Origin of the sequence: Pedobacter sp. Bi27 (genome assembly GCF_918698255.1) — a bacterium.
Classification (GTDB): domain Bacteria; phylum Bacteroidota; class Bacteroidia; order Sphingobacteriales; family Sphingobacteriaceae; genus Pedobacter.
In genome coordinates this window covers 288358-346028 of record NZ_CAKKMW010000001.1, presented here as the reverse complement: position 1 = coordinate 346028, position 57671 = coordinate 288358, and the positions used below count along the sequence as shown (strand labels likewise).

General features: G+C 39.3%; 44 protein-coding genes and 4 tRNA genes (1 of these 48 running past the window's edge). 30 read left to right on the top strand and 18 right to left on the bottom strand.

Features of this window, described 5'->3' with window-relative positions:
• Positions 1-85: 85 nt before the first annotated feature.
• Positions 86-1180 carry an AI-2E family transporter gene (locus tag LQ227_RS01190; RefSeq protein ID WP_230144068.1) on the bottom strand — a complete coding sequence of 365 codons (1095 nt, stop codon included), beginning with the start codon at positions 1178-1180 and terminating at the stop codon, positions 86-88.
• A gap of 184 nt (positions 1181-1364) precedes the next feature.
• On the opposite strand from LQ227_RS01190, the gene LQ227_RS01185 reads away from it, so the two are divergent.
• The 5 genes from LQ227_RS01185 to LQ227_RS01165 all read left to right on the top strand — a co-directional run bounded on the left by LQ227_RS01185 (position 1365) and on the right by LQ227_RS01165 (position 4896).
• Positions 1365-2183 carry an alpha/beta hydrolase family protein gene (locus LQ227_RS01185; protein ID WP_230144069.1) on the top strand — a complete coding sequence of 273 codons (819 nt, stop codon included), beginning with the start codon at positions 1365-1367 and terminating at the stop codon, positions 2181-2183.
• A gap of 267 nt (positions 2184-2450) precedes the next feature.
• On the top strand, positions 2451-2705 hold the full coding sequence (locus LQ227_RS01180) for a hypothetical protein (RefSeq protein ID WP_230144070.1): 255 nt from the start codon (positions 2451-2453) through the stop codon (positions 2703-2705).
• A 169-nt stretch (positions 2706-2874) separates the two neighbouring features.
• Positions 2875-3762: an alpha/beta fold hydrolase gene (locus LQ227_RS01175; protein WP_230146585.1), complete on the top strand. Its 888-nt coding sequence runs from the start codon at positions 2875-2877 to the stop codon at positions 3760-3762.
• A 558-nt stretch (positions 3763-4320) separates the two neighbouring features.
• Positions 4321-4569 (top strand): hypothetical protein, encoded by a 249-nt coding sequence (locus LQ227_RS01170; RefSeq protein WP_230144073.1) that lies wholly within the window; start codon positions 4321-4323, stop codon positions 4567-4569.
• Between the two features lie 69 nt (positions 4570-4638).
• Positions 4639-4896 (top strand): SemiSWEET family sugar transporter, encoded by a 258-nt coding sequence (locus LQ227_RS01165; protein WP_230144074.1) that lies wholly within the window; start codon positions 4639-4641, stop codon positions 4894-4896.
• 59 nt (positions 4897-4955) lie between these two features.
• On the opposite strand, the gene LQ227_RS01160 is transcribed toward LQ227_RS01165, so the two are convergent.
• From LQ227_RS01160 to LQ227_RS01140, 5 genes are all read right to left on the bottom strand, one after another.
• Complete coding sequence (locus LQ227_RS01160; RefSeq protein WP_230144075.1) at positions 4956-5432, bottom strand: DUF1569 domain-containing protein; 477 nt, start codon at positions 5430-5432, stop codon at positions 4956-4958.
• 352 nt (positions 5433-5784) lie between these two features.
• Positions 5785-6201: a hypothetical protein gene (locus LQ227_RS01155; RefSeq protein WP_230144076.1), complete on the bottom strand. Its 417-nt coding sequence runs from the start codon at positions 6199-6201 to the stop codon at positions 5785-5787.
• Between the two features lie 10 nt (positions 6202-6211).
• A complete protein-coding gene (locus LQ227_RS01150; protein WP_230144077.1) occupies positions 6212-6928 on the bottom strand; it encodes a TNT domain-containing protein in 717 nt (238 codons plus the stop codon).
• A gap of 565 nt (positions 6929-7493) precedes the next feature.
• Positions 7494-7577, bottom strand: a tRNA-Leu gene (locus tag LQ227_RS01145).
• Positions 7578-7647: 70 nt separating this feature from the next.
• A tRNA-Gly gene (locus LQ227_RS01140) sits at positions 7648-7720 on the bottom strand.
• A 291-nt stretch (positions 7721-8011) separates the two neighbouring features.
• On the opposite strand from LQ227_RS01140, the gene LQ227_RS01135 reads away from it, so the two are divergent.
• Positions 8012-8731 (top strand): M15 family metallopeptidase, encoded by a 720-nt coding sequence (locus LQ227_RS01135; protein ID WP_230147879.1) that lies wholly within the window; start codon positions 8012-8014, stop codon positions 8729-8731.
• A gap of 286 nt (positions 8732-9017) precedes the next feature.
• On the opposite strand, the gene LQ227_RS01130 is transcribed toward LQ227_RS01135, so the two are convergent.
• Positions 9018-10142 (bottom strand): polysaccharide lyase family 1 protein, encoded by a 1125-nt coding sequence (locus LQ227_RS01130; RefSeq protein WP_230144079.1) that lies wholly within the window; start codon positions 10140-10142, stop codon positions 9018-9020.
• A gap of 539 nt (positions 10143-10681) precedes the next feature.
• On the opposite strand from LQ227_RS01130, the gene LQ227_RS01125 reads away from it, so the two are divergent.
• The 4 genes from LQ227_RS01125 to LQ227_RS01110 all read left to right on the top strand — a co-directional run bounded on the left by LQ227_RS01125 (position 10682) and on the right by LQ227_RS01110 (position 18941).
• A complete protein-coding gene (locus LQ227_RS01125; RefSeq protein WP_230147877.1) occupies positions 10682-13645 on the top strand; it encodes a TonB-dependent receptor in 2964 nt (987 codons plus the stop codon).
• Positions 13646-13664: 19 nt separating this feature from the next.
• Positions 13665-15302 carry a RagB/SusD family nutrient uptake outer membrane protein gene (locus tag LQ227_RS01120; protein WP_230147875.1) on the top strand — a complete coding sequence of 546 codons (1638 nt, stop codon included), beginning with the start codon at positions 13665-13667 and terminating at the stop codon, positions 15300-15302.
• A gap of 376 nt (positions 15303-15678) precedes the next feature.
• Positions 15679-18117, top strand: coding sequence for a sugar-binding domain-containing protein (locus LQ227_RS01115; RefSeq protein ID WP_230147873.1), 2439 nt, complete (start codon positions 15679-15681; stop codon positions 18115-18117).
• Positions 18118-18758: 641 nt separating this feature from the next.
• On the top strand, positions 18759-18941 hold the full coding sequence (locus tag LQ227_RS01110; protein WP_230148560.1) for a histone H1: 183 nt from the start codon (positions 18759-18761) through the stop codon (positions 18939-18941).
• Positions 18942-19019: 78 nt separating this feature from the next.
• Here LQ227_RS01110 and LQ227_RS01105 read toward each other — a convergent pair whose 3' ends face one another.
• Entirely contained in the window at positions 19020-21608 is a 2589-nt protein-coding gene (locus tag LQ227_RS01105; RefSeq protein WP_230147871.1) for an AAA family ATPase, read from the bottom strand.
• A gap of 324 nt (positions 21609-21932) precedes the next feature.
• On the opposite strand from LQ227_RS01105, the gene LQ227_RS01100 reads away from it, so the two are divergent.
• Positions 21933-22550: a hypothetical protein gene (locus tag LQ227_RS01100; RefSeq protein ID WP_230147869.1), complete on the top strand. Its 618-nt coding sequence runs from the start codon at positions 21933-21935 to the stop codon at positions 22548-22550.
• Between the two features lie 663 nt (positions 22551-23213).
• Here LQ227_RS01100 and LQ227_RS01095 read toward each other — a convergent pair.
• The 3 genes from LQ227_RS01095 to LQ227_RS01085 form a co-directional block, all read right to left on the bottom strand.
• Positions 23214-23297 (bottom strand) — tRNA-Leu (locus LQ227_RS01095).
• Between the two features lie 69 nt (positions 23298-23366).
• Positions 23367-23442 (bottom strand) — tRNA-Gly (locus tag LQ227_RS01090).
• A gap of 94 nt (positions 23443-23536) precedes the next feature.
• Positions 23537-24025, bottom strand: a complete 489-nt coding sequence (locus tag LQ227_RS01085; protein WP_230144084.1) for a regulatory protein RecX — start codon at positions 24023-24025, stop codon at positions 23537-23539.
• Between the two features lie 61 nt (positions 24026-24086).
• On the opposite strand from LQ227_RS01085, the gene LQ227_RS01080 reads away from it, so the two are divergent.
• From LQ227_RS01080 to arsC, 3 genes are all read left to right on the top strand, one after another.
• A complete protein-coding gene (locus tag LQ227_RS01080; protein WP_230144085.1) occupies positions 24087-26546 on the top strand; it encodes a bifunctional UDP-N-acetylmuramoyl-tripeptide:D-alanyl-D-alanine ligase/alanine racemase in 2460 nt (819 codons plus the stop codon).
• 202 nt (positions 26547-26748) lie between these two features.
• Positions 26749-27339 carry a DUF502 domain-containing protein gene (locus LQ227_RS01075; RefSeq protein WP_057935154.1) on the top strand — a complete coding sequence of 197 codons (591 nt, stop codon included), beginning with the start codon at positions 26749-26751 and terminating at the stop codon, positions 27337-27339.
• 10 nt (positions 27340-27349) lie between these two features.
• Complete coding sequence (gene arsC, locus LQ227_RS01070; protein WP_230144086.1) at positions 27350-27694, top strand: arsenate reductase (glutaredoxin); 345 nt, start codon at positions 27350-27352, stop codon at positions 27692-27694.
• 504 nt (positions 27695-28198) lie between these two features.
• Here arsC and LQ227_RS01065 read toward each other — a convergent pair.
• The 4 genes from LQ227_RS01065 to LQ227_RS01050 all read right to left on the bottom strand — a co-directional run bounded on the left by LQ227_RS01065 (position 28199) and on the right by LQ227_RS01050 (position 31655).
• Entirely contained in the window at positions 28199-28693 is a 495-nt protein-coding gene (locus LQ227_RS01065; protein ID WP_230144087.1) for a hypothetical protein, read from the bottom strand.
• Positions 28694-28716: 23 nt separating this feature from the next.
• On the bottom strand, positions 28717-29217 hold the full coding sequence (locus LQ227_RS01060) for a hypothetical protein (RefSeq protein WP_230144088.1): 501 nt from the start codon (positions 29215-29217) through the stop codon (positions 28717-28719).
• 204 nt (positions 29218-29421) lie between these two features.
• Positions 29422-30129 (bottom strand): TIGR00730 family Rossman fold protein, encoded by a 708-nt coding sequence (locus tag LQ227_RS01055; RefSeq protein WP_029278019.1) that lies wholly within the window; start codon positions 30127-30129, stop codon positions 29422-29424.
• Positions 30130-30146: 17 nt separating this feature from the next.
• Positions 30147-31655, bottom strand: coding sequence for a sodium:solute symporter (locus LQ227_RS01050; RefSeq protein WP_230144089.1), 1509 nt, complete (start codon positions 31653-31655; stop codon positions 30147-30149).
• Between the two features lie 343 nt (positions 31656-31998).
• On the opposite strand from LQ227_RS01050, the gene recR reads away from it, so the two are divergent.
• From recR to LQ227_RS01035, 3 genes are read left to right on the top strand one after another with little or no spacing between them, the layout of a single operon-like run.
• Entirely contained in the window at positions 31999-32616 is a 618-nt protein-coding gene (gene recR, locus LQ227_RS01045) for a recombination mediator RecR (protein ID WP_230144090.1), read from the top strand.
• Positions 32616-33353, top strand: coding sequence for a hypothetical protein (locus LQ227_RS01040; protein ID WP_230147867.1), 738 nt, complete (start codon positions 32616-32618; stop codon positions 33351-33353). The genes recR and LQ227_RS01040 overlap by 1 nt, the downstream gene beginning before the upstream one ends.
• Before the next feature lie 51 nt (positions 33354-33404).
• A complete protein-coding gene (locus LQ227_RS01035) occupies positions 33405-34223 on the top strand; it encodes an SDR family oxidoreductase (RefSeq protein WP_230147865.1) in 819 nt (272 codons plus the stop codon).
• Between the two features lie 586 nt (positions 34224-34809).
• Here the strand turns inward: LQ227_RS01035 and LQ227_RS01030 are convergent.
• Positions 34810-35751: an ion channel gene (locus tag LQ227_RS01030; protein ID WP_230147863.1), complete on the bottom strand. Its 942-nt coding sequence runs from the start codon at positions 35749-35751 to the stop codon at positions 34810-34812.
• Positions 35752-36338: 587 nt separating this feature from the next.
• Between LQ227_RS01030 and trpD the strand changes: the two genes are divergently transcribed.
• The 5 genes from trpD to LQ227_RS01005 all read left to right on the top strand — a co-directional run bounded on the left by trpD (position 36339) and on the right by LQ227_RS01005 (position 41030).
• Positions 36339-37328 carry an anthranilate phosphoribosyltransferase gene (gene trpD / locus LQ227_RS01025; protein WP_230144094.1) on the top strand — a complete coding sequence of 330 codons (990 nt, stop codon included), beginning with the start codon at positions 36339-36341 and terminating at the stop codon, positions 37326-37328.
• A complete protein-coding gene (locus LQ227_RS01020; protein WP_230144095.1) occupies positions 37322-37951 on the top strand; it encodes a phosphoribosylanthranilate isomerase in 630 nt (209 codons plus the stop codon). Before trpD ends, LQ227_RS01020 begins: the two co-directional genes overlap by 7 nt.
• A gap of 48 nt (positions 37952-37999) precedes the next feature.
• The gene (gene trpB, locus LQ227_RS01015; protein WP_230147862.1) at positions 38000-39181 is read left to right on the top strand and encodes a tryptophan synthase subunit beta; all 1182 of its coding nucleotides are present in this window, start codon (positions 38000-38002) and stop codon (positions 39179-39181) included.
• A gap of 92 nt (positions 39182-39273) precedes the next feature.
• Positions 39274-40041, top strand: a complete 768-nt coding sequence (gene trpA, locus LQ227_RS01010) for a tryptophan synthase subunit alpha (RefSeq protein WP_230147861.1) — start codon at positions 39274-39276, stop codon at positions 40039-40041.
• Between the two features lie 347 nt (positions 40042-40388).
• The gene (locus LQ227_RS01005) at positions 40389-41030 is read left to right on the top strand and encodes an NAD(P)-dependent oxidoreductase (protein WP_230147860.1); all 642 of its coding nucleotides are present in this window, start codon (positions 40389-40391) and stop codon (positions 41028-41030) included.
• 599 nt (positions 41031-41629) lie between these two features.
• Here the strand turns inward: LQ227_RS01005 and LQ227_RS01000 are convergent.
• A complete protein-coding gene (locus tag LQ227_RS01000; RefSeq protein WP_230147859.1) occupies positions 41630-42067 on the bottom strand; it encodes a GNAT family N-acetyltransferase in 438 nt (145 codons plus the stop codon).
• Positions 42068-42248: 181 nt separating this feature from the next.
• On the opposite strand from LQ227_RS01000, the gene LQ227_RS00995 reads away from it, so the two are divergent.
• From LQ227_RS00995 to LQ227_RS00975, 5 genes are all read left to right on the top strand, one after another.
• Entirely contained in the window at positions 42249-42854 is a 606-nt protein-coding gene (locus tag LQ227_RS00995; RefSeq protein WP_230147858.1) for a TetR/AcrR family transcriptional regulator, read from the top strand.
• 69 nt (positions 42855-42923) lie between these two features.
• Positions 42924-44126 carry an efflux RND transporter periplasmic adaptor subunit gene (locus tag LQ227_RS00990; protein WP_230144100.1) on the top strand — a complete coding sequence of 401 codons (1203 nt, stop codon included), beginning with the start codon at positions 42924-42926 and terminating at the stop codon, positions 44124-44126.
• A 23-nt stretch (positions 44127-44149) separates the two neighbouring features.
• Positions 44150-47350, top strand: a complete 3201-nt coding sequence (locus LQ227_RS00985) for an efflux RND transporter permease subunit (protein ID WP_230147857.1) — start codon at positions 44150-44152, stop codon at positions 47348-47350.
• Entirely contained in the window at positions 47337-48743 is a 1407-nt protein-coding gene (locus LQ227_RS00980; RefSeq protein ID WP_230147856.1) for a TolC family protein, read from the top strand. Before LQ227_RS00985 ends, LQ227_RS00980 begins: the two co-directional genes overlap by 14 nt.
• Positions 48744-50082: 1339 nt before the next feature.
• Positions 50083-50490, top strand: coding sequence for a hypothetical protein (locus LQ227_RS00975; protein ID WP_230147854.1), 408 nt, complete (start codon positions 50083-50085; stop codon positions 50488-50490).
• Here the strand turns inward: LQ227_RS00975 and LQ227_RS00970 are convergent.
• Positions 50487-51230 carry a hypothetical protein gene (locus tag LQ227_RS00970; RefSeq protein WP_230147852.1) on the bottom strand — a complete coding sequence of 248 codons (744 nt, stop codon included), beginning with the start codon at positions 51228-51230 and terminating at the stop codon, positions 50487-50489. The genes LQ227_RS00975 and LQ227_RS00970 overlap by 4 nt on opposite strands.
• 486 nt (positions 51231-51716) lie before the next feature.
• On the opposite strand from LQ227_RS00970, the gene LQ227_RS00965 reads away from it, so the two are divergent.
• The 3 genes in view from LQ227_RS00965 to LQ227_RS00955 are tightly spaced (at most 2 nt apart) and all read left to right on the top strand, a layout consistent with a single transcriptional unit that may run on beyond the window.
• The gene (locus LQ227_RS00965) at positions 51717-54788 is read left to right on the top strand and encodes a type I restriction endonuclease (RefSeq protein WP_230147848.1); all 3072 of its coding nucleotides are present in this window, start codon (positions 51717-51719) and stop codon (positions 54786-54788) included.
• A gap of 2 nt (positions 54789-54790) precedes the next feature.
• The gene (locus LQ227_RS00960) at positions 54791-56404 is read left to right on the top strand and encodes a class I SAM-dependent DNA methyltransferase (protein ID WP_230147846.1); all 1614 of its coding nucleotides are present in this window, start codon (positions 54791-54793) and stop codon (positions 56402-56404) included.
• A protein-coding gene (locus LQ227_RS00955; RefSeq protein ID WP_230147844.1) for a restriction endonuclease subunit S crosses the window boundary here: on the top strand, positions 56397-57671 show its 5' portion. The gene runs 117 nt beyond the window's last position; only the first 1275 of its 1392 coding nucleotides appear in the window; its start codon is at positions 56397-56399; its stop codon lies beyond the right edge, outside the window. The genes LQ227_RS00960 and LQ227_RS00955 overlap by 8 nt, the downstream gene beginning before the upstream one ends.

The window sequence follows — 57671 nt, the reverse complement described above, 5'->3', positions numbered from 1 at the left end:
ACTTTGCCTGCGGCTTCGTGTCCACTTCAATTGGGTCTAGGTGGCATGGCCTGTATTCAGATGATCGGCTGGGCGTTGAAAAAAGCTAATTGTCTGTAGCTAATTTTTTCTTTCTTCTAAACCTTTTCACCTGCCCCATGTGTTCAGTCGGGATATTATCGCCAAGCAATTTCCCCCAGGGTTTAAGTCCATCAATCCGATCAAAGATGATTTTCAGTACTGCAATAAATGGAATGGAAAGGAACATTCCGGGGATGCCCCAAAGTGCAGCACCCATTAATACAATTACGATAGAAATAAGTGCGTTGATCTGCACCTTGCTCGAAACGATGCGCGGTACAAGGATGTTGTTATCGATAAACTGAATGAGTGCATAGGCACCTATAATTAATAACTGAGTGGTAAAACCATCCATGGTTAAAGTTGCCATTAACACAGGTAAAGCTATCGCTATAATACCGCCAATGTAGGGTAGCAGATTCAGTATTGCCCCTATAACACCAATTAAAATGGCATTTTGTACACCGAGGATCAGCAGGGCAGCGGAGTTCATTACCGCAACAATTGAAGTTTCGATCAATAAACCGATAATATAACTTTGTATTGCTGCTTTCGTTTCGCCTAAAATCTCGGCAACTTTTTGTTTGTTCTCCTCCGAAAACACTTCATAAATAAAATTAAGGATCAATGTTTTGTACAGCAAGATCAGAAAAGTATAAACGGGGATCAAAAAAACAACACTGAGCACGCCCATTAAGCCACTTAAGGTTTGGCCAATTAAAGCTTTACTTCCGTTTGCAGCATCGTTAACCATTTGCATCTGTTTTTGCGAGGAAATACCAAAGGTAGTTTGTAACCAGGTTCTGATTTCTTCTAACAGTTGCGATAATTTGTGTTTAATGCTTTCCAGATCGTCGAAAAAGTGGGCAACCTGTGAGGATAGAAAATAGAGTATGGCAATTACGACAACAATCCCGATAATCATAGCGAGCATAATGCTTACTATTTTAGGCATTTTTCTTTCAAAACGATTGGTAAGCGGGTTGAGTAATATCGCAATCAGGGCTGCGAAAGCAAGTGGCACAAGAATATCTCTCAACACACTCATTATAAATACTGTAATTACTAATCCTAAAAGAATTACAGGAGCTTTGATGTAAAAAGGGTAGGTTTTAAGCATTTTTAGATGGGTTCACCGTTCAACAACCAAAAGGTATTAAAATTGTTTTAAAGTTTTTTAGCTGTTTAAGGAATGGATGAACAGGGCATGGTTATTTTTTTGTGTCAATTCACAGAAATAGCAAACAATATCCGGTTATTTTATAAATTTAGCATCATATTATAATAATAATTAAAAACTCCCCATGAAAAATAGCTTTTTAATCGCCATCTGTTTGTTTTTGTTTAGCCATGTTTTAAGTGCTGCGGAAGTAGATACTGCGTTAACCTTTAGCAAATCGATGAACAAAAATATTAAAGCAGTGGTAATTAAGCCTGATAGCTATAAAACTGGAAAAACTTTTCCGGTGGTTTACCTGCTCCATGGTGCTGGTGGTAACTATGCCGAATGGGCCAAAAAAGTGCCGGGAATTAAAAATCTGGCCGATCAGTACCAGTTTATTATTGTGTGCCCTGATGGTAATGTAACCAGTTGGTATTTCGATAGTCCGGTAGATCCTGCATGGAAATATGAAACCTACGTGGCTAAAGAGCTGGTAAGTTATATTGATGAACATTATAAAACCATAGCCGAAAAAAAGGGTAGGGCCATTACCGGTTTGAGCATGGGGGGCCATGGCGCACTATACCTGGCCATTAAACATCAGGATGTTTATGGTGCCGTGGGCAGTATGAGTGGGGGTGTAGATATTAAACCTTTTCCAAATGGGTGGAATATCTCGAAAAGATTGGGAACACAGGATGAATTTCCAGAACATTGGAAAGAGAACAGTGTGATTGATATGATTTATCGCATTAAGCCAGGATCACTTGCTATTGCCATTGAATGTGGTACTGAAGATTTTTTCTATAAAATGAATGTACGTTTGCATGATGAACTCCTGTATAACAATATTCCTCATGATTTTACCACCAGACCCGGTGTACACAACTGGGATTATTGGGCCAATGCGATTAAATTTCAAAGCGTTTTCTTAAGCAATTATTTTAACTTAAAACCTTAATATAGTTTAGGCAGCAAGCCGTGTACAACTTCAGTTTGAGTGTGCCTGTAATCCAACCGAGAAAAATAATAAGCAGACTAATAGTCATGCCAGTCCCAACGAAATTAAAATGATGTAGCGATAGTAATGTAGCCCGCATTAAAATTAATACATCATTTTAAGTAAAAAATTAACTTTTAGATTACATACAAACTAAAGACTTACCATATTTTTGACCGTTCTCGAAATCTTATTTATAAAACAGGAAACGAAGATTTAAAACCAAAAATGAAATACTTAGTCAAAGAAATCAGTGACGGAAACTGCGATATTACATTGTTGCCAGAAAACCTGAATGATAGAAATCTTTTAGTCGAAACAACGAAAAACCTTCAGCACGATTATCAAGAAGCTATCCAATCGCATTATGAACATGCATTGAAAAATGAAGTTCATGGCAATGCGGCATTTGTTTCCTTAAACAGCGAGGAAAGCAATTATCCGAAAAGAGTAAACGTAAATTACCAGATTATCTTAAGTTAAGCAGATATTCTTCTGGCAAAGGCTTTCTTTATGGCAAAGAAAGCCTTTTTTGTTTTGGGATTATTTTGCATAAAGCCCGTAAAAATAGCTCAGAACAATTGCCATATAAAAATTGTTTTTAAGCAATCAGCGGATTGAATCTGTAAGGTTTTATGCCAACTTAAAAACGATGTCGAGGCAAATTTACAATAGAACCATCAAAGTGGATGGAATTGATCTATTCTACCGCGAGGCAGGAGACAAGAAGAATCCATCTTTACTGCTTTTGCATGGATTCCCAACCTCATCAATAGCTTTCAAGAATCTGATGATTGCCATGTCTGATCGGTATCACCTTGTTGCACCAGATTATCCCGGTTTTGGTTTCAGTGAATTTCCTGTGCCGGATAATTTCGAATATACATTTGGCAACATATCAGCTTTGATAAACAAATTCACAATAGCCATAAATCTACATAAGTTCTTTATTTATCTCCATGATTATGGTGCACCAATCGGACTTCAACTATGTATAAACCATCCAGAAAAAATCTCTGGTATAATTGTTCAGAGCGGCAATGCATATCGTGAGGGTATGGGGCCTGAATGGGACGAGTATATCGACTATTGGTACAATCCAACACCTGTAAAAAAGAAAAAACTTATTAAATTCTTGAGTAAGGAAGGTATAATAAATCAATACTTCGGTGGGCTTCCAGAAGATGTATTATCTAAAGTCAGCCCGGAATTGTGGATGCTCGACTGGGCATTTCTGAAAAGGCCAGGGAACATCGAAAGGCAGTTTGAATTAAACTGTGATTTCAAAACCCACTTTGAAATGTTCCCTATTTACCAGGAGTATTTTCGCAATCACCAACCACCAGCGCTCGTTATATGGGGAAAGTATGAAATATTTTTTTCAGTAAAGGAAGTTTCATGTTACAAGCGAGACTTGCCGGATGCGCAAATCCATATTTTAGATGGCGGACACGATGTGCTTGATACTCATTTTGATGAGGTATTGATGTTAATAAGGAATTTTATTAATGATCTACTTAAGTCAAATACAATAAAATAAAAATGATGTTGATTCATTGTGCTTTCCTCAGCATGGGTTGTAAAATAGGTGAGCTATCGGATTGAATTTCGCCGATAATTACCTGTCGGCGGTGCAAAATACCTGTTTTGAAAAAATATTGAACTTTTAGGGATATCCGCTTGTCGTAATAATAGAAATCTATAAAAAAGGTATCTAAGTAGCATAACTCTAATCACTTTATTTATAATTATGGAATTGCAAAATGAATCACACAACGAGGGAAAAGTAGCCCGCATAATAGAGGAACAAACATCAAAACTACCATCCGATACCTTTTTATGGGCCTCACTTGCCTCCATGGGTATATCATTGACATTGAAATGTCTCGGACATCGTCACAATGCTTTATTTGTAGGGCAATGGGCTGCACCATTCCTGCTACTGGGTATTTACAATAAAATAGTAAAAACCCAGGGACATGATCAGCAGGACCCTCAGCCATAATACTTGAAAGTAAACGGCAGGCGATGCCTAAACGTCTCTTGCCGTTCGCGTGTTAGTAGTACGGTATGGAATTAGCATTCTTTCATTAAAACTATGAAATTAAAAGATCCGATACTGAATGTCCTCGGGAAGCAGTATGAGCCTTCTTCAATGATTGAGGTAAGATTTGGTCGATATGATCTGGCCTTTAGAACCGATGATGGAGGTAGGCCAATCCTGTTGTTTATTGGAAGGAAAACCGAAAATGGCAGAATTGCCGGAGAAAGATATGCCCGGCGCCTAAAAATTGAGGATGGTAAAAAGATTAAGGACCACTGGGAACATAAAGGAAAGGCTTCGTAATGGCAAATTATTGTTGATTTTTATATTAAGCGTATCGGCGCATTTTTGATTTTAAATTTAATATGATACATGGATCTAATTGATATCATTGGTATTGTAGCGGGTATTTTTACCTCATCTTCGATCGTTCCACAAATTATAAAAACACTTAAAAAGAAAAAGGCGGGGGAGGTATCGGTATTTATGTTTATTGTAATGATGACCGGTAATGCGCTTTGGGTGTACTATGGTTTCGACAAGTCAGACATTGCAATTATCTCAACGAACTTTTTGGCGCTTGGATTGAATATTACAATGGTGGTGCTCAAATACCGCTTCAGAAGCTAGTAATTGCTAATGGGAGGCAATTATGTAGCTTTGGGCATATACAAGAAGCTGGGTAAATCTTAAATGGCAGATGCTGTTATTAATCCGAATTGCTGCAAATGGTGATAAAAATGTTTGCTATGCCATATCAGCCATTCTTTATAGGTCATTGGTCCAAATGCGCCATGTATTTCGGTTTTCCCTGGTTCAGCGAAATACCGGTCAAAATCACGAAGTTCCGTCATTAATTGTTTAGTGGCACTAAGCAGATCTGGATACAGTAACTTTTGCTGAGGTGTTCCGAATACTACATTCCTTGGTATTTCTACAGCGGTGTAGATATTGATTTGCCGGGCATTATTTGCTTCTTCTTCTGAAACTTCACAGAAAGGTTTCTTTTTACCATTGGTATATTCAACCTGGCTTATCAAGTGTTCAACCATTTGCTGTGCGGTCATTTTTCCCCAAACCGCAGAAGTGTTTGCCTGAAGTTTTAGCAGCAGGCTTTCTAAATATTTACGGTTCTTTGGTGCTATGAGTTCGGTTAGCGGGTTCATTTTACATGGGGTGCAGGTTTTACAGGTAAGCTGCTGTGCAAATATATGCTATAACTTAGGCGCAGCGTGGGGCGAAACAAGACAATTATAAGGCGATATTTGCCAATTATACATTATCAATAATATATTGAAACAAATTTTTGATCTCCTTTTCCCGGATTCCTCATTTGAGCGATGAGGATAAATAAATTTAAACAAAAAACCTTTCATTTCTGAAAGGTTTTCTTCCGATTTTTTTGTGTACCCGCAAGTATAAGCTATATTTTTCAACAAATAGTTTTCCAAAATTTTTAAAATAAACCTGCTAATCACTTTGTCGGAAAACAAATCGCAATTTTTGGGATATCCAAGCTTAAATTTCGTTATATTCCCATACGCCGGAAATGGTAAGCAGAGTCAGTCCAGGTTGTTTTTCACCATAGCTGAAAACACAAATATATTTTGAATGACAAGAAGGACAATCTGTCCCAAAGTACAATGTTGGTAAATCATTTACGGTCAATTCTCCAAAGTGAAGTAAATTTATGGAGGTTTCGGAGACAATTTTATTTTTTAACAATTCATTTTTTGCTAAAACTTCTTCGTTATTGTACAATTGAAAAATCGGAAAGCCTGATTCATAAGGTGTTATTTTAACGGTATTTTCATGTCCACAGTTACAGCATTTGAATTTTACTTCTGCTGAGTTACCGATCTCTGCATTACTGAACGTGTTTTTGGCTACAGAAACCTGTTTTTCAATTAATATTTTTTTTGAAATGGAATACATCTAAATGATTTTATTGTGCAATAACTACGCCCACAGCTCCCGGGTATTTTCCACTCGGGTTTTTCTTGATTGTTACTCTAATATACCCTTCTTGGGCCAATTTATTCCAGGTTTTTTGGTAGCCAGTCGCTGGATCGATCGGGATTTTCCACATGGTCTGCTTACCATAGCCCATCTGATTAAACCAAGGAATAATATCTGCTGTTTGGCCTTTGAAATTTAACGAATTATTTAAAACTTCGATTTCATAATAAAAATCATAAGTATTTTCCGGTTGATTCAAGGCTCTTTGCCCGAAGGAATACACGGATCCATTGATGATTGGACTTGTAAAGCTTCCTCCCAAGGTCGGAGCCCCTGTTCCGCTGTAGGTTCCAATCGCACCACTGTATCTATCGTATTTTTGTCCCATCGTGATTGGCGTATCATCTACTGTATTGAAACCCCCGTTTGCAGGTGGCCATTTTCCGTTTAAATTGTTGTTTAAAAATAGTGTTTCCAGTTCGCCCCACTTTTGTTTCTTGTATAAATCGTAAACCTGATCCCTCAGCGTCTGGCTTACAGTGTTTGAAGGATCATAGGTCGCAGCCAGTTGGTTTGCGTTTTTGTAGAATTCAGTAGGTGCCGTAATTGGTGGTTCATCTAAAAGACCATCCTTATCTGAGCGACAAGCCACAGAGAATAATGCAATGTTTAAAAGTAGTAAGTACTTTAATAAATTTTTCATAGCTGTTAATTTAGTTTAGTAAAGTGATGATTTTAAAATAGGTCGATATATGACAGTGAAATTAGACATTAAACTGCATGGCTAATCTAATATTTTTTAATGATAAAAAATACAATTCTATAAAATATTAACTACAAATATAAAGGTAAGACCCATATTGAACGTAAAGAGATCAATGAGGAAATAGCCACCTAATAGAAAACTTGCAAAAGCACGAGACTTGCTTTTTGATGATAAATTGGAATCAGACGATTACAAGAAATCAAGAAAGAATGTGAAGGTAAGGTTAAGCGTCTCGAAATAAAGCTAACCGAGGCGAGGCTGCAAAACTCGAACCTTTCGAGCATAGATAAAATGCTCTCGCAGGCAATGGGGATGCTTTCACAACTTAGTTCATTTTACGAAGCTTTTGATGTATTGAAAAGAGAGTTATTTGGTTTGATATTTTCCGATTTTCTCAGAACGTAGAATATAAACTGTAAACAAAAGAATTCAACTTAAAAGAAAAATGACTAGAAACAAAAAAACCTTTCATTTCTGAAAGGTTTTCGTTCGATTTTTTGAGTACTCGGGGCGGGAATCGAACCCGCACGCCTTTGAAAGCACAGGATTTTAAGTCCTGCGTGTCTACCAGTTCCACCACCCGAGCATTAGCCTGTTCCGAAATCCTTCGGTAGGTTAACTTTAAAATAAATGCCTTCTGGTAGGAAGGCATTTAGAGCGAAAGACGAGATTCGAACTCGCGACCCCGACCTTGGCAAGGTCGTGCTCTACCAACTGAGCTACTTTCGCAAATTAATACATAGTGTTGTATTCCTTTGGGGTTGCAAATATAGGAATTAAAGTTTTTAAAGCAAAAAAATAAAATAAATTTTTCGGATGAAATTCTTAATGCTTAAAAATCAGCGGGATAAATTCTGAAATTAGGGTTTATAAGTTTTTTTTTAGAATTAATGTAGGCCTTAGGGATGTAGAACTTTTCAAGTTTATGTTTGTTACCTAATAGATTATCTATTCTGATAGCGTTTGTAATCGTTGCTTATGCCAAAATAAAAAGGTTTATAAACTTTAATTGATAACCATATGGATAAATTAAGCCAAACCAGGATTCAATTATTACACCCTGATTTAAGGGCTTTAGCAACAGAGACTTTTTCTAAAGCCGAATTAAAGTTAACGGGTAGGGCACAAGCCAGAATAACTGCTACTTTGCGCACGTTTGAGGAGCAGGATGCTTTATATAAATTGGGCCGGACGGTGGTGAACCCTGATGGCAAATCGAAAAGTAAGCCGATGGGAAATATTGTGACTAATGCGAAGGCAGGTCAATCGATACATAATTATGGTTTAGCGATGGATTTTGCCCTGATTATAGATGGCGAAGAAACTTCATGGAATACGGCTAAAGATTTCGACGAAGATGATATTGCCGATTGGACAGAAGTGGTTGCCGTTTTTAAGGCCAACGGTTGGGAGTGGGGAGGCGATTGGAAGAGTTTTAAAGATCCACCACATTTTCAATTCGATTTTGGTTATACCTGGCAACAATTGCAGGCCAAATGGAATATTGGCGATCAAAAAAATGGCTATGTCAATTTAAAAAGAGCTGCCCTAAACGTAGCCAACCTCTACAGGGCAAAGACAGCTTTAAACCTTAGAACAGGACCATCTATTACTTCGAGAAAGAAAAAAGTTATTTTAAAAGGCGATTATCTTAGCGAAATTTCGAGAGAAGGTGAATGGAGTAATGTGGTTTTTGAAGGCATTAAAGGATATGTTAATAATAAATATCTGGTTAAGTGATCAAACGCAGAACATTAAATAAATTAAACCGCTAATCTGTATGCTGGAAATTATTTCCAAATCAACTTTTACCATGCTTTTATTCTAAAATTCTTAATTAATGTAATAATCGTCAAATGGTCTTGCCAGTGATTCTGCCTTGGTTATCATTAGAGGAGATGAATAAAACCAAGGTTGGAAGCATGAAAGATCCAGCCTTGGTTTTGTTTTGGATATTAATCAACTTAAATTAACCGGTTGTATATGCTACTGTCAAGTCCCTGCTTTTACTTAAATGATGTCTGGACTATAGAGATGTACAGGTATTACCCGAAAGTGTAGCACCTGCCCCATTGGAAGCTGTAACATTTGCTTTTACTGTTGAAGCATTGAGCACAGTAAGGCTGTAAGGCGGTATGAAAGCCGTTACACCATTACCAACTTTATTTCCGGTAATAGAAGTGAAAATACTGTTTTTCTCCTGTACTGCCGTGGCGCTATTGTTCATCAGATCGATCGGGATCTTAACATTTTCAAATACATTTGACTCGATCAACAGATTTGATTCGAAACCGGCCTGAATGCAATTTTTACTTGCCGTGCTGTTAAAGTAGTTGTTCACCAGATGCACCTTGCCAAACCTTACCCTTGGCATTCTGGCAACACAGCCCTGGGCCCACCAGCAGCGTACAAAAGTAATCCGGAAGTGCCCCCTGTCCGAAGTAACATCATCCCCTGAGCCAATCAGGTTAGAAAAACGATGGTCGTCTGATCCTCCTGGGCCACCGGCTCTTGGTGCTTTCAGATAGGTGAATTTACAGTAGGAAACTGTAATGAAATCGGAAGCTGCCTTGATGTCAAAGTTTCCGTCAACGCCGTCCCTGAATTCACAGTGGTCTACCCAAACATTGGTGGAAGCATCTAAGGTAACATTATCCCATCCATCAACATCGTAAGCGCCAGGACCTTCAAAAATCAGGTTCCGGATAATGATGTTTTTGCATCTTTTTACATACATTATCCCTGAGCCGGCCTTGGTCTGATCAGCTGAAACGATCTTTGCACCAGTAGACCCAAAGAGCGTTTTTCCCGTCTGGTCCTGAAAGGAAATCCTTCCGCCAGAAGGTACTGTTATTGTGCCATTGACCTGGATTACCTTGATGGCTGTATTTTCTATTGCCGACTTTAACGAGGCATAATTTGTAACCACCGTGGCGCTGACTTCTCCACCGCCGTTAGTGCCGCCGTTTTGCGATGCCCAGGCCTTGGCATAACATATAGCTTCGGTTGTTGCAGGGTTCGGAATGGTTTGGTCGGTTGAGAGTGATGTGTTACTCGTTTCGTCACTCAGTTGAGCCGACTTTTCGCAGCTGAACATCAGCATAGGGATGCTAATAGCCATTAAATAATGGCATAGATTTTTGTTTCTCATTTTTGGTTTTTTTGGTTAGAATTTTTTACAACAGGACAGAAGTTTTTTAAGTACATATTGGTTAATATTCGGTTGTTGTATTAGTTAAGTTACATGATGTATCTGTTTAAGCAGTGTTTTTGTGTCTAAATATTTGTGCAATCGTTCCCGTTATCGATTGCGTAATGCCGTATCTATTGATTTTTAGCATTAATACATCAAAAAAAGATTGATTTCCATTGAACGGCAGCATAAAAAATTATACTCTCGGCCATTATTTATATAGCATATCTTGTATAATATTATTGCAGTTTTTTAAATTTCTCAGGTATCGTTTTTAGCCTAAATTCCTTTCTGATTTCTGCTTTATTAAGCTCCGCAAACGATTGCACAAATAAATAATCCAATTTACTACAAGCTCTGGTTAAAACTCCGTAAGATTGTTGGATGTGCTGTTCAGTGCTGGATTTCAGGTCTTTGTGCTGTTTGCATCTACTAATAATTAACATGTACATCGAATTTAGGATTTGATGTGCCTATTGAAAACCTAACCAAATATTATGATCAAATTGTATCTATCGTTGGCTATGTGCTGTCTGCTTTTTTTTACAGCTGCAGCGCAGAACCATACCGTTACCGGCCAGGTATCGGATGCCAAAACCGGTGAAACCCTTATTGGGGTGAGTATACTCCTTAAGGGCACTACCCAGGGCACAAGTTCAGACGGCAATGGGAAATTTAGCATAAGTGTACCAGACAATGCTGCTGTGCTCGTTTTTAATTATGTGGGTTATGCGAACCGCGAAGTAACTGTGGGCACACAGCGTCAAATTAGTATCAAGATGTCGGCAGACGAAACCAACCTGAACGATGTTGTTGTTATTGGATATGGAACGGTAAAAAAACGTGACCTAACAGGCTCAGTTGTATCTGTTAAGGGCGATGATATTGCTAAAGTGCCTTCGGCAAATCCCCTTGAGTCTATTCAGGGAAAAGTACCGGGTGTTGATATTACCAGAAGCAGTGGCTCAGCTTCATCTGGCGTTAATATTAATATCAGGGGTACCCGTTCCATTTCAGCAGGAAACGGTCCGCTTATTATTGTTGATGGTGTGCAGTACGGAAGTTTGCAGGATCTAAATGCGAACGATATTGCTTCGATGGAAATACTCAAGGATGCTTCCTCTACTGCAATATACGGATCGAGAGGCGCCAATGGTGTAATCCTGGTAACCACTAAAAAAGGAATTTCCGGACAGGCTGTTGTATCACTTAATTCCTATTACGGGATCTCGCAGGTTGCACGGTATCCGGGTGTAATGGATGGCCAGCAATTTGTTGAGCAGCGCCGCCAGGCCTATCGTACCACAGGAAACTGGGCCAGCCCTGCCGATGATATCAAGATCTTCAATTCGGCCGAGTATGCAGCCGTTCAGAATAACCAGTTTACCAATTATCAGGATCTGTTGCTCCACGATGGTAGCCAACAGGATTACCAGCTCGGTGTTAGGGCCGGAACCGAAAAAACCAAAGCCTACTTTTCGCTCGATTATTTAAATGAAAAAGGACTCCTTAAAAACGACAGATCGGCACGTTACTCGGCGCGGTTAAACCTCGATCAGAACATCGGAAAGTATTTCACAACGGGAATGCAGGCACAGTTTACCCATTACGAGATAGATAACCGAAGGGATCCCTTAAACCAGGCCAACAAAATATCGCCTTTGGGTGATGCTTTCGACGCGCAGGGCAATTTTATTGTCTATCCGCTTGCAGGAACTTCTGTGAATCCCCTTGCAGATGAGCAGCCGGATGTATATTCTGGAAAATCGATCATCAACCGTACACTCTTGTCTGCTTATATGGAGCTAAAACCAATAAAAGGGCTTGTCATCAGGTCGAATGTGGGTGCAAACCTGAATACCGACAGAACAGGTACGTTTGCCGACCGGTATTCGATTGACAGGAATGGTTCGGTACCAAAGGCCACATATTCGGCTTCGAACAGCCATTTAATCAATATTGAAAATTTTGTAACCTATAACAAAGAAATAAAAGACCACTCGTTTACCCTTACCGGGATTAATAGTATGCTTTTTAACCGGTCTGACAATATCGCTGCATCGGGAGAGAACCAATTGCTCAAATCGCAGCTTTTTTATGCCTTGGGCAATACCCAGAACCAGGCGGTTACTACCGCCTATAACATGAGCAACCTGATCTCTTATGCCGGCAGAATTAATTATGCCTATAAAGGGAAATATCTATTAACCGCCACCGGACGTACTGACGGCTCTTCTAAACTTGCAGAGGCCAATCAATGGGCATTCTTCCCTTCGGCTGCTGTTGCCTGGAGAATCAGTGATGAGCAGTTCCTGAAGGATAGTAAGGTAATCAGCGACCTGAAAGTAAAATACAGCTACGGTATTGCGGGAAGCGATAATATTGGCGCATATTCTACCCAGAGCAGCCTTTCAAGGATAGCTTTCGGCTACGATGAAACAGCTGTACCGGCCTATACCTATTCTCCAAGGATCGGAAATGTTGATCTCACCTGGGAAAAGACTAAAACAAGCGATTTCGGTCTGGAGATTGGATTGTTCAAAAACAGGATTACAGCAACTTTCGACTATTATGATTCTAAAACTTACGACCTACTTCTTAACAGAAGTTTGCCTCCAACGGATGGGGTGACTTCAGTAACCCAGAATATTGCCAAAACAAGGAACAAGGGAATTGAAATTTTTATTTCTTCGAAAAACATGGAGAGCAGGGATTTCAAATGGTCTACAAACCTCACCTTTAGCAGAAATGTTGAAAAGATAACGGAACTTGCCGGCGGCGCACAATCGGATGTGCTCAACTCCTGGTTTGTAGGCTCACCTGTACAGGCCTTTTACGATTATCAGAAAATCGGGATCTGGCAAACCGGAGAGGAAACAGAAGCTGCAAAATATGGACAGAAGCCGGGCGATATACATGTGGCCGATCTCAATAACGACGGAAAAATAGATGCAACCAATGATAGGAAGATTATTGGTACCAACAGGCCAAAATGGAGCGGAGGGCTTGAAAACACCCTTAGTTATAAATCATGGGACCTTAACGTTTATATTTTTGCCAGAATTGGACAGACCATTTATCCGGATTTTTTAAGAAGGTATGATCCGCAGGGCGTTGGCAATAGTACAACTGTTATCAACTACTGGACTCCAGAAAACCCGAGCAACGATTATCCACGTCCCAATAAAAATATTTCCCTGGCCTCAACGCTTTATTCCTCATCCCTAGGTTATGTAGATGGGTCTTATGTAAGGCTGCGTAACATCACCCTGGGTTATACCGTTCCAAAAGAAGTTATCCAGAAGAGTTTTGTTAAAAGCCTGCGTTTATATGCTACGGCAAGAAACCCATTCACCTACACCCGCTCAGCATTTTTAAAGGAGTATGACCCTGAAAGAGGGGGATCGGAAAATGCACCGATGACCAAACTATACACCTTCGGACTGAATGCAACTTTTTAGAAAATTAAAGGAAAACATAATGAAACAATATATATTTAAAGGACTGCTGTTGTTAAGTGTAATCACATTGACTGCATCCTGCCAGAAATCGTTAAAAGAATACAACCCGTCGGGAATGACTGCCGAAAGCGTTTTCACCACCCCTGAAGGATTTGAAACATTGGTAAACGCGGCCTATTCCTACCAACGCTGGTGGTATGGGAAAGAAGAAGGGTTTGGTCTTTCAGAAATGGGAACAGACATTTGGATGAGCGGTGCCGGAGATGTGGCAACTGACCTTACCCAGTACATTAACCTTCAGGGAACAAATGGCGCCATTACCACAGAATGGCAACAGCTTTATGCTGCTGTGAACCTTTGCAATACAGGGATCAACAGGATTTTCGGCGCTGGCCTGTCTGCTACGGCACGTCCAATAAGAGAGGCGGAACTCAGGTTTTTAAGGGCATTTTATTACTGGCATATTGTAGAGACCTGGGGCGGAGTACATTTTTCGCTTGCAGAAACCCAGGGCGTAATTACCACAGCAAATAAGACACCTGTTGAAACCTTTAACAAACAGATTATTGAAGACCTACTTTTTGCAGTCGAACGGCTTCCGGTTACAACCACCGATTATGGAAGGGTTACAAAACCTGCGGCCCAGGCATTTTTGGCAAGGATGTACCTCACCCAGAAAAAATACACTGAAGCAAAGGCCATGGCACTTGCTGTAATTAATGGTGGGTATGGTTTTACCTTGCTGCCTAATTATGCCGATCTGTGGAAAATGTCGAACCTTAAGAATAAAGAAGTGGTATATGCGGTAAACTATGCGGTAAATCTTTCCCTGAACGACCTTTCCGATCCGATATTAAACCCGCTTGGGCACAGTAGGGGGAGCAATAATGGTCATATGCTTTTCGCCATGAAATACGACGACCAACCAGGTATGTTCAGAGATATTGCCAACGGGCGGCCGTTTAACAGGTATATGCCTACAAGGTTTCTGCTGGATCTTTATTCAGATAACGATGCGCGCTATGAAGGTTCATTTAAAACCGTATGGTTTGCAAATAGTACCTCGAGGCCAGCGGGTATGGCCATAGGAGATACCGCAGTATTTGCAACAAAAAAGGTGTATGCATCGATCGGCAAGCTTTATAAGGTATATGACCGGAATGCAGTGTATAATGCAAACGGAACAGTAAAAGACCAATTACATTATGTATCACTCAATAAGTTTGATGATCCTACCAGAACGAGCGCAAATGAGGCACAAAGTGCACGGGACAGTTATGTGATCCGCTTTTCTGAGCTTTATCTTATTGCCGCCGAAGCAGAATTCAATCTGGGAAACCCCGATCAGGCTGCAACCTATTTAAATGTTGTACGTACCAGGGCAGCTAAGGCAGGTAAAGTTGCCGAAATGCAGCTTACCGGTAGCCAGGTAACCTTAGACCTGATCCTTGATGAACGGGCAAGAGAATTTGCAGGCGAACAGCTACGCTGGTTCGACCTCAAACGAACAGGTAAACTCATTGATAGGGTTAAGGCAAATAATCCGAATGCTGCAGGGGGAATACAGGACTTCCATCTTGTACGCCCCATCCCAAGAACACAGGTAGATGCGGTAACCAATAAGGACGAATTTAAACAGAATCCTGGTTATCAGTAAGTTTTTTCCAGAACAGCCGTTCCGGAAACTTTTACCTGTTTTGGAACTATATTGAGAAAATGCCGCTTTCAAGCGGCATTTTTTTGTTGTTTTCTTCTTTATCGTTCATTCATTGGAAAGATTGAAAGGGTGTTGTTGGCCAAACCAGCTCATTTGATTCCTTTTAACCGGCGAACAAAATGCACATCGCTTAAGGGTGTCGGGTAATCTAGCAATAGACAGGTTGTTGAAGAAATTCATCTGTTTGCAAATTGTATTTTGCCAAGAAAAATCTTACTTCTTTTCCTACGTCAGTGATATAGCCGAGCTGTGATTGAATAATAATCGTTATTTTAACGTTTGTTTTTTATATTTGATAACACCAAATATATAGGCCATGTCTTTTTTCAAATCTTCGATCCTTTTAATATTATTCATAGCAGTTGGGCCTTTGGCTTTAGTTGCGCAACGGGTAGTACAGCGTAAACAGCTTTTTGATCATGATTGGAAATTTAATCTGGGAGATGTTAAGGGCGGAAGCAGTCTTGAATTTGATGATCAGCATTGGAGAACTCTCGATCTGCCACACGATTGGAGCATTGAAGGGAAGATTAGTCCGAAAAATCCAACTGGTGGAGACGGAGGTTTTTTTCCATCGGGAACAGGCTGGTATAGAAAGAAATTTATGGTGCCGTCTGATTGGAAGGGAAGGCTTATTTCCATAAACTTTGAAGGAGTTTACATGAATTCTGAAGTTTTTATCAATGGAAAATCATTAGGCACTTATCCTTATGGGTATTCGGCATTTACTTACGATCTTAGTCCATACCTTAATTTTGGAAAACAAAATGTGATTGCGGTTAGGGTAGATAATTCAAAACAGAAAAACAGCCGTTGGTATAGCGGCTCCGGCATCTACCGTCATGTGTGGCTGGTGGTAACTGGGCAGGTTCATATACCCAATTGGGGGATAGCAATTTCTACGCCTGAAGTTGCTGAAAAAAAAGCCACTGTAAAGATTAAAACAAGAGTTAAGAACGAAACCGCGCTACCTAAAATGGTTACGGTTCAGACCAATCTCCTTGACCCAGGGCTGAAAAAGTCAGGTACAATACAAACCCAGGTCAGGTTAGACGCGCATAGCGAAAAGGAGGTAATACAGGATATACAGGTAGAAAAACCACTTTTATGGTCGCCAAAAAAACCTAACCTATACCGGGCTCAAATTAATATTATCTCCAATAAAAAGGTGATTGATGGCAACCGGACAGATTTTGGAATCCGTTCATTAAGATTTACGACAGAGAATGGTTTTCAGCTGAATGGACAGACACTAAAACTCAATGGCGGCTGTGTGCACCATGATAACGGCTGTTTAGGCGCCGCTGCCTTTGATCGGGCCGAGCAAAGGCGGGTTGAACTGTTGAAAGCAGCAGGATTTAATGCCATAAGAACTGCTCATAATCCCCCTTCTGAAGCCTTTTTGGACGCATGCGACCGTTTAGGGATGCTGGTTATCGATGAAGCATTTGATGGTTGGAAGACCGCCAAGAATAAATATGACTATGCCATGTATTTTGACGAGTGGTGGAAAAAAGACATAGATGCAATGGTACTAAGAGACAGGAATCATCCCTCGATAATCATGTGGAGCATAGGGAATGAGATCATAGAAAGGAAGGAACCACAGGCGGTACAAACCGCAAAAATGTTGGTAAACGCTGTTCATGAAATTGATTCTACCCGTCCTGTAACTTCAGCAATGACTACCTGGGATAAGGACTGGGAAATATTTGATCCATTAATGGTTCAGCATGATGTTGCTGGCTATAATTATCAGTTGCACAGGGCTATAGCAGATCATAAAAGAGTACCTTCCAGGATCATTGTTCAAACAGAATCTTATCCCAGAGATGCTTTTGCCAATTGGAAACTTGTAAATAACAATAGTTATATCATCGGAGACTTCGTTTGGACTGCACTCGACTATCTTGGCGAATCGGGCATAGGCCGTTATTATTATTCGGGTGAGACACCTGGTGAGCACTGGGAGAATACTTTTTTTCCATGGCATGGCGCTTACTGCGGCGATATTGACCTGACCGGATGGCGAAAACCCATTTCCCATTACCGGAGCATGCTGTATAACGATAACGAAAAACTCTATATGGCCGTCCGTGAACCAGCCCCCAAACCGTTAGAAATCAAAGAAACATTATGGTCGGTATGGCCAACCTGGGAAAGCTGGACATGGCCGGGATATGAGGGTAAACAGCTTCAGGTAGAGGTTTATTCCAAATATCCCAGGGTTCGTTTATACCTTAATAAAAAACTGATAGGAGAAAAGGAAACCGGCATAGCCCAAGAGTTTAAGGCTGTTTTTGCCGTTCCCTATGCTGCTGGAGAATTGCTTGCTGTTGGTGTTCAGGATAGTAAAGAAGTGGAAAAAGCCATACTCAGAACCTCAGCAAATACAGCCAGGATAAAGCTCAGGGCAGATCGCAGTGAAATCAGCGCAAATGGACAAGACCTGGTATTTGTAACTGTTGAACTGACCGATAAAAACGGTGTGTTGCAGCCAAATTCTGAAAACAGGGTAAATTTTGATATTGAGGGTCCAGGGAAGATTATTGGAGTAGACAATGCGAACCTGAAAGATGAAGATCTCTATGTTTCCAACTCACGCAGGGCATGGAAAGGGCGGGCGCTGGTGGTCATCAAAAGTACCAAAAGCACTGGAACGATAAAGTTGAAGGCAAGCGCTCGGGGCCTGGCTGAGGCTGTGGTTGTAGTCCGCTCCTCTCCAGAATCAATTCAGCACACACTTCGTTATTAGCTATAACGTATTGAAATTAAAAAAGAAAGGGTTGCTTCAAAAAGAGCAACCTTCTTCAAAAATGTTTAAGGTTTCCATTTGTACCCGGAGCGGGAATCGAACCACCCTTACGCCTTTGAAAGCATCCCGATTTTCTCAGAACGTGGCAAATAAACTGTAAACAAAAGAATTCGACTTAAAAGAAAAATGACTATAAACAAAAACCTTTCATTTCTGAAAGGTTTTTGTTCGATTTTTTTTGTGTGTACAGGGAATGTTGAATTTTTAGAACACCTTTCTGGCTTCTTGGAGGTATTAGAAAGGATTTTAGAGAAAAAAAAGTTGCAAAATGAGGTTTAAAACTTTAAGAAAAAGTAAAGTTTTGGTGTTCTAAAAATCTTTCTCTCTCATGGTTGGGGAGATTTTTAGAACACTTTCTCGCAATTAAAATTGGGTGCTCGTAAAAAGACAATTAACGAACTTTTTTATCGAAGACTTAAAGAGAATTTCGGAATTGAAGATTCCCAGAAAAATCTTAAAAAATAATTTAAACTTAGAGGATAATTTCTGATGTTCGAAGTACAATCAAGGATTTAACTTTTTAAATTATAGGCATTTTTAAATCTCTATAATTTAGATATTTATGCTATTTAAAAGTTCGACTGTTAGCATTTGAAAAAATCAAAGAACTTTTAGAGGCTACAGAAGCGGATGCCAACAAGTTTTATCTTAAGGGAAACGGTGCAGCAGGAACTAGGCTGCGCAAAGCCTATCAGGAAATCAAAAATCTTGCGCAGGCAGGCCGTAACGAGGTAATGGAACTGAAAGACACAAAAGAAAAATAACAGTTTATCTGTTTTTGGAAAAAGCCCATGTGCCAATTTAGGTACAGAGGCTTTTATATGATAATCGCTTTGAAATATTTAGTTGTAGGTTGCCTGAAATGCCCTGAGTTTGTTTTTAAAGCTATCTTTCCAGTTTGAATAGGCGGTGGTGTCCCGTTCGATTTCTGTTTTGTTCGGTAACTGTGGAATAGTTGACGTGCCGCCATCATGTTCGGTTACAGAATATTTCCCAAATAGATTCAGAAGAAAATCAACATCTGATTGTTCAGTAACGATATAACTTGACAGATTACCCTTTTTCAGGTGGATATTTTTCGAGAAACGTTCATAGGTTTTATTGGATAACACTTCTTCAACGGAACGTTCTAGCAACATCCTAAATCTTTTTCGTGCGGAATCCAGTTTTGTTTCCCTTCCGTGCGCGTCGCTCAATTGAAGCCCATCATGTTCAACCAGTATTCTTCTTATTGAATTAACCCTTTCCTGAACATTTTTAGCTAAGTACGGTATTTCGTCGGTGACGATACCACTAATGCCATTAAACTTGTCTATCCCAATTACTGTACAGTCTGTTGATGTGTTTGATTTGTGGGTGTCGATAAGCAGACGCAGAAAAGATAGATCATGCGTTAGCACAACTATCTGCCTGTTTTGCGATAATTCTACGATTTTGTCAGCAATTAAAATTCGATAATCCATATCTAGAGAGGTAACTGGATCATCAAATACGATCGAATTCAAGCGCCCGTCTATGGTACATTCCGCCAAAAAGTTAGAGAGGGCAATAACTTTTTGTTCTCCTTCACTTAAAATCGAGCTGATTGTATGGTTTATTCCGTTTAAGCTGCATTTTTGAAAGGTGTTTCCCTGGCTTGTCCTCGTTTTTGAAATTAAAACTTTTGTCGCCAGGTCAGGATTAAAGAAATTCAAATGGCTGATGAACTCTTGATGTTGAAGACTTACAGCCTGATCTTCCATGAGGTCTCCAATTTTTCTGGAAATACCTGTTGTGCTCAATTGAGATTTACACCTAGCAATCCATGTTTTATATATGTGCTCATGATGATATCGCAGTATGGTGGCTTTATTATTGAACAGGAATTCTTTTGCAGTTAGTTCATTTAGTTCAGCAATTAGAAGGTTTCTATTTTGCAAAAGCTGATTGTTTTGTGCGATTTGTGCATCAAGATTTGGGATTAGATTCGATATGCTTGGTGTAAGAGTCGTTAGATTGATATTTAGTTCTCCGCCATTTTGCAAATAAGCTGTTATCTGCTCTTTATATGTTATAATGGAGGCGCTGAATTGTGTGTAGTTGCTTCTAAAATTCGGAATCAGTTCTTCTAATTCTTCAAAGTTTTCAATGGGCGGGATGCTGAGCGCATTATAGGTGTTTATCTTGCTCTGAATAGTTGAGTTTACGGTATTTAATTGAGTAGAAACATCATTCAGGATAAAGCCATTAAATGTTGCCATCCTTTGTTGGGCGGTGTCGTCTAATTCTTGCTGGCACAGCACACATTTTTCTAATGAACCCAAGGACGGAAAATTTTCGCCATCTGAAAGATTAGCACTATGGGCAAAATTCTTTGCAGACTCCCAAAGCGTTCTCCACGCGCTTGTGCCGAAGCCCTCCAATGTATTTGTTGTGGTCAATTCGGCAGTGGCGATTAGATATGCCTGGTTTTTGTCATTAAAAGAGCTTCGATTTGCTATTATTTCATCAATGCTTTCCTGGCTGAAAAGCACTTCAATTTGCTTTAATTGTTGGATGTAGTTGTTTATTCGGCCCTTTTTACTGCTTAAGTTAGTGATGTTTTGCTGAGCATTTTGGGAGGTTGTCAAGCTTAGAAGTTCCTGTTTTCTATCAGAATCAATTTGGCTAAATTGAATAAATGTGTCAATTTGAGATCGTTGTAAAGTTTCTATTGTTCCGTACCAACGGAATATTTGAGTTTGAGCCAATATCTGGTCGATCATTGGTTTTTGCGTAGTATAGGGTGCAATAGTTGTGTCAAACTCTCGCGAAATAGTTCCAAGTAGAGAGATAAGTCTCTCTAATATGTCAATCCCAACTGGTTTGTATTCGGTGGGATTTTCACTGTTAATATAGATGTGGCCACAATCATTATCAAAAACAAATATTGATTTCAGGAGAGGATCAACTGGGCCAGCGTCTCTCCAAGTAATGTTAACAGTTGCGTTATTATCCTCAATCACAAACCCAACCTGTTGTTGACTGGCCGACGGGTTAAAAACATTCTTTTTTAGATCTATGCTTGGATTTCTGCTCCAGCACAATTTCTTTAGAATGCGTGAGTAACTGGATTTTCCGGAGCCATTATTTCCGTAGACTACTGTTAACCCCATATTTGAGAATTGCAGACTCCCTTGACTATGGAGAGCGCTAATGTTGACAGGATTATTCAAGCTGATCAATTTAGGATAACTGCCAGTTGTCACACTTGTTGCAGGGATATGGGAACTGTTGATCGGAACTGCATTTAAAGTGATGGTTGTGTCGCCACATTCCTTCTTAATTAATTCTATAAGTTCATCAATGTCGCTTTGAAGAACTGTTGTAGAAGTTATCAGTCGCCGCAAGGCATCTTGAATGAAAGCAGGTTTGGTCTGAGACCAATCTAATATTTCTTGATATATAGCCATTTTTGGTCTTAGTTTGTTGGTTTTTGGAGCGTTAGAGATATAAATTACTGGCGTTAACAGAGTTTTTTAGAATGTTTGGTTGAACAACTAAGGTAGGGAAAATCGATGATTGTCGTTTACGGGAAACCGTATAACTGATTATCATGAAGACTTTTATCAATGTATATTTTAGTCATACAACTATATTAAAGAGAGGAATACCCGATGCCATCTTCATTCAACATGACTGAAGTGTTATTTAGAAATAGCATTTATCGTTACGATTAAACCAATGTTTATCCAGCAGCTGATTCAGGTAATTTTAATACCTTTAAAATTACAGATATGGAAATTAACTTAGAATTAAGAAGCGAGGTACTTCGATACTCTCTACACTTAGAAGATGGCATCAACAGTCTTTTGTTGCTGAATCTCGGAATTTTTGATGTCGGCCGCACAACACGGCTGTTTGGCAATAAAGCAGGCATCAGCTACAAGCAGAAAATTGACTTGCTATTTGATATCGATGTACTCACAAAAGAAGAAAATGCAGAGATGGAGCTCTTGAGTATTTTTCGGAACAAGTTGCTTCACGACATTTATTATAATTCAATGCTATCAATAATAGATAGCCTGGATAAGGGCTTAAAGTCAAAATTCAAGGTTTATTTCGAAAAAGGTCAAGACATAGGTGATGAAAAAGACTGCCTAGCATCTTTAAGGAAATTGTTTCTGAAAAATATCAAGACAATATCAGAGAAAAACAAATACCTCAAAGAAATAAGTGAGCAAAAAAGAGAGCTATTTGCCGATGGGCAGAATAGGAACTTGCATCAAATCGATGTTTTTTACGATTTGATTAAAGAACTGTCTCTTGATGGGGATTTCGCTAAAAGTGTGCACCAGTTTTCATTCCAAACTGTACACCCCGCTTTTTACCATCCGGTCTTGATGGAATCGTAAAGACTGAGCCAAATATATTAAATCCTCCCAGATTCCTTCCCTTCATTTTCCAATCTATCTTTCCTGCATTTGATCAACCAATCCTCCACAGAAGATGGTTTTGCAACAAAAACGGCCTTCCAGAACAAGATTTACAGCAAATCAACCCGCTTTTAAAAACACATTAGAATAAGAAATATAATTTTTGATTTTAAGGCTATTAGAACATCTCCGTTTCGATTTCTCTAGGCGAAACAATCATTGAATCCACCCCCGCTTTTCAGAAGCTTAAAACCGCTTAAAATGAGCCGAGTGGCCACTTTCAAGCGAAATCTAGTGAACAATATAGGCCGAAAAAGATGGCCACGATGGATGAAAACCAGTGGCCACTTTTAGCGGAACCCCCAGTGCGTGTCGAACACTTTCAATTAATCCAATGTTTGCGCATAACGTATTGAAATTCAAAGAGAAAGGGTTGCTCTTTTTGGAGCAACCCTCTTCAAAAATGGGTGCAATTCCCATTCGTACTCGGGGTGGGAATCGAACCCGCACGCCTTTGAAAGCATCCCGACTTTAGGTCGGGACGTGTCCACCAGTTCCACCATCGACAATTAACTTAAAAGAAAAATGACTATAAACAACAAAACCTTTCATTTCTGAAAGGTTTTCGTTCGATTTTTTGAGTACTCGGGGCGGGAATCGAACCCGCACGCCTTTGAAAGCACAGGATTTTAAGTCCTGCGTGTCTACCAGTTCCACCACCCGAGCATTAGCCGCTACCGATCTCCATCGGCTTGGTTAACTTTAAAATAAATGCCTTCTGGTAGGAAGGCATTTTGGAGCGAAAGACGAGATTCGAACTCGCGACCCCGACCTTGGCAAGGTCGTGCTCTACCAACTGAGCTACTTTCGCATGAACAAAACTGATGTTGTTGTTTCGTTTTGGTGATGCAAATATAGGCAGATTTATATTTCTGTCAAGAGATTTCTTGTTAAAAATTTAATATTTAATTTAAATTGCTGGCTTTCAGTACAAGTAAAATTAAATCAGTTTCAAAACCTTTTGCCAGAAGGTAGCTCATTAGCTTATTTTTTCTTTTAAACGGATCATTTTCGTTCAAACTCTCCACTTTTTTGATGGCCAATTTTTCTATCGTTTGTAAATAATCATCGTCATCGATGCTATAAATTGCCTTTTGCAGAATTTTATCCGGTACACCTTTCAATTTTAAACCCTGTTTAATTTTAACGCGGCCCCAGTGTTTAATGTTGAATTTACCCGATGCATAACTTTTTGCAAACCTTTCTTCATTTAAAAAATTATTTAAAATCAACTCGCTTATAATTTCTTCCAGCTCATCGCCACGCATGCCCCATTCTACCAGTTTATACCGTACTTCCTTTTGCGAGCGCTCCTGGTAAGCACAAAAATGCTCGGCTTTTACCAACGCTTGTTTTTTATCTAATAATACTGCTTCTTGTTTACCGCTTTTCATAATTATTTACTGAAATTCGTAAAAATAATAGCGATTACCGTATTTTTCTGAATATAATAGCATGCAAAATCCAATATACACCATTGCCGAAATAGCCGAAATTTTAAATGCCGATGCCAAATTAGTTGATGAACAGGTAATTATTCAATACCTGGTGATCGATAGCCGTTCGGTTTTGGTTCCGGAAAATTCTGTATTTTTTGCCCTGTCTTCACACCGCGATGGACATGAATTTATTAGAGATGCTTATGCAAAGGAAATCAGGAATTTTGTAATTACCGAAGCGAAATACATTAACGAGTACCCCGACTGCAATTTTTTATTGGTAGATGATGCTTTGGCGTCGCTTCAAAAGCTTGCTATCGAGCATCGGAATCAGTTTGATTTAAAAACCATCGGTATTACGGGGAGTAATGGGAAAACAATTGTTAAAGAATGGTTGTATCAGCTTCTGGCCGCCGATTTTAATATCGTTAAAAGTCCGAAAAGTTATAATTCGCAGATTGGGGTGCCGCTTTCAGTATGGCAGATTGAGGCCGATCATACCTTAGGCATTTTTGAAGCTGGTATTTCTGCAGTTAACGAGATGCAATACTTGGCAGAAATTATCCGTCCCGAAATCGGAATCCTAACCAATATAGGTGAAGCACATGCCGAAGGATTTGGTTCTAAAAAGGAAAAACTAACGGAGAAACTGAAACTTTTTGCAGCATCAGAACTGTTTATTTATTCGCCCGAATACGTAAGTGAAATAAGCGTGAAAGCGCTACCTGGTAAAAAACAGTTTAGCTGGAGCAGTAAACAAACAGCAGATCTTCAGGTTATTGCAGTTGAACCCATCGAAGGCAATTGCTACCTGAGGGCCATTTATCAAAATAGGGAAATTGAATGCATTTTGCCTTTTAAAGATAAAGCCTCGATAGAAAATGGAATGATCTGCTGGGCAACCTTACTGGCTTTAGGCTACACGCCAGAGCAGGCCGATTTACGTTTGGAAAAATTGAGCCATGTGAGCATGCGTTTAGAGCTGAAAAATGGGATTAACCAATGTTCCATTATCGACGATTCTTACAGTGCCGATATTTCTTCGTTGGCCATTGCCCTGGATTTTTTAAATCAACAGAATCAGCATGCAAAGAAAACCGTTATTCTTTCCGAATTATTTGAAACCGGCAGAGATGATTTAGATTTATATACGGAGATAGCCGAATTGCTTTTACAGAAGAAAGTAAACCGCCTGATTGGTATTGGGACTCATATTTCCAAGTATGCTGATCTTTTTAACTTTGAAACACAGTTTTTTGACAATACCAATGCTTTTATCGATGCTTTCCCCGGTTTACAGTTTAACCACGAAACCATATTGGTAAAAGGGGCCAGACGGTTTGAATTTGGCAGGATCAGTAAACTGCTCACACAAAAAATACATGATACGGTTTTAGAGATTGATCTGAATGCCATGGTTGGTAACCTGCAATTTTACCGTTCTAAAATCAAACCAGGTGTTAAAATAATGGCCATGGTTAAGGCCTTTTCGTATGGAAGCGGAAGTTTTGAGATTGCCAATTTATTGCAGTTCCATAAGGTAGATTATCTGGCGGTAGCTTATGCTGATGAAGGTATTGCCTTGCGGAAAGCTGGAATCACTTTGCCGATTATGGTGATGAGTCCTGAAGAGTCTGCTTTCGAGGCCATCATTAAACACAAGCTTGAGCCCGAAATTTACAGTGTAGAAATTCTGAACAGTTTTTTAAATGCACTGTCTGATTATGATTTTGATTACCCCATTCACATTAAAATAGATAGTGGCATGCACCGTTTGGGCTTTGATCAGCCAGAAATCGATACATTGTCTAATCTGCTTAAAGATTCGGCGCGGGTAAAGGTTCGAAGTATTTTTTCTCATTTAGTGGCAAGCGATGCAGCAGAGCATGATGGATTTACGCAACAGCAGATCGCAAGGTTTAAAATTATCGCCAACCAGTTGGTAGAAGTTTTAGGCTACAAGCCATTGCTTCATATATCCAATACTTCGGGCATTTCGCGTTGGCCCGAAGGGCAAATGGATATGGTTCGTTTAGGTATAGGTTTGTATGGTTTTGATTCGGCTTTGGCCAATAACCGGGGTTTGCAAACCGTAATGGTGCTTAAAACTACGGTTACCCAGGTGAAGACTCTAGCCCCAGGTGAAACTGTAGGTTATAGTAGAAGAGGAGTAATGCCAAATGGTGGAAAAATAGCGACTGTAAAAATTGGTTATGCTGACGGCTACACGAGGTATTTTGGCAATGGAGTGGGTAAAATGCTTATTAATGGCCACTTAGTGGCAACAATTGGTTCAATCTGTATGGATATGACCATGTTGGATATCACAGGTATCGATGTGAAGCCAGGCGATGAGGCTATTGTTTTTAATAAGGAGCACACCATTATGCAGCTGGCCAAAGATATCGGCACCATTCCATATGAAATTCTGACAAATATCTCGCAAAGGGTTAAAAGGGTTTATTTTTATGAATAGTTTTTAGTTAATTGGTTCAGTTGTTCATTAGTCATTAGTGTAGCATATTGCCTATTAGTTCACTAGTTCATTGGTATAGCGGATGTGTATTATAGGCACCCCGGACGAATGAACCAATGGCTAATGAACCATTGAGCTGTCCATGCAAATGAACTATTGAGCGTGCCACACGAATGACCTAAAAAAATGTTATTTTTGCACCATGAATAAAGTCGGGAAAGCTATTTTAAACTATTTGATTAAAGGTTTATTAATTGTTGTGCCCATTGCCGTAAGTATTTTTATTGTGGTTTGGGCGGTTACAACTGTAGATAGCTGGTTGAATGTAAACAATATTTTAGGCGTAAATCCAAGTACTGGCGAAAGCCGGAATATCCCTGGTTTAGGTTTGCTGACCGTTTTAGCCCTTATTTTACTAGCTGGTATCTTTGTAACCAATTTGGTAACAGAGCCCATGTACAATTGGTTCCAGCGGATTATGCAGCGGTTACCCTTACTTAATTTTATCTATTCTTCTATAAAAGATTTAACAGAAGCTTTTGTAGGTGATGAGAAGAAATTTAACCACCCGGTGCTGGTAGAAGTGGAGGGAGGCCTAAAAAAGATTGGATTTTTAACGCAGAACGATCTGCATAAACTCAATCTGCCCGAAGAAGTAGCCGTATATTTTCCACTTTCTTATTCTTTTGCAGGTCAGCTTTGTATTGTAAGAAGAGATAAAGTGACTGATTTGCATATGACAGCAGCTGATGCCATGAAACTGGTGGTTAGCGGTGGCGTGAGCGGGCTTTAAACATTTCTAAATGATTACAATTTATCACAATAACAGATGTACTAAAAGCCGTTGTGCTTTAGACGAACTCGAAAAAAGCGGAAAGGATTTCGAGGTGGTTTATTATTTGGAAACCCCGCCCAATAAAAGTGAACTCGAAGAAATTATTCGAAAACTGGGTATTAAACCATTGGAATTGATCCGTAAAGGTGAAAAGGTTTTTACTGAAAATTATAAAGGAAAAATCTTGACTGATGAAGAATGGATTGATGCCATGGTTGCACATCCTATTTTAATTGAAAGACCGATTATCATCTCAGGAGATAAAGCTGTTATTGCCAGACCAACTGAAAAGATAAAAGAGATTTTAGGATAAATTAAAACCTGGCTCTAGATACGTCATCCTGAGGGATAAGTTGCTTCATAAAAATCCATATGAATAACAGAACATTTTTTATGAACTGTAGGCTGCGTGGAGTCGTCATTGCGAGAAGGCTTTTTCAGCCGACGAAGCAATCTTACAACGATCGCTACTAGCGAGCGCATTAAGATTGCTTCGTTCCTCGCAATGACGGATTTTCTGACTCTAGTCGTCGCCCCGCTACGAGATGAAATGGTTATATAAAGACGAGATTAATATTTCTAGCGTTTTAGCAAGGCGCTAAGACCAGATTGTTTTGTGGATATATCTGATGACCGCCTGTACACAATAGCCCTGATGGAAATGGAAATCCCTTTTGGGTATTGGCAGTTGTTTATATGTAATATTTCCCAAAAGGATTGGAATGTACAGCAGGACCGGAACCTTCCCACTGATTACAGGTGTTAGCGCTTCAAAAGAAATGCTTTACTATGAAAAGTTTGAAATGGCAGTATTAGCCTAAAAAATATTCTTGAAACTAAAAAGAAAGAATACTACAATGATAAAGCCAACAAGAAGTCTCGAATAGTATTCCCTGATAAAAAGCCCGCATAAAATCAATTTATCGTCGTCTACGTTGCTATGTAACATGCCATTTCCGCTTGAAGCATTGAACAAGATCTGTTTATCCTGATGGTCGTTTAACGACCACCTACTTAACCAGCTGTTTTGAAAGCTCCAGTCAAAAGTATCGCCAGAGGCAAATATAATTTTTGCTTTAAAACGAAGCCAGTCATAAGTAATTATAGCTAAAACCTCATTCTGATTGTTCAGTAATTTAGTTTCAGGTTTAGAAAATCCTTCACTTTTTAACAGGTAAATACCTGCCTGGGTAGTGGCTATTGCCGAATTTTTCCACGAATTAAAATTCAGCGAAAATTTTAACAGTCCGTTGTTAAATACCTGATAATTGCTATCAAATAAACCTTTTCTCCAATTTAATACCTGTTCCATCTCACAAATGATTTAATTCACTACTAATGGCGCATTGTTGATATCACTATAATTGGCATGAAGCAGGCAATAAGTGTAACTACCCGTTTGTTGTAAATATGCTTAATAAACAAACCTGCAATAATCAATAATTCATTGTCTGTATCTGATGATATTGCACCGCTATAGCTGCTTGCGTTATAGGTGATGTGCTCGTTGTTATAATTGCTTACCGTAAACTGCGATTTCCATATTCCGGTTGATGTCCATTCGTACCGTTCGCCGGATTTTAAGCTGATTACGGCTTTTGATTTCCAGCTGTCGTAAGTAATCACCGCAACAAGTTCATGTGTTTTTCGGTCGATTACATTAGTTCTCGATTGCCAAAATCCCACATTCGAGAAGAAGTAATTTTTGTCATCAAACACGCCCTCTGCATCACTTCTCCAGGTTCCAAAAGCGATCATTCCTTTCTGAATACCATCTACAAAGAGTTGAAAATCCCCGCTCAACCAATTACTTTTCCAATTGATAAATTTCGCCATTTCAATTACATTTTATTTTAGATAGCAGTTTTCTCCAGTTGTTACAATAAATGAAGACATAAAAAAAGTGCTTATTGTTTGTAAGCACTTTTTTTAGTTAGCAGTTTCCAATTTCCAATTTTCAGTTAACCGATTTAAACAATTAACCAGTTAACCATCTTGAACTGACCAATGAACCAATGGCCAATGAACCATTGAACCTTCCTAGAAATTCGGTTTAAGTACGTATTTATCGTAGAAACGGAAAATGTGCTCTGCAGCTTCTTCTGCGGTATCTACCAACCTGAAAAGGTTTAAATCTTCCTCATGGATATTATGTTCCTTCTGCAACATCGTTCCTTTAATCCAATCAATTAATCCACCCCAATAATCAACCCCCACCAATACGATTGGGAAACGTGCAATTTTTCCGGTCTGGATTAAGGTTAAAGCTTCAAAAAGTTCATCCATGGTGCCAAAACCACCAGGTAAAACCACAAAACCCTGGCTGTATTTCATGAACATTACTTTGCGCACAAAGAAATAATCAAACTCCAGCAATTTATTATGATCGATATATTTATTGTGGAACTGCTCAAAAGGCAACTCGATGTTTAAACCTACCGACTTACCCCCGTTGGTGTGGGCGCCTTTATTGCCGGCCTCCATAATACCAGGGCCACCGCCAGTGATTACACCATAACCACGATCGGTTAATAATTTACCGCACTGTTCTGCCAATTGATAATATCTATGTGTTTGAGCGGTACGTGCCGAACCATAAATGGTAACACATGGGCCAATTTTAGCTAGTTTTTCAAAACCGTCTACAAATTCGGCCATGATTTTAAAAATTTGCCAAGAGTCTGTTACTTTAATTTCTTGCCAGTCTTTGTTTTCAAAAGCGCTTCTAATTTTTTCTTCACTCGTCATATACTGTTATTCTAATATTAAAATCTGGTTTGCGCATCAGTTTTTTTACTGATGAACAACAAGCCTATAAATGTGATTAAACCGTTAATCAAAATCAGTTCAACACTAAAAACGTAACCGCCCAATAAAGTGGTAGAATACGTGGAAAGCAAGTAACATAAAAAAGGTGATAATAAGCAAACTATTGGCACTAATTTATCGTGAAGACCACGTTTTTTTACAAATAATCCAAAACTATAGAGTCCTAAAAGCGGTCCGTAGGTATAAGAGGCAATGGTAAAAATTAAACTGACCACCGATGAGCTGTTCACTGCATTGATGACGATGATCACCAAAAACATCAGAATAGAAAATGCCACGTGTACGGTATGGCGCTTTTTTACGGCGTCTTTGGCATTTACATTTTCCGCCTTGGCCATGCCTAAAAAGTCGACACAAAAGGATGTGGTTAAAGCGGTAAGTGCCGAGTCGGTAGTGGCAAAGGTTGCTGCGGTTAAGCCCAACATAAATATAATTGCTGGTATGGCACCCAGGTTATTTAAAGCAATTTCAGGGAACAATAAATCTGTTCTTGGTTTCCCGGTAATATGATCTAATGGAATATCGATGCCGTTTTTTGCGGCGAAAATGTACAACAAGGCGCCCACGCTCAAAAAGAAAACATTCAGGATTACGAATACTCCTGTAAAAGTAAACATGTTTTTTTGTGCCTCCTTGATGGTGCCCATGCTCAGATTTTTCTGCATCAGATCCTGATCTAGACCCGTCATGGCGATGGTAACGAAAATACCGCCGATAAACTGTTTGCTGAAGTAGAATTTATTGGTCAGGAAATCGTTTAAAAAGAATATTTTCGAGTAACTGCTGGTTTTTATGGTCTCGAATGCCTGTGGAATATTGAAATCGAGACTGTTGCAAATAAAATAAATAGTCAGGAAAACCGAAAGCACCAGGAAAAAAGTTTGCAGTGTATCGGTAATGATAATGGTTTTTAAGCCACCTTTAAAGGTGTACGACCAGATCAGTGCCAACGAAATTAAAACCGTTAACCAGAACGGAACACCATAATTGTCGAATATAAAACGCTGTAAAACAATCACTACGAGGTATAATCTTGTTGCTGATCCCAAAGTGCGGCTCAATAAAAATATCGATGCTGCCGTTTTGTAACTATAATGCCCCAACCTCTTTTCGATGTAGCTATAAATGGATGTTAAATTCATCCGGTAATAAAGTGGAAGCAGAACTGTGGCGATGATGATAAAACCAACTGCATTGCCCAAAACGAACTGGAAATACTGAAACTGGTTCCCGCTGGGGGCGCCAACTTCTCCGGGCACTGATATAAAGGTAACACCCGAAAGTGCGGTTCCTATCATCCCAAAGGCAACTAAATACCATTTAGAATTCCGGTTGGCGATAAAGAAAGTAGAATTATCAGATGATTTTTTTGAGGTTACGAATGAAATAATAATCAGCAGTAAAAAATAGCCGATCAGAAAACATAAGAGAATGGTTGGAGACATAGTTTTGTGTTAAGCTGATAAATGTAAAGAAAAGTATCAAATCAAGCAATACATTGATGAGTCCGAAGTCTGAAGTCGGAAGTATGCGAGGGAAATCAAGTCCCCCTTCTAAAGGGGGCAGGGGGGTAGGGGGGATGAAAAAAAACTCGACCTGTCAATATCCAGGTTTACTTTACCAATGAACTATTGACTATTGAACCACATTTAGTTTTCAATTGGCAATTTGCAGTTACTATGGCTACGGACTATTAAACCATCAACTATTAACCACTAAACTATCAACAAGTGAACGAATGGCTAATGAACTATTGAACCAATGAAGCATTTTACCTATTTTTGTAATATGAATTTTTCATCCAAGCTGCTCGAAGATGCGGTAAACGAATTCTCGAAACTCCCTGGTGTAGGGCAAAAAACAGCTTTACGTTTGGTATTACATCTTTTAAACAAAGAGCAGGAGGAGGTAAACCAGTTTGGCAATACTTTTATAAAACTTAAGGAGCAGATTAAACATTGCAGCACCTGCCATAACATTTCCGATTACGTGGTATGTGAAATCTGTACTTCGCCAAAACGCGATAAAGAAACCATCTGCGTGGTTGAAGATACCCGCGATGTAATGGCGATCGAAAATACCGGTCAATATTTTGGGGTTTACCACGTTTTGGGAGGCTTAATTTCTCCGATGGATGGCGTAGGCCCTTCCGATCTGTTTATTGATGGATTAGTAGTCAGAATGGCAGCAGGGGGGATTAAAGAGGTAATTTTAGCATTGAGTCCGAATATGGAGGGCGATACCACATTGTTTTACCTGTACAAAAGATTAAAGGAGTTTAATGTTCCGGTAACAACCATTGCACGAGGGATTGCTTTTGGCGGTGAGCTGGAATATACCGATGAAATTACATTGGGCAGATCGATTGTAACCCGTGTGCCTTACGAAACTGCAATGATGAAATAATGGTAAAGCATCTTTTCGTTTTCTTAGCCCTGGTTTTATCAGGATTATTCGCCAAAGCGCAGGTTAAGATCCACTCCCATAATGATTATACCCACGAAAAACCTTTTATTGATGCGGTTAATAATCGCGTTTTCTCTATTGAAGCCGATGTTTTTGTAGTTGGCAATTCGTTAATGGTGGCGCATAGTAAAAAAGAAATCAAAGCGGGTAATACATTAGCGCAATTGTATTTAAAACAGATTAAAGCCTTATCGGCCGAAAAGGAATATTATACTTTCCAATTGATGATCGATGTTAAAGGTGACTGGGATTCGACATATCGCTTGTTGCGGAAAAATCTGAAAAAATACCAGAAATACTTTGACAGACAAGGGAGTAATACCGTTGTTGTGATTAGCGGCAACCGACCTGCTGCAAATACATTTCATAAATATACTCACCTGTTTTTTGATGGCTTACCAAATGTAAACTATAGCCCGGAAGACCTGAAGAAAATAGCCATGATCAGCGATAATTTTGCCACTTATTCTAAATGGAATGGTATTGGCGAGATTTCAGAAGCTGATAAAGCTAAATTGACAGAACTGATTAACCACGCACATAAATTAGGGAAATCCTTTCGTTTTTGGGGTGCACCTGATAATAAAGCTTGCTGGAAGTTATTACATGACTTAGGTGCAGATATTATTAACACAGACAAAGTTACTGAAGCAACAAACTACTTTAAAATAAACTAATGAAAGCAGTATCAAGTCTTGATACTTGATACTCAAATCTTGATACTACACATGAACCTAAAAAATAAAGTCATCATCATCACTGGTGCATCGAGCGGAATCGGAAAAGCTTGTGCCGAAGAATTTGCTAAACGTGGCGCTAATTTGGTTTTAGCAGCACGCCAATACGTAACCCTTTGCGAAATTACTGCCGATCTGGAGAAAAAATATAACATCAGGGCGGTAGCAGTTCAGGCCGATGTAAGTAAAGAGGCAGATTGCGAACTGATTATCAAGCAAGCTTTAGTATCTTTTCAAAAGATTGATATTCTGGTAAATAATGCCGGATTATCCATGCGTGCCCTGTTTAACGATCTGGATTTATCGGTGCTTAAAAATCTGATGGATGTGAACTTTTGGGGGACGGTTTATTGCACCAAATATGCTTTGCCAGAGATTTTAAAAACCAAAGGAACGGTAGTGGGCATATCATCAATAGCAGGTTACCGGGGTTTGCCGGGCAGAACGGGGTATTCGGCTTCGAAATTTGCAATGAACGGCTTTATGGAATCGTTACGTACCGAATTACTTAAAACCGGGGTAAACGTTTTATTGGCCTGTCCGGGTTTTACCGCTTCCAATATCAGGGTAACCGCTTTATCAAAAGATGGCGCTGCACATGGCGAAACCAGTATGGATGAAGGCAAAATGATGACATCGGAAGAGGTAGCGAGCATCATTGCCGATGGTATCGAAAAACGTAAACGTACCTTAATCATGACCGGACAAGGGAAATTAGCCGTTTGGATGAATAAACTATTCCCAGCTTTTGTAGACAAAAAGGTTTTTGATCTGTTTGCTAAAGAAAAGAATCCGCTGATAAAGGGGTAGGGTTTGAGGTTTAGGGTGTAGGAGGGTAGTGGTTAAATCTCCTGAGATTATCGTCATTGCGAGAAGGCTTTTTCAGCCGACGAAGCAATCTTACAACTATCGCTAGTAGCGAGCGCTTTAAGATTGCTTCGTACCTCGCAATGACGACCATTCTATTAGAGCCTGTCAATGGTAGCGGAGTCGAAGACCCTTAAGTCTGAGTTTACCTAGATTTATATAAGGAGCTCGTGATTTTATAGGTCGCTGAAACACCCCGTCCTGCGGACACCCCTCTGAAAGAGGGGAATGCACATCGCATAAAGACGATGAGGGAAAATTCCCCTCCTCTGGAGGGGTGCCTGAAAGGCGGGGTGGTCTTATTTAGCACAGACCAGACCGTCCTAAACCCGGTAGTAGCAAAAATCCTTTTTGTTAGCAGCAAACTTAAATATCCTGTTATCTGCAGCCTATGAAACAGATCCTTCGTGTCTCAGGATGACAGCACCACAAAAAGATTGAAGCGAATAACGGGACTACCGTAACCGATTAGTACTGCAATTGCTTTCCAAAAAACAAAAGGACCTCGTTAAATGAGAAAACAAGAAACTTATGCCGTCGGTGTAACTTTATCCAGTTTACTATAATCCATCACCATTTTGCCTTCTTCGTTATGGTAATACATTTTATCAAACTTAGCATCCATTTCGATTTCCTCGTCCTGATAGCTGGTTCTGGTGTGAATGGTCTGCGAGAAAGTATCATCAAAAGCTTTAAGGATCACAAAAACCTCTACTTCGGCATGTTGCAGCTCGGTTAATGATTTTTCGAAAAACGGACTTTCTTCTGTAATGGGGTGTACCAAAGTCCAGTTTAAAGATAGGATACCGATTTTACTGCGCTCTAATGGCAAAGGATAAAACCGACGAACATGTTTGCCATCAATGGTTTCGTTGTACGACATCACCATCTGCACCTCAACCTCTATCAATTGATTGCGGCGGAGGTTAACCAAACGGCACATCAATCCGTGGCCTTTCTCGTAAGGGGCAATCACCATTTTTTTGCTGAAGCTCACCTTTGAGGTGGGCCTGCTAAAACGGCCATACAATAAACCCGTAGCCAATGCAAAAGCCAATAAACCCAACATACTTTCGAAAGCGGCAAGCACACTGGTAACAAAACCCTGTGGCGAAATATGGCCGTAACCCACGGTAGAAATGGTTTGAGCAGAAAAGAAAAAGGCATCAAAAAACTGATCACGAAGCGTTACACCTTTGGCGCCATTTAAATTTTCGATACCCACAACATTATACAAAACCGCGAATATGGTATTTACAAAAAGGTAGGCAAGCAGGATGACAAAGAAAAACCGCGGCCAGCTCATGGTAACCAGGCGGGTGTAGGTATCATCGAACTTAAACCAGGGAAGGCCCGTTCGTTCGATATTTGCCGAACCATCGGGGTTGAGCATGCGCTGGTTTTTGGTTACGGGGTTGGATCCGAAACCGAAATCATCATTAAACTGTACTTTTCTTTTAAAAAAGACCATATATTTTTAGAAAGATTTTGGAATATTAAAAAACTATGTCAATATTTGCTTTATACAAACATGATAATTAAAAACTTAAATAACAATTGGTGGTGGCATAACGAAATTCGTTAGGCAAATTCTATTGTTATATATATTAAAATATTTTAAACACAACGAAGAGGATTGCCCAAAAAGCAATCCTTTTTTTTATGCTTTCCCCTCCCATGGAGGGGTGTCCGAAGGACGGGGTGGTTTAAAAGTGGTGCGTCATGCTGTCCCGATTAATCGGGATCAGCATCTATAAGATAAGATTTATAAAACATTAAGTGGTCTGTGGAGACACAGACCACGGAGGTAAAAATAAGATTTAGAGAACTTTAAATGGTTTGTGGCGACACAAACCATGGCGAGCAGATTGAATACAAAACTAACGCCCCGGTTCGTGTCTCCACGAAACGGAATATTTAAATGGTTTATGGCGACACAAATCATGGCGTAAAAAAATAAGATAAATGAGAAATGAACCACAGATAAAAAAGATGAACACTGATAAAATCTGTGTGTATCCGTGTTCATCTGTGGTTAAATAAGATTGAGCAATAAACATGAAAAAAATATTAAACCATTTATTCGAGAACAAGAGTTTTAGCAGGGAAGAGGCAAAGAACATTTTAATCTCCATTTCGGAAGGCACATTTAATTCTTCGCAGATTGCCGCTTTTATAACGGCTTATGCCATGCGTAATATTACGGTGCAGGAGTTACAGGGTTTTCGTGATGCGATGCTTGATATGTGCGTTAAAGTAAACTTATCGGGTTACGAACTGATCGATCTTTGTGGTACCGGAGGTGATGGTAAAGATACTTTCAATATTTCTACCTTATCCTCATTTGTGGTGGCAGGTGCTGGTCATCATGTGGCCAAACATGGTAACTACGGTGTTTCTTCGGGCTGTGGTTCTTCTAATGTAATGGAATATTTAGGTTATACGTTTACCAATAATGAGGATACTTTAAGGCGCAATTTAGATGCTGCAGGGATCTGTTTTTTACACGCCCCGCTGTTTAATCCGGCAATGAAAATTGTAGCACCGATCCGTAAAGAACTGGGTGTAAAAACATTTTTCAATATGCTTGGCCCAATGGTTAACCCGGGGCAGCCAAAATACCAGATGGTAGGGGTTTTTAGTTTGGAGCTCGCCCGTTTATATGCTTATTTATATCAGGACACCGATAAAAGTTATACCATTGTACATGCATTGGAAGGTTATGATGAGGTTTCGTTAACCTGTGATGTGAAAACCTTTTCGAACAAGGGCGAACAGATTTTAACCCTTCAGGATATGGGTTTTGATAAGGTTGATACCAATGCGATTAAAGGTGGCGATACCGTAGAATCATCAGCCAAAATATTTATGGATGTATTAAATGGCGAAGCCACGGATGTACAGAACAATGTGGTATTGTGCAATTCGGCACTGGCCATCAAAACCATTAAACCTGAACAATCTTTTGCCGATTGCTTTTATGAAGCGGAAGAATCTTTAACCAGCAAAAAAGCGTTAAACAGTTTCAAAAACTTATTGGCATGTTAAAGTTAAAAGTTTGCGGCATGCGTTTGGCAGCGAATATTGCTGCGGTAGCCGAGCTTCAGCCAGATTACCTGGGTTTTATCTTTTATGAGAAATCGCCCAGACTAATCAGTGAGGTTTCTGCTGAATTGATTAAATACATTCCCTCAGAAATTAAAACTGTAGGTGTTTTTGTAAATGAAGAGCTGGAAAGAGTAAAAGATAAAGTAAACACATTGAAGCTAAAGGCTGTTCAGTTACATGGCAGCGAACCGACTGAATACTGTGCAGCATTAAAATCAAGCTTTCCTACCTTAGAAGTGATTAAAGCATTTGGAATAGATGAAGATTTTGATTTTTCAGTTCTCGAAGTTTATTTAAATGTGGTAGATTATTTCCTGTTCGATACCAAAACCAAAATGCATGGTGGATCGGGAAAAACATTCGATTGGTCTGTTTTAGACCGATATACTTACACCAAACCCTACTTTTTAAGTGGCGGCATTGATTTAGAACATGCACCGGCCATAAAAGAAATAAATGATGAGCGTTTATATGCCCTGGATATCAATAGCAGATTTGAAATTGAGCCGGGTTTAAAGGATGCAGAGAAGATTAAAGAATTTATTAAAGAATTGAATAAATAGATTGTTATTCATAACCCTTGGTTTCAACCAAGGGAAAAAAGAAAAACCATGAAATACAAAGTAAACGAAAAAGGATATTATGGAGATTTTGGTGGCGCGTACATCCCCGAAATGCTTTATCCAAACGTAGAAGAATTGCGTCAAAACTATTTAAAGATTATTGATGATGCCGATTTTCAAAAGGAATTTCATCAATTGTTAAAAGATTATGTTGGCCGCCCTTCGCCTTTATATCTTGCCAAAAGATATTCGGAACGTTATGGTGCCAATATTTTCTTAAAAAGAGAAGATTTAAACCATACCGGTGCCCATAAGATCAACAATACCATCGGACAGATTTTATTGGCCGAAAAACTGGGTAAAAAAAGAATCATTGCCGAAACTGGCGCAGGTCAGCACGGTGTAGCTACTGCAACCGTATGTGCTTTGCGTAATCTCGAGTGTGTAATTTACATGGGCGAGGTAGATATCGAACGCCAGGCACCAAATGTGGCCCGCATGAAAATGTTGGGCGCAAAGGTTGTTCCGGCAAGCTCTGGAAGCAAAACCTTAAAAGATGCCACTAATGAGGCGATGCGCGACTGGATCAATAATCCGGTAGATACGCATTACATCATTGGTTCGGTAGTTGGTCCACATCCTTATCCTGATATGGTGGCGATTTTCCAATCGATTATCTCTGAGGAAACCAAAAAGCAGTTATTAGAGCAGACCGGAAGCGATCAGCCTGATTATGTTTTGGCCTGCGTAGGTGGCGGAAGTAATGCCATGGGTATGTTCTACCATTTTATGGACGATGAAAATGTTAAACTGATTGCTGTTGAAGCAGCCGGAAAAGGTGTATCGAGCGGATTTTCTGCTGCAACCACTTACCTAGGTAAAGAAGGTGTTCTGCACGGCAGCAGAAGCATCTTAATGCAAACGCCAGATGGACAAGTTGTTGAACCGCATTCTGTTTCTGCCGGATTAGATTATCCAGGTATTGGGCCACAACATGCACATTTGTTTAAAACCGGTCGTGGCCAGTATGTTTCCATTACTGATGAAGAAAGTTTAGAAGCTGGTTTGCTTTGTACACAATTAGAAGGGATTATCCCAGCGATTGAAAGTGCACACGCCTTGGCTTACTTAGAAAAAATGGAATTTAAAGGCGGCGAAAACGTAGTGGTTTGCCTTTCAGGCCGTGGCGACAAGGATCTGGATACTTATATTAAATATTTTAATCTTTAAGATAGATTTGAGACGTGAGATATGAGACAGTAGACTTCCCTGCCAGGTCATCAATCTCAAATCTCACATCTCCAATCTCACATCTCAAAAACATGAACCGAATTAAACAACTCTTCGAGGAGAAGAAAAATATATTATCAATATATTATACTGCTGGTTATCCAAATACTGGCGATACCATTAAAATTGCCGAAGCACTGGAAAAATCAGGTGCTGATATGCTCGAAATCGGATTTCCTTATTCCGATCCTGTTGCCGATGGACCGGTAATTCAGGCGAGCAGCAAACAATCGCTAGATCAGGGCATGACACTTAATCTGCTTTTCGAACAGTTGAAAGACTTACGAAAGACCGTTACCATTCCTGTTTTGTTGATGGGTTATGTAAATCCTGTTTTGCAGTTTGGTGTAGAAAAATTTTGCGAGGCTTGTGCAGAAGTGGGAGTAGACGGCTGTATCGTTCCTGATCTGCCAATGGTAGAATATGAGGAGTTTTATAAAGATTGCTTCGAAAAACATAACCTGAGCAATGTATTTCTAATCACCCCTCAAACTGCTGAAGAACGTATCCATAAAATTGACGGTTTAACCAATGGGTTTATCTATTTGTTATCATCGTCAGCTACTACAGGTAAAAATCTTGAGGTTGGTAATACAACCGAAGCTTATTTCGACAGGATTAAAAACCTGAATCTGAAGAACCCAACCATGATCGGTTTCGGGATCAGCGATAAACAAACTTTTGATAAGGCCTGTTCGTACGCCAATGGTGCAATTATCGGTACAGCTTTCGTTAAAGCCATTGCTGATGGGAATTTGGAGGAAAGCGTGAGCAACTTCATGAAGAAGTTTAAGGCTTAGTGTTTTTCCTTTTCTTCCATGCTTCGTCATTGCGAGGAGGCACGACGAAGCAATCTTACAACTATCGCTACTAGCGAGCGCATTAAGATTGCTTCGCAGGCTGAAAAAGTCTTCTCGCAATGACGATCAATCTATCGGTCCGTCACCCTGAACTTGTTTCAGGGTCTTTCATGCAAGATTGTCCAAACATTCCGTTTGCACTTGAGTCGAAATGATTTTTTCCTAAATTAGTACCATTAAAATCTCTTTATAAAATATAACTCAAACAGAATTCAATTCTGACATTCCCTTATCGTTCTGATAACGGGAGATAAATTGTTATTTTCTAAAATTTTATAAAGAACATCATGCAAGATTTAAAAATTGCTTTAATTGGTGCCACGGGTAAAGCTGGTATTTATATTTTAAAAGCGCTATTGGCGCAACAATTCAAGGTGAAAACCCTCATCAGAAATCCTGAAAAACTTCAGATCCATCATGCTTCATTAGAAATCGTAATCGGCGACGTAAAAGATGCCGAAACAGTACACGCGCTTATTGAGGGCTGTGATATCGTAGTCAGTGCATTGGGCATGGGGCAACCTGCAAGTGAAAAAACAATCTTTACACAATCAACAGGTAATATTATAAAAGCCATGAAAGCCATTCACCTGAAGCGGTATATTGTAATTACAGGGATTAATGTAGATACGCCTGCTGATGAAAAGGATGCGAAGACCCAATTTGCAACCAAATGGATGTACGATAACTATCCGGTTTCTACAGCCGATAAACAGAAAGAACATGATCTGTTAACTGAAAGTGATCTCGATTGGACTTTAATCCGCTTACCTTTAATTATGCAAACCGAGGAGCAAACGCCTGTGGGCACAAGTTTGGTTAATTGTGATGGCGAACAGATTAATGCGTCTAATTTAGCCAGGTTTATTATTGAATTACTAGGGGAGAACGTGTTTGTCAAACAAGCACCATTTATCTGGAATAGTTAGGTGTTTACCGCTAGGGCACTTGCTTTGTGACTTGGTGGTTAATTTTTTCTCGCTGCATCGTCATTGTGAGGAACGAAGCAATCTTACAACTATCGCTACTAGCGAGCGCATTAAGATTGCATCGTCGGCTGAAAAAGCCTTCTCGCAATGACGATCATTCCCAAGATCCGTCACCCTGAACTTGTTTCAGGGTATTAGTGGTTAAATTTTACTTTAGCTTTTTTTACCATATAAGAAATCTAAGAACATTTAAGGCATTGAGCTTATATGTAACTTATATGCCTTATATGGTTTGTTTTTTTTTGCGCTATATCACAAGGCACTAAACTTTGTGTTCTTTGTGTCTTGGTGGTTAATCTTTCTCCGCTGCATCGTCATTCCCAACTTGATTGGGAATCCTAATGCCATGTTAGGGGCTTGTAGGTTTCATTAAGATTAGCTTCGCTGAGCACTTCGTGGTTCCCGCCTGCGCGGGAAAGACGACCGTCCTTAGCAATCTTACTGTAAAGTTATAGGATCGCATTAAGATTGCTTTCCCTAGGTCGGGACAGGCTGTCGGCTGAAAAAGCCTCCTCGCAATGACGATGTTTCGAATGGATCTACCTACCCACCCAATCCTCATAACTCATTTCAAATTTCACTTCCCCTTTATTTACCATGCCTACTTTTTTCCAGCCTTGCCAGGTATAAAATTCTGCTGCACGGGTATTGGGCGATGTACCCAACCAAACTGGCGCATGCGTTTGATCGAAATACCAGTCCATCATTAACCGGTGCAGTTCTTTGCCAATGCCTTTGCCTTCAAATTCTGGCCGAAGGAATAAAGCCCAGATATTATGCTCCTTTAAATCCACGATGGAGAAACCAACTACTTCTCCACCTACTTCGCAAACCCATCCTTTGCCACGTTGCGTAATAAATTCTTCGCAATCTTTGTCAGTAACAAGTGCTGGATCTGACAAAATGTTCTCTTTTACTGTATGTCTGACAATTTGTATCGCAGGTATGTCAGTCGTTTTTGCTTCGCGGAAAATCATTTTTATAAGTTCTTGAGAAAATTAATTTATTTGAAAAAGCCTTTTAAATGCTTTAACGGTTGATTATCAGCTATAAAACTAATCAATAAAATGTTTATGACAAATGAATGATTGTCAATTCTGGAATTGGTTCTACATTTGCTTAACGGTGTTAGATTATTTACACTGTATATTCCAAGTCATGGGAAGTAAAGAAAGAATTCTACGTTTAAAAGATGAAACCAGAACAAAAATTCTGGATGCTGCCTTGAATATTGTTCAAACAGAGGGCTGGCAGGCATTGAGTATGCGTAAAATTGCCGACCAGATCGAATATACTGCACCAATTATTTACGAATACTTTTCTAACAAAGATGGCATCTTACTGGAACTCACCAGAAGGGGATATTTAATGTTGGCGAAAGATATCCGCGAAGCCAGAGATAAACACGAATCTCCGGAAGATAAAATGGAAGCCATGTGGATTGCCTACTGGAACTTCGCCTTTACCCACAAAGAATTTTATCAATTGATGTACGGTGTGGATATGGTTTGTTGTACCGTTAAAAATTCAATGCCCGAAGCCGAAAACGTAGGGAGTATGTTAGGCGAGGTAATTGAATCGTTATTCGAGAAAAAACCAGTGTCTGATGATGATATCTGCATGAAGTATTACACTTATTGGTCTATCATCCACGGTTTAATTTCCATCAACCTGGTTCGCCCGAATGGAAGAACAACCGACGAGTTAAACCAACAAATTTTAAAAGATGCCATCAAGGGCATTACATTATCTATCAATAGTTAATTTTTTTTACAAAGTAATTTAACACTGTTAAATTATTATACACACTAATTCCAATTAAATTTAAATCATATGAAATCTCTACATCGCTTGTACCCTTTACTTAACACCGTTAAATGGTTTAATAGTATTAAGTTATTGTTAACAATTTCTCTTCTATCTATAATTTTAGTGAGTTGTAAGTCGTCTCCTGATCAGGCTGCGGCTGCACCACCTCCACCGGCATTGCCTGTAAGCGCCATTAACGCGAGTACAGAAACCACCTATATCGAATATCCGGCCTCTATTCAGGGTGCTGTTGATATCGATGTTCGTCCACAGGTAAGTGGTTACTTACAAAGTGTATTGGTTAACGAAGGCGCCTATGTAACTGCCGGACAAACCTTGTTCAAAATTAACGAAAACCCTTACCGCGAGGCTTTAAACAATGCCAAAGCAAGTTTACATGCTGCAGAAGCGGCCATTTTAAACGCTCAATTGGAAGTTGATAAATTAACACCACTTGTTCAGAATAAGGTAGTATCTGATTTTCAGTTAAAAACTGCTAAAACAGCTTATAAAATTGCCCAGGCAAATGCCGAACAAGCTAAAGCCAACGTTGCTTCGGCACAGATTAACTTAGGTTATACCAATGTTAAGGCTACTGTTAGTGGTTACATTGGCCGTATCCCTAAAAAACAGGGAAGTTTAGTTTCGCCGACAGATCAGGTTGCTTTAACGCAGTTATCAGATATCCACGAAGTACATGTTTATTTCTCCCTTGCAGAAAACGATTTCAACAATTTTAATGCAAACTACCCAGGTAAAACACCTGCCGACAGGATTAAACATTTACCAGCAGTAGAACTTTTATTGGCCGATAATTCTGCTTACCCGATTAAAGGCAAGATCGATATGATCGATGGTCAGTTTGATAAAAACACAGGTGCCATTACGTTAAGGGCGAGTTTCCCTAATGCCAACGGAATTCTTCGCTCGGGTAATACCGGTAAGATCCGTTTAGGTTTGCAGCACGATAATGCCATTCTGGTACCGCAGTCATCAACGGTAGAAATGCAGGATAAAGTATTTGTATTTACCGTAGGCGACAGCAGTAAGGTGAAAAAACAATCCATTACCATCGTTGGTAAAGCCGGCGAAAATTACCTGGTTAAAGACGGGGTAAAAGTTGGCGACCAGATTGTGTTAAGCGGGGTTGATAAATTACAGGAGGGCATGGTGATCCAGCCTCAAAAAGCAGCAGATAAAGTAGCTGTTGCAAAAACAAAAAATTAATAAGACCTAAAATCTAAAAAGTCATGTTTCAGAAATTTATAGACAGGCCTGTACTTTCGACTGTTATTTCCATCTTATTGGTAATAGTTGGTATACTTGGCTTAACAAAGTTGCCCTTAGAGCGCTTTCCAAATATCGCACCTCCGTCGGTATTGGTAACAGCGGTGTATCCTGGGGCCAATGCCGAAACAATTTTACGTTCGGTAACTCCATCACTGGAGGAAGCAATTAATGGTGTGGAGAACATGACCTACATGACCTCCAGCGCCAGTAACGATGGTACTTTGGCCATTACAGTTTACTTTCAACAGGGTACCAACCCCGATCAGGCAGCTGTTAATGTGCAAAACCGGGTTTCGCAGGCTACAAGCCAGTTACCTGCAGAGGTTGTACAATATGGTATCACGACCACTAAACAGCAAAACAGTTTTATTGGCGCTATCGGTGTTTACTCAGAAGATACAAAAAAATACGATGCCGTTTTTGTAAATAACTATGCGCAGATCAACATCATTCCCGAACTTAAACGTATCCCAGGTGTAGGTTCTGCCAGTGTATTTGGTGGTATTAAAGATTATTCAATGCGTATTTGGTTAAACCCAAGTCAATTGGCTACTTACAAAATTACACCTAATGAAGTGATCACAGCCATTCAGGACAAAAACCTGGAAGCAGCACCTGGTCGGTTTGGAGAAAGAAGTAGTGAGGCCTTTGAATATATTATTAAATATAAAGGTAAACTGACCAAACCAGAGGAATATCAGAATATAGCGATCCGTTCTAATTCTGATGGTTCTATATTGCGTTTAAAAGATGTGGCCCGTGTAGAATTGGGTGCTTACAGTTATGGTAGTGTAAACCGCTTAAACGGACATGATGGTATTACCATTGGTATAATCCAGTTATCAGGCTCGAATGCCAACGAAATCCAGATTGCCATTGATAAACTGATGGCAAAACTATCGAAAGATTTCCCTGCAGGCATTAAATTTAATCAGTTTTACCGTACCAAAACCGATCTTGATGAATCCATCAACCAGGTGGAGCACACTTTGATAGAAGCCTTTTTACTGGTATTTATCGTTGTATTTATCTTCCTTCAGGATTTCAGGTCTACTTTAATTCCGGCTATAGCGGTTCCGGTTGCAATTATCGGTACCTTCTTTTTCATGCAGTTGTTCGGCTTCTCCGTTAACCTTTTAACACTTTTTGCACTTGTACTGGCCATTGGTATTGTGGTTGATGATGCGATTGTGGTAGTGGAAGCGGTGCATGCCAAAATGGAAGAAAACCCGTCGCTTAGCCCCAGGGCGGCAACTACCGAGGCAATGAATGAAATTACCGGGGCCATTATATCGATTACATTGGTAATGGCGGCCGTATTTTTACCGGTTGGTTTTATGACCGGCTCAACAGGTATCTTCTACAAACAGTTCGCCTTAACCATGGCTATCGCCATCATTATCTCGGCTGTTAACGCCTTAACCTTAAGTCCTGCTCTTGCAGCCTTATTTTTAAAGAACAAACATGCCGAAGGTGGTCATAACGCGCCTAAAAAAGGTTTTGTAGAAAAGTTTTATGCAGGCTTTAACGGTGGTTTCAATTATATGACCAACCGTTATGTTGGCGGTTTAAAAGTGCTTATCCGTAACAAATGGATAAGCATGGGTGGATTAGCCCTAATCGTTCTGGTTACCATTTTTCTTGTAGGCAGAACCAAAACAGGCTTTATTCCTACAGAAGATCAGGGCTTTGTGGCTATCGCTGTTGCCAGTCCATCCGGAACATCATTGGCCAATACCAATAAAATATTAAAACAGGCAGAAGAAGAGTTAAGGGCGATGCCATCAGCAAGATTTGTGATGTCGCTGGCTGGTTATAACTTTTTAACCGCATCTAACAGTCCTTCAGCAGGTCAGATTTTCTTATTGTTAAAACCAAACGACGAAAGAGGGGCGGTAAAAAACATCGATGAGATCCAAAATATAGTAAGGGCCAAAATGGCGGCCATATCTGCCGGTACCTTCTTTGTATTCAGTTTCCCTACCGTTCCGGGTTTTAGTAATGTGGAGGCCATGAACGTAATGTTACAGGATAAAACGAATGGCAGACTGGATAAATTTAGCGGTGTGGCGAATAACTTTATTGGAAAGTTAATGGCGAAACCGGCTATTGCTTATGCTTTTACTTCTTATAAAGCAGATTATCCGCAGTTACAATTGGATGTTAATGATGAAAAAGCCGATCAGTTGGGTGTAAGCAAAAAAGATATCTTACAAACGATGCAAACTTATTTTGGTACGGCGCAGGCATCAGATTTTAACCGCTTTGGTAAATATTACCGTGTAGTAGTTCAGGCTGATGTTGCCGACAGAACCGACCCGGCAAGTATCGATCGTGTATTTGTTAAAAACAAGGCAGGAGAAAGTGTGCCAATCAGTACCCTGGTTAAATTAACCCGTGTATATGGTTCTGAAACGGCTTCTCGTTACAACCTGTTTAACTCTATCGAGGTAAATGCGATCCCTAAACCAGGCTTCAGTTCTGGTGATGCGATTAAAGCGATAGAGGAAACTGCCAGAGAACAATTGCCAACCGGCTATGCTTACGAATTCTCCGGACAAACACGTGAGGAGATTTCTTCAGGCGGACAGTCGACAGTGATCTTCCTGCTTTGTTTAGTGTTTGTGTACTTCTTGTTGTCAGCACAGTATGAGAGTTACATCTTGCCATTGGCGGTAATCTTATCTATCCCTACAGGTGTATTCGGTGTGTTTGTGGTATTGGGCTTAACCGGTATCGAAAATAACATTTATGTACAGGTAGCGCTGATTATGCTGATCGGTTTGCTGGCTAAAAATGCCATCCTGATTGTGGAGTTTGCCGTGCAGCGACGAAAGGCAGGACTCAGTTTGGTTGATTCGGCTATAGAAGCAGCGCGATTGAGGATCAGACCGATCATAATGACATCACTTGCCTTTGTGTTTGGTTTATTCCCGATGAGTATTGCAACAGGTCCATCGGCACAGGGTAACCACTCCATCAGTATCGGTGCCGCAGGCGGGATGGTATCGGGTGTAGTTTTAGGTTTGTTCATCATTCCGGTACTTTTCGTAATCTTCCAGGCTTTACAGGAAAAAATATCAAAAAAATCTAGAAATGAGGTTGTTCACCACAATGGAGAACCTGTAAATAATAATCATGTAGTTTATGAAACGGTTTAACATTATTACCATCCTGCTCCTTGCTTTAATCTGGAGTGGATGTTCGGTTTCGAAAGATACAGCCTTGCCCAATATTGCGCCAGGCTTATTCAGAAATTCATTGCCTAAAGATTCTTCGAGTGTTGGCGGTATGCCATTGAAGAGTTTTATCAACGACCTTACTGTTCAGAATTTAATTGATACGGCTTTGGTTAAAAATTACGATATGCAGATTGCATTGAAAAATATCGATGCAGCCGAAGTATTGTTCAAGCAATCGAAATTGGGTTATTTGCCTGAATTGAAATTGCAGGTGGCGGCAAGTTCGAGCCGCCCATCTGATAACAGTTTAAATGGTTTAAGCCTAAACCAGTTTACAGGCTCAACACACATCGAAGATTATAATGCGAATCTGGGTGTGGTTTGGGAAGCCGATATCTGGGGCAAAATCCGCAATCAAAAAGCTGGTGCTTTAGCCAGTTTTTTGCAGACAGAAGAGGCACGTAAAGCGGTTCAAACGCGTTTGGTGGCCAATGTTGCACAAGGTTATTACAATTTGTTAATGCTTGATGCGCAATTGGAAATTGCCAAAAAGAATTTAAAGCTTAACGATAGCACACTAAGAATTATCAATTTACAGTTTGACGCTGGTCAGGTAACTTCACTGGCTATTCAACAAGCCCAGGCGCAGCAGTTAAATGCGGCACAATTGATCCCTCGTTTGGAGCAAAATGTAACTTTACAGGAAAATGCTTTAAGTGTATTGATCGGTACTTTGCCAAAAACCATTAACCGTGAAAGCCGTTTAGATAAAATGAGTATCCCACAAGACTTAAATGCAGGTTTTCCTTCATCGATGTTAAGCCGCAGGCCTGATATTAAAAGTGCAGAACTGGCGCTTACCATTGCCAATGCAAAGGTTGGTGTAGCGAAAGCCAGTTTATATCCATCGTTGGTGATTACCGCAAGCGGAGGCATTAACTCTTTTAAAGCGAGCAACTGGTTTAATGTACCAGCATCATTGTTCGGTTTGGTTGGAGCAGGGATTACGCAACCTATTTTTCAAAGAGGTCAGTTAAAAACTTCTTTAGAACTGGCTAAAATCGACCGCGAGAAATCGGTGATCCAGTTCCGTCAGTCGGTATTAAATGCTGTTGGCGAAGTGTCTGATGAGTTAACGAAAGTAGAGAAGTTAAAAACACAATACAGCATTGCTGAAAAAAGAGCACAAACTTTACAACAGGCATCGAAAAATGCAAGTTTGTTGTTTAAAAGTGGTATGGCTAATTATTTAGAGGTAATTACGGCACAAGGCAATTTATTGCAGAGCGAATTGGAATTAACTACGATTAAAACAGAGCAGTTAAATGCAGTTGTTGGTTTGTACCGCTCGTTAGGCGGCGGCTGGCAGTAATTCCTGTAATCCGTCATTGCGAGGCACGAAGCAATCTTAATGCTTTGGGTTAACTAGCGATTGCAGACAGCAATCTTCATAGAGAGGCTTACTAGCGATCGTTGTAAGATTGCTTCGTACCTCGCAATGACGACCGTTTGTACAAAGACACTAAGATTGCCAGGTATTAGCTTGGTGTTCTTGGTGTCTTTGTGGTTATAATGAGGTTTATCTAATACGGTCGTCATCCGATAGCTATCGAATCCCGCGCAGGCGGGAACCTTAAAGCGTTCGCTATTTTACTGCCCCGGGCTCAGGCTTGCCTCGGTTAGCCACCGAAGGGCTCTTACCTTTTTCTTGATAAAAAGATAACCAAAAATCAAGGCTTGCATCCTTTCTTGAACTAAGCTATCGAAATTCTTATTGCGGCAATATGGAGGCCCCGATGAAGAATCGGGACTTTATATTGCCTTGGGCAGCTGTGTATTGTGGGGTTGTGTAGGAATTTCAATGCTTATATCTACGAAAATCTGCCAGGCCGGATAGCATGATGCAGATAGCATGGGGCAGAGGATTTATCGCTTTCTTTCAATAGCGATCAATTCATCATCGTTGTATTTTCCTCCGGTTTTTTGTCATCCTGAGCGTAGTCGAAGGATCTTCTTCCATCATATCCCAGGCCGGATAGTAGGGAGCAGAGGGATTATTCGCGTAATTTCTATTTCGATCAATCCGTCATTGCGAGAAGGCTTTTTCAGCCGACGAAGCAATCTTTATAACAGGATTACTAGCATGAAAGATTGCTTCGTCGTTCCTCCTCGCAATGACGACCCTTTCTATTGGAATTTGTCATCCTGAGCGGAGTCGAAGGATCTCTTTTCGTCATATCCTAGGCCGGATAGCGAGGTGCAGATAGCATGGGGCAGTGGATTTATTGCGTTCTTTGAATCGCGATCAATTCATCCTCCTTGTATTTTCTCCCGTTTTTTGTCATCCTGAGCGCAGCGAAGGATCTCTTTCCATCAAATCCTAGACCGGATAGCAGGGCGCATAGAATCATTCGCGTTATTTAATCTCGATAAATTCGTCATTGCGAGAAGGCTTTTTCAGCCGACGAAGCAATCTTTATAACAGGATTACTAGCATGAAAGATTGCTTCGTCGTTCCTCCTCGCAATGACGACCCTTTCTATTGGAATTTGTCATCCTGAGCGTAGTCGAAGGATCTCCTTCCATCATATCCCAGGCCGAATAGCAGGGGGCAGATCGCATGGAGCAGAGGGATTATTCGCGTAATTTTTATTTCGATCAATCCGTCATTGCGATGAGGCTTTTTCAGCCGAGGAAGCAATCTTACTACTATGGGTTATCGGAAATATAGTTCAGACATTGCAGCCGATGGTTCAGACATTGCAGTCGACAGTTCAGAGGTTGCAGTCGTTAGTTCAGAGGTTGCAGTCGTTAGTTCAGCCGTTGCGGTCGATGGTTCAGACGTTGCAGTCGTTAGTTCAGACGTTTCAGTCGATAGTTCAGATGTTGCAGGTGGTAGTTCAGGTGTTGCAGTTGATAGTTCAGCCGTTGCAGTCGTTAGTTTAGACATTGCAGTCGACAGTTTAGACGTTGCAGTCGACAGTTCAGGCGTTGCAATGAGCCGTTTTACGGTTAAGCATTACATAAAAGAGAAACAGCAACCCGTTTTGGGATCTGTTAAAGTGGAACTAGGAAATAAAATAGGGATGATTTTTTTTAGGGTATTATGGGTGTTTTAGGTCAGGGTTCGGAACGGGATACCCGAAACCTGTTTGTATTGGGGGCTGGTTGACCCAAAAACAGATTTTGCGTAATTTTTCACATCCTGAGCCAAGGCAACTATGCCGGTTTCTGCATCGTAGATCGCGTTATTGCGGTTAATGCGTAGGGTACTCAACTGCGAGCTGTTGGCTACCACATCGCGGTTTTTCTGCAATAAATCGTTATATAAACTGGTGAGGCTGGCCAGCTGCAAATCTACCTCGTTAGGTGCATACTGGGGTATGGTGGCTAACAGTTTAATCTGTTTATCGAGCGTATCGAGCAGGTTATCGTAACTCTGTTGCGAGGCCGAAACCTGGTTAACCACCGTACCGCTGGCGGCCAGGTTATTTTTTTCTTCGGCTGTGAGTTTAGCCGTTGCTCTTTGGCCCTGTATTTTGCGGTGGTGGCTTACTGCATTATCCAATACCTGTTGGGGTACACTGTTGGCCTTAACGGCGCTCAGCACACGGGTACTCAACTTTTTTAAGGGTGCAAAAGCCAGATCGCGCAGGGCTATGGCGTTGCTGTTTTTTGCGGCCGCATCGTGCACCTGCTCGTTAATGGTTTTTGCTGCGGCAGCTTTCTCAGTTAAACTCGTTAACTGGATGTTTGCATTGCTGGGGTTGTAAACGGCGCCGTAGCCAGTTAAATAAGCAATGAGGGTTTCGAAATTGGCTACGTTTTTGGCGTGGCCGGTGTCATTCGTTTTAGACATAAGATGATGTTTAAAAAGTAAATGGATATAATTAATTAGTTGTAAGATAGTATTATTTTCTTTACAACTAAAAAGATAGGTTTGCTTTTTTTTTGAGGAGGTACGGGAAACCGTAGGGAATGATGGATTGAATAGGGGAGGTTTGGTTCTGTTAAATTTTTAAAACCAAATCTTATGGCTTATTACAGATTAAATCTTAATCGCCAATCTAATGGCGACCATGAGGTACACGAACAGGGATGTACCTATTATCCAACACAAAATTATGATAGCTTAGGCAGCCATGATTCTTGCAAGTCAGCAGTAAGTAAAGCAAAAAAGGACTATCCAGACAAGCAAATTAATGGTTGCTACTACTGTTCAAGGTCTTGCCATACAAGCTAGAACTTAAGTAAATTATTGACAGCCCCTTTGCAAAGAGGGGCTTTAATTGTTTTGGTGCCAGCCCAAATTAATAGCTATATTAGCTGCAAAAACAAACCTTTAATGGCTTTTAACGAAGATTCAAGAGTTAAGATACCGGCAATATTGCACCTTACGCGATTAGGCTACACGTATGTATCTAGACGTGAACAAAATAGGCTTGAGGAAACCAATATCTTTCCTGATATTTTTATTGATAGTGTTAAACGTATAAATCCAACTTTTGAGAAAGAGGATATTAAGCGTTACCTAGAAGACTTAACTTTAAAACTTGATTTTGATGATTTAGGAAAAGAATTTTATAAAAGTATAACAGCTACATCAGGTATTAGGTTAATAGATTTTGATCAATTAAACAATAATAGTTTTCACGTTACTACAGAATTAACTTGTAAAAATGGAGATGATGAGTTTAGACCAGATATAACAGTCTTAATTAATGGCATGCCTTTAGTTTTTATAGAGGTAAAAAAACCAAATAACAAGGATGGGGTGCTTGCGGAAAGAAAGCGTATTAACGATCGCTACAAAAACAAGAAGTTCAAGCGTTTTGCTAATATCACGCAATTAATGTTGTTTTCTAACAATATGCCTTACGAGGATGGTGTTATCGAACCTCTGCAAGGGGCTTATTATGCCGCATCTGCTTATTCTGATTTGAATTTTAATTATTTTAGGGAAGAAGAGACTTTGAATTTAGCGCAATTATTGACATCAGAAAGTGATGAGCTAGAAAATTTAGTACTCAAGGACAATAATCTCATTGCCATCAAGCACTCGCCAGAGTTTAAAACAAATAAACAATTTAACACCCCAACAAATTTATTATTAACATCACTATTAAGTAAAGATCGTTTAGCTTTTATATTAAAATATGCCATTGCCTATGTAGAAGAGGAAGTAAAAGATAAAATTGTAAGGCAAAAACACATTATGCGTTACCCACAGTTGTTTGCAACAAAAGCTATTGAAAGTAAATTAAATGAGGGCGTAAACAAAGGCATTATCTGGCACACCCAAGGGAGCGGTAAAACAGCATTAGCGTATTATAACGTAAAGTTTCTAACAGATTACTTTCAAAAAAGAAACATCATCCCTAAATTCTATTTCATTGTAGATAGGATCGATTTAGCCGACCAAGCAAATAGCGAATTTGGCAATAGAGGCTTGGTGGTTAACCGGGTAAACTCACGTGCCGAGTTTCTAACCGATATTAAAAAAGTAAGCGTTGTGCATAACAATTCTGGCGATAGAGAAATTGCTGTTGTTAACATCCAAAAGTTTACAGAAGAAACCGTTGCGGTTAAAGATTTGGCCTACGATATAAATATACAACGGGTTTATTTTGTTGACGAAGCGCATCGGGGCTACAACCCTAAAGGAACAGCTTTGGTTAATTTGTTGAGATCTGACGAACAAGCGATTAAAATAGCCCTAACCGGCACGCCGTTGTTACGTGAAGTAGCTAAAGAATATGATAGTAAATCTTTGTTTGGAGAGTACATCCACAAGTATTACTATAACATGTCTATAGCAGATGGTTATACCCTACGTTTAATAAGGGAGGGAATAGACACAACCTATAACATGCAAATGAAGGCAGTGTTAGAAGAGATTAAACTGGCACACGGCGATATAGATAAGAGCGAAGTATTTGCCCATCCTAAATTTGTGCGGCCAATGCTGGATTACATTGTTAAAGACCTTAAACAATTTAGAAGAACAGAAACCGATGATAGCTTAGGTGCAATGGTGGTATGTGATACCAGTAAACAGGCTAAAGCATTATTTGATTACTTTGAGGAATTATACGGTACACAGGAAGTGGAGTATATGCCCATGGTTGCCGAACCAGAGGAAAGATATGGTAAATCAAAATCAGGTTTAAAAGGCGCTTTAATATTACACGATATTAATTCAAAAGGTGATCGTAAGGAACAGGTGAAACAATTTAAAGCTGGTGATATTGATATCTTGTTTGTTTACAATATGTTATTGACTGGTTTTGATGCGAAGCGATTAAAGAAAATTTATTTAGCTCGGGTGGTAAAAGATCATAATTTGCTGCAAACATTAACCCGTGTAAACAGACCTTATAAAAAATACCAATACGGTTATGTAGTAGACTTTGCAGATATAACCAGTGCATTTAAAGATACCAACGATAATTATTTTAAAGAACTGCAGGGTGAGCTCGGCGACGAAATGCAGAACTACTCTAACCTCTTTAAATCGAAAGAAGAGATTGCAGCAGAAATATTAGAAATTAAAGAAAAACTATTCCACTTTGATGCTGTAAATGCAGAAATTTTCAACCAACAAGTTAGTGAAATTAGGGATAAAAAGGACTTATTGGAGCTAATTAAGGTTTTAACAAATGCTAAAGAACTTAAAAATATTATAAGGCTGCAAGGCTTGGACGAAGAACTCTCTCAATTAGATTTCTTTAAGCTAAACCAGTTATTAAAGCTTGCTCAGGCGCAATTAGATAAATTAAATTTAATAGACAATATCAATAACGAAGCAGATACTACTAACTTGTTAAACTCTGCTTTGGAAGATGTAATTTTTTTATTTACTAAGGTGAGTGAAGAGGAGTTGATTTTAGCTGATCAGTTGCGAGGCCAATTAAAAAGAACCAGAGAGGCATTGTTAAACAACTTCGATCAAAAAGATATTGAGTTTATCACTCTGAGAGAAGAATTAGAACGCATTTTTAAGAAAAAAAATCTAGGCGAAGTTGGGCAAGAAGATATGAGGGAAAATATTTTTATTCTAAAATCTATACATGACAAAGTTAACGAGCTAAATAGAAAAAATAAATTATTGAAGGATAAATATGATGGGGATGAAAAATACGCACGTATTCATAAGCGTGTTTTAGAACACAAACAATTCTCAGTTAAAGAATTACAGTTACACGAAGCGTTATCTAAAGTTAAATTTATTACTGAAGAAACTTTACAAAATAACGAAGGGATTATTCAAAATGAGCAATATTTCTCAGATGAGATATTAGGAATGGTAATACAAGAGTTTATTGATAAGCAGAAAATGAAAATGAATTATGAAACTACTGCTAGCATCAATAATTTAATAGTAAATGAATATTACAGACAATACAGTTATAGATAATTATGACAGAAAGAACTTTTTTAGCTAAAACTAAAGAACTAATTAATAGCTTAAAAAGCGTGTGTACAAATTATGGTTTGGGCAATGACGGGAATGAATACAAGATAATAACTCAAATTTTTTTATATAAGTACATCAATGATAAATTTGCCTACGAGGTAAAAAAAATCAATAAGAAGTTATCAGAAGCGGAGAATTTTCAAAAATGTTTTGAAGGTTTTGCGGATGAAGAATTGTCTTTTTTGTTTGGTAGGTTGGGAAATAAAGTGCCTAAACTTTACCCTTACCAAACAATTACTTATTTACATGACAGGCAAAATAAAGACAATTATCAAGATATTTTTGATGGGACTTTAGAACAGATCAGTAATAATAATAGCTCTAAGTTTTCTATCAGAACTAGTAATGGCGCTAGGGATAAAATGTTTGATAAGTTAAGTTCATTTATTTTAGATGAAGGTGATAAACCGAATTTTTGTAGGGCACTCATCAGCAAAATAGTAGACGTAAGTTTTGAGCCAATGTTTGGCGAGAAATACGATTTTTTTGCAAGCATATTTGAATATTTAATAAAAGATTACAACAGCGATAGTGGTGGTACTTATGCAGAGTATTACACACCACATGCTGTAGCCAGAATAATGGCATCAATTTTAGTTGATGAAAAAATTCCTAGTGCAAAATGTTATGATCCAAGTGCTGGTTCCGGAACTTTGCTCATGAATATCGCCCATACTTTGGGAGAGCGAAATTGCACGATATACAGTGAGGATATCTCGCAAAAATCGAGTAATATGTTAAGATTGAATTTAATATTAAACGATCTTGGCCATAGTATATCAAATGTAGTAAAGGGAAACACCATATTAGAGCCTTTTTATAGAGAAGAAAAGTTCGACTATATTGTATCAAACCCACCATTTAAGTTAGATTTCTCTGACTTTAGTGCTACACTAGATACAGACATTAACAAGAAACGTTTTTTTGCTGGTATACCTAATATACCCAAAAACAAAAAAGATAGCATGGCTATCTACTTGCTGTTTATACAGCATATTATGTATAGCCTAAGCGAAAAAGGAAAAGCCGCAATTGTTGTGCCTACAGGTTTTATTACCGCGCAAAGTGGCGTAGAACGTAAAATACGCGAAGCGATGATTGAACGTAAATTGTTGCGTGGGGTAGTAAGCATGCCAAGTAATATTTTTGCCAGTACCGGTACCAATGTGAGCGTGTTATTCCTGGACAAAAAGGCAAATGCTGAGCATATTGTTTTGGTAGATGCAAGTAAACTAGGCAATACCATTAAAGAAGGTAAAAACCAACGTACGGTATTAACGCTAACAGAAGAGCAACGCATTATAGATGCGATGAATAACAAAATTCCGGAAAATAATTTTAGCGTGGTGGTTGCTACCGAGAAGATTAAAGCTAAAAACTATTCTTTTTCTGCTGGGCAATATTTTGAAGTGAAGATTGATTATGTGGATATTACGGCTGAGGAGTTTAAAGAGAAGATGACTGTATTTGAGAGTAAGATAGAGTCATTGTTCAAACAGGGGAACCTGCTTGAAATTCAAATTCAAAATAGTTTAAAAAGTCTAAGTTATGGTTGAGTTAACAGAGATTACTATAGGAGAATATATTGAAAATATTACGGATTATCACGCAAATGGGGCATATGAGAAGCTAAAAGAAAATATAACGCTTAAATATGAACCAAATTATGCGATAATGGTTCGAACTCTCAACTTTGAAGCTAATGATTTTCAAAGCAAGTTAATTTATCTAAATGAATTTGAATATAATTATTTATCAAAGTCGAAAGTAAGGCCTGACGACATAATAATGAACAAGATTGCAAGCCCAGGTTCGGTTTACATTATGCCAAACCTTAATCAGCCAGCTTCTTTAGCGATGAATCTTTTTTTAATTCGATTTGATTCAAGATTAAATCAGAGGTTCATGTATTATCTGATGAAGAAGAATGAAACTTATATCAAAACATTCTCAAATGGTACAACAACCAAAACGATCACAAAGGATGCAGTAAGAGGATTGAGGTTTAATGTGCCTAATTTAAAAAACCAACAAAAAATCGCTACCGTCCTTAAGTCATTAGATGATAAAATAGAGCTGAACAATAAAATAAATGCCGAGTTAGAAGCAATGGCCAAAACGCTTTACGATTATTGGTTTGTGCAGTTTGATTTTCCTAATACAGATGGCAAACCTTATAAATCATCTGGTGGCGAAATGGTTTATAATGAGGTTTTGAAAAGAGAGATACCGAAGGGTTGGGAGGTTACCGTATTTAATGATTGGGTATTAAAAACGAAAACAGGGGATTGGGGGAAAGAAGACATTGAAGGAAATTACAACGAGCATGTTTACTGCGTGCGTGGTGCTGATATTAATGGCTTAAATGGTAAAGGTGAAGTAAAAGCACCTGCAAGGTATATTCTTAAAAATAATTTGTCAAAAGCTCTGCAACCAAATGATTTTATCATTGAAATTTCTGGAGGTAGTCCTATACAATCTACCGGCAGAATTGCTTTATTAACGCAACTTTCGTTTGCAAGGTTTGGCTCAAAAGTAATTTGTTCAAATTTCTGTAAAGCAATTTCTTTAAAAGACGAAAAATATGTGTTTAATTTTTTACAAGAATGGCAAAGGCTTTACAACGCTAATGTCTTCTTCGGCTTTGAAGGTAAAACAAGTGGTATCAAAAATTTCCTATATGACTCTTTTATGGATACTTATCATATTGTGAAACCAGCAAAAGATGTTGCAGAAAAATACTATAGTTATGTTCAGTCTTTAGAAAATAAAAAGCAATCTAATTTAAAACAAAACCAAGAGTTGGCTTCTCTAAGAGATTGG

Excerpts from the sequence above, each read along its gene's own strand:
- LQ227_RS01035 (WP_230147865.1), top strand. The coding sequence starts at position 33,405 with ATGAACCTAAAAAATAAAGTCATCATCATCACTGGTGCATCGAGCGGA.
- LQ227_RS01130 (WP_230144079.1), bottom strand. The coding sequence starts at position 10,142 with ATGAGAAACAAAAATCTATGCCATTATTTAATGGCTATTAGCATCCCT.
- LQ227_RS00985 (WP_230147857.1), top strand. The coding sequence starts at position 44,150 with ATGTTTCAGAAATTTATAGACAGGCCTGTACTTTCGACTGTTATTTCC.
- LQ227_RS01005 (WP_230147860.1), top strand. The coding sequence starts at position 40,389 with ATGCAAGATTTAAAAATTGCTTTAATTGGTGCCACGGGTAAAGCTGGT.
- trpB (WP_230147862.1), top strand. The coding sequence starts at position 38,000 with ATGAAATACAAAGTAAACGAAAAAGGATATTATGGAGATTTTGGTGGC.
- LQ227_RS01120 (WP_230147875.1), top strand. The coding sequence starts at position 13,665 with ATGAAACAATATATATTTAAAGGACTGCTGTTGTTAAGTGTAATCACA.
- LQ227_RS00960 (WP_230147846.1), top strand. The coding sequence starts at position 54,791 with ATGACAGAAAGAACTTTTTTAGCTAAAACTAAAGAACTAATTAATAGC.
- LQ227_RS01080 (WP_230144085.1), top strand. The coding sequence starts at position 24,087 with ATGCAAAATCCAATATACACCATTGCCGAAATAGCCGAAATTTTAAAT.
- LQ227_RS01065 (WP_230144087.1), bottom strand. The coding sequence starts at position 28,693 with ATGGAACAGGTATTAAATTGGAGAAAAGGTTTATTTGATAGCAATTAT.
- LQ227_RS01180 (WP_230144070.1), top strand. The coding sequence starts at position 2,451 with ATGAAATACTTAGTCAAAGAAATCAGTGACGGAAACTGCGATATTACA.
- LQ227_RS01165 (WP_230144074.1), top strand. The coding sequence starts at position 4,639 with ATGGATCTAATTGATATCATTGGTATTGTAGCGGGTATTTTTACCTCA.
- LQ227_RS01155 (WP_230144076.1), bottom strand. The coding sequence starts at position 6,201 with ATGTATTCCATTTCAAAAAAAATATTAATTGAAAAACAGGTTTCTGTA.
- LQ227_RS01190 (WP_230144068.1), bottom strand. The coding sequence starts at position 1,180 with ATGCTTAAAACCTACCCTTTTTACATCAAAGCTCCTGTAATTCTTTTA.
- LQ227_RS01075 (WP_057935154.1), top strand. The coding sequence starts at position 26,749 with ATGAATAAAGTCGGGAAAGCTATTTTAAACTATTTGATTAAAGGTTTA.
- trpD (WP_230144094.1), top strand. The coding sequence starts at position 36,339 with ATGAAAAAAATATTAAACCATTTATTCGAGAACAAGAGTTTTAGCAGG.
- LQ227_RS01175 (WP_230146585.1), top strand. The coding sequence starts at position 2,875 with ATGTCGAGGCAAATTTACAATAGAACCATCAAAGTGGATGGAATTGAT.
- LQ227_RS01050 (WP_230144089.1), bottom strand. The coding sequence starts at position 31,655 with ATGTCTCCAACCATTCTCTTATGTTTTCTGATCGGCTATTTTTTACTG.
- arsC (WP_230144086.1), top strand. The coding sequence starts at position 27,350 with ATGATTACAATTTATCACAATAACAGATGTACTAAAAGCCGTTGTGCT.
- LQ227_RS01135 (WP_230147879.1), top strand. The coding sequence starts at position 8,012 with ATGGATAAATTAAGCCAAACCAGGATTCAATTATTACACCCTGATTTA.
- LQ227_RS01060 (WP_230144088.1), bottom strand. The coding sequence starts at position 29,217 with ATGGCGAAATTTATCAATTGGAAAAGTAATTGGTTGAGCGGGGATTTT.
- LQ227_RS01125 (WP_230147877.1), top strand. The coding sequence starts at position 10,682 with ATGATCAAATTGTATCTATCGTTGGCTATGTGCTGTCTGCTTTTTTTT.
- LQ227_RS01150 (WP_230144077.1), bottom strand. The coding sequence starts at position 6,928 with ATGAAAAATTTATTAAAGTACTTACTACTTTTAAACATTGCATTATTC.
- LQ227_RS01020 (WP_230144095.1), top strand. The coding sequence starts at position 37,322 with ATGTTAAAGTTAAAAGTTTGCGGCATGCGTTTGGCAGCGAATATTGCT.
- recR (WP_230144090.1), top strand. The coding sequence starts at position 31,999 with ATGAATTTTTCATCCAAGCTGCTCGAAGATGCGGTAAACGAATTCTCG.
- LQ227_RS01170 (WP_230144073.1), top strand. The coding sequence starts at position 4,321 with ATGAAATTAAAAGATCCGATACTGAATGTCCTCGGGAAGCAGTATGAG.
- LQ227_RS00980 (WP_230147856.1), top strand. The coding sequence starts at position 47,337 with ATGAAACGGTTTAACATTATTACCATCCTGCTCCTTGCTTTAATCTGG.
- LQ227_RS00970 (WP_230147852.1), bottom strand. The coding sequence starts at position 51,230 with ATGTCTAAAACGAATGACACCGGCCACGCCAAAAACGTAGCCAATTTC.
- LQ227_RS01115 (WP_230147873.1), top strand. The coding sequence starts at position 15,679 with ATGTCTTTTTTCAAATCTTCGATCCTTTTAATATTATTCATAGCAGTT.
- LQ227_RS01185 (WP_230144069.1), top strand. The coding sequence starts at position 1,365 with ATGAAAAATAGCTTTTTAATCGCCATCTGTTTGTTTTTGTTTAGCCAT.
- LQ227_RS01055 (WP_029278019.1), bottom strand. The coding sequence starts at position 30,129 with ATGACGAGTGAAGAAAAAATTAGAAGCGCTTTTGAAAACAAAGACTGG.
- LQ227_RS01160 (WP_230144075.1), bottom strand. The coding sequence starts at position 5,432 with ATGAACCCGCTAACCGAACTCATAGCACCAAAGAACCGTAAATATTTA.
- LQ227_RS01085 (WP_230144084.1), bottom strand. The coding sequence starts at position 24,025 with ATGAAAAGCGGTAAACAAGAAGCAGTATTATTAGATAAAAAACAAGCG.
- LQ227_RS00975 (WP_230147854.1), top strand. The coding sequence starts at position 50,083 with ATGGGTTATCGGAAATATAGTTCAGACATTGCAGCCGATGGTTCAGAC.
- LQ227_RS01000 (WP_230147859.1), bottom strand. The coding sequence starts at position 42,067 with ATGATTTTCCGCGAAGCAAAAACGACTGACATACCTGCGATACAAATT.
- LQ227_RS00965 (WP_230147848.1), top strand. The coding sequence starts at position 51,717 with ATGGCTTTTAACGAAGATTCAAGAGTTAAGATACCGGCAATATTGCAC.
- LQ227_RS00995 (WP_230147858.1), top strand. The coding sequence starts at position 42,249 with ATGGGAAGTAAAGAAAGAATTCTACGTTTAAAAGATGAAACCAGAACA.
- LQ227_RS01105 (WP_230147871.1), bottom strand. The coding sequence starts at position 21,608 with ATGGCTATATATCAAGAAATATTAGATTGGTCTCAGACCAAACCTGCT.
- LQ227_RS01040 (WP_230147867.1), top strand. The coding sequence starts at position 32,616 with ATGGTAAAGCATCTTTTCGTTTTCTTAGCCCTGGTTTTATCAGGATTA.
- LQ227_RS01030 (WP_230147863.1), bottom strand. The coding sequence starts at position 35,751 with ATGGTCTTTTTTAAAAGAAAAGTACAGTTTAATGATGATTTCGGTTTC.
- LQ227_RS00990 (WP_230144100.1), top strand. The coding sequence starts at position 42,924 with ATGAAATCTCTACATCGCTTGTACCCTTTACTTAACACCGTTAAATGG.
- LQ227_RS01100 (WP_230147869.1), top strand. The coding sequence starts at position 21,933 with ATGGAAATTAACTTAGAATTAAGAAGCGAGGTACTTCGATACTCTCTA.
- trpA (WP_230147861.1), top strand. The coding sequence starts at position 39,274 with ATGAACCGAATTAAACAACTCTTCGAGGAGAAGAAAAATATATTATCA.